The sequence below is a fragment of the Sphingomonas phyllosphaerae FA2 genome (genome assembly GCF_000427645.1).
GTDB lineage: Bacteria > Pseudomonadota > Alphaproteobacteria > Sphingomonadales > Sphingomonadaceae > Sphingomonas > Sphingomonas phyllosphaerae.
On sequence record NZ_KE386571.1, the window covers coordinates 735,860 to 791,786 of the forward strand.

A 55,927-nucleotide genomic window follows, 5' to 3' on the forward strand; every position below is an offset into this window, starting at 1 on the left:
TGGTGATGACATGGCCGTCGGCGATGTGGCCGAGTTCGTGGGCGATGACGCCCTGCACCTGATTGGCGCTGTCGGCCTGCTGGAGCAGCCCGGTGTGAATGTAGACGGTCTGCCCACCGGCGACGAAGGCGTTTATCGAATCGTCGTTGACCAGCGCGAACGAGACGTCGGTGGGGCGCAGCCCCGCGGCGGTGACGAGCGGGGCGGACATGTCCTTGAGCAGCGCCTCGGTCTCGGCATCGCGCAACAGCGACTGCGCCTGCGCGGGTTGCGCGAGGAGCAGGACGGTGGTGGCGATGGCGGCGATCAGACGGCGCATGGGGCGGGTCTTAGGGTATGACGGCGGGAGCCGGAAGGCGCGTCGGTGCTTTTCACCGGAACGTTCACCTTGTTCGTCGCTCGGGACCCTTCGACGAAGCTCGGGAGAGCCTTGATCCGGGGTCCTGCTCTTCGCGACCGTGGTAAGAAGCGGGATCCCGGATCAAGTCCGGGATGATGGAAGAGAGCAGGTGAAAGGTGCCAGCTGAACGGCCCTGCGTCAGTGGCGGCGTAGCGAAGCAATCCGGGGCGTCCCGTTCCGGCTCTGGATTGCTTCGCTCCGCTCGCAACGACGAATGGCGTAAAGGCAGAGATCATCGGCCGGGCTTTGCGGCGGTTCGACTGAACCGCCGCTGAAGCCCGGCCGATCGGGTCACGCGCCGAACGTGCGCTGCCACCAGCCGCGGCGTGGCTGTGCAGTCGACGGGTCGGCGTCGGCGGCCGGTTCCTCGGCTGCGGGCGCTTCGTCCGCAGCCGGCTCCACCGCCGCTACCGGCTCGGGAGCGGCGTCTTCCGCGACCTTCTTGCGGCGGGTGCGCTTCGGCTTGGCAGGAGCCTCCTCGGCGACCGGCTCAGGCGCGGGGAGGCCGTCGTTGACCGGGCCGGCATCGCCCGCCTCAACCACCGGCTCGGCGACCTTCTTGCGGCGCGTGCGCTTCGGCTTGGCAGGAGCCTCCTCGGCGACCGGCTCCTCCACGGCGACCGGCTCCGGCTCCGGCGCAGGCGTCGGGGCAGGCGCAGCAGCGGGCTTCCGGCCACGGCGCGCGGTCGGAGCCGGGGTCGGCTCGGCGGCGACACGGGCGCGCGGACGGCGACGCGTCTTGGGCGCGGCGGGCTCTTCAACCGCCGGCGCTTCCTCGACGACCTCGTCGGCAGCGACCGGCTCGGGCTCGATTGCGGCGTCATCGACGACCTCGACCTGCGCCTCGGCAGCCTGCTCGCCCCCACGCTCACCGTCACGACGGCGACCGCGACGTCCGCGACGACGGCGACGACCGCCCTCGCGCTCGGCTTCCTCGCTGGCGTCAGCGTCCACCCCGGTGTCCGGCTCGGCGTCGGCGTCGGTCGCCTCGACCGGCTCGACCTCGTCGGCGTCTTCCTCGCCGGCTTCGCCGTTCTGCTCCTCACCCTCGACCCGGTCGCGACCGCGACGCCCGCGACGACGACGGCGGCGACGGCCACCACGTCCGCCTTCGCCCTCGGGCGTGGCGACCTGCTCGACGGTGTCCTCGTCCTCGGCCTCTTCCTCCTCGTCGATCTCGTCCTCGACCAGATCGTCCTCGGGCTCCTCGACGATCGGGCGATCGAACTTCGGCGGGTGCGCGGGCGGCGGGCCGCTGGCCTCGACCGACATGCGCGCGCCCTCTTCCTCGCCATCGGGGATGATCTCGACGGTGACGCCGTAGCGATCCTCGATCTCGGCGATATCGGCGCGCTTGCGATTGAGCACGTAGAACGCCGCTTCCTGGCTACAGCGCAGCGTCAGGATCGAGCCGCGCCCGCGCGCCGCTTCGTCCTCGATCAGTCGCAGCGCCGACAGGCCCGACGACGAGGCGGTGCGGACGAAGCCGGTGCCTTCGCAATGTGGGCAGGGGCGCGTCGAGGCTTCGAGCACGCCGGTGCGCAGCCGCTGACGGCTCATCTCCATCAGGCCGAAGCCCGAAATGCGACCGACCTGGATACGCGCGCGATCGTTCTTCAGCGCCTCCTTCATCGCCTTCTCGACCTTACGGACGTTCGATCCGTTATCCATGTCGATGAAGTCGATGACGATCAGCCCGGCCATGTCGCGCAGGCGAAGCTGGCGCGCGATTTCCTGCGCGGCCTCGAGATTGGTCGCGGTGGCGGTCTGTTCGATATTGTGTTCACGGGTCGAGCGGCCCGAGTTGATGTCGATCGACACCAACGCCTCGGTCGGGTTGATGACCAGATAGCCGCCCGACTTCAGCTGGACGACCGGATGGTACATCGCGGCGAGCTGATCCTCGACACCGGCGCGCTGATAGAGCGGCACCGGGTCGCTGTAATGCTTCACCTTCTTGGCGTGGGTCGGCATCAGCAGCCGCATGAATTCGCGCGCCTGACGATAGCCGTCGTCGCCCTCGACGATGACCTCGTCGATGTCCTTGTTGTAGATGTCGCGGATCGCGCGCTTCATCAGATCGCTGTCGCCATAGACCAGCGCGGGCGCGCTCGACGTCAGCGTCTTCTCGCGGATCTCGTCCCACAGCCGGGCGAGATAGTCGAAGTCGCGCTTGATCTCGGTCTTGGTGCGCTGGAGCCCGGCGGTGCGGACGATGCAGCCCATCGACGACGGCAGCGCCAGATCGGCCATGATCGTCTTGAGCCGCTTGCGATCGGCGGCGTTGCTGATCTTGCGGCTGATCCCGCCGCCGTGCGACGTGTTGGGCATCAGCACGCAATAGCGACCGGCGAGCGACAAATAGGTGGTCAGCGCCGCGCCCTTGTTGCCGCGCTCTTCCTTGACGACCTGCACCAGCAGCACCTGGCGGCGATGGATGACGTCCTGAATCTTGTAGCGGCGGCGCAGGTTCATGCGACGCTGGCGCAGCGCCTCGACCTGATCGTCGTTGCCGCCCGAACGGCCGCGACGGCGCGGCGCAGGGGCGTCGCCCTCTTCGCCGTCATGATCGTGGTCATGGTCGTGGTCGGCGTCGTCGTGATCGTCGCCCTCGCCATCGTCGCCGAACTCACCGTCGTCGATCGCGTCCTGCTCGGCGCGCAAGGCGGCTTCCTCGGCGGCGTGTTCGGCCTCCTCGCGCAGCAGCGCCTCGCGATCCTCCTTGGGGATCTGATAATAATCGGGGTGGATCTCGCTGAACGCCAGGAAGCCGTGGCGATTGCCGCCGTAATCGACGAACGCCGCCTGCAACGACGGCTCGACGCGCGTCACCTTGGCGAGATAGATGTTACCCTTGAGCTGCTTGCGCTCGGCACTCTCGAAATCGAATTCATCGATCCGGTTACCCTTGACGACCGCCACGCGGGTTTCTTCCCGGTGGCGTGCGTCGATCAGCATACGCGTGGTCATTGAAAACTCTCCACACGCCGCCCTCCGCCGAAGGGGAGGGGGCGCGACGATAAGGCGCGGCCGACCGCCCGATGGGGTCGGCGGCGCGGATGATGATGATGTCTGCTGCGGTTCGCGATGCCGCCCGCTCCATCGAGCGGGAAAAGCCGTCCGCGATCGTGCCGCCGCCGGCGCAGGCCGGGCGGAACAGCGATCGGGCGGAATGCGGCATTGCGAACGTCAACCTGATGACCCCGGGGCCGGCACGTCGCCGGGCGGGGGGTGGCACCGGAGCGGCGTCGCGCGACCTTCGCGCAACATTCCCGGTCATCGCGACACGTAGCATCGCTTCGTCGCCGCTTCAACCGGGTCGTTTTTATGATTCAAACACGTTAACCACGCGGGAACACTGACAGGCTAGCGCCACGATCATGATGGCGCACGAGCATGGGAAAGGGGCGATGGCAGGCAAAGCGGGAGCGACGATCGCGGCGACGCTGCTGGTGCTGGCCGCGCCGACGGCGGGCGGCGATCCGCAGCTCGACTTCCTGCCGTGGAAGTCGCACCGGGAGGCGACCCCGCGCACGGTGACGGTGCGCGTGCCGCCGCCGGCGCGCGGGGTGCGGTTGCCGCGGATCGCGGGCGCGGCGGGGCGGCCGCTGGTGGTGATCGATGCCGGGCATGGCGGGGGCGATCCCGGCGCGGTCAATCCCGGCGCGGGGCTTCGCGAGAAGGACGTGACGCTGAAGATCGCGCGCGCGATCCGCGATGCGCTGGTCGACAGCGGGCGGGTGCGCGTGGCGCTGACCCGCGACGACGACCGCTTCATCATGCTGCGCGAGCGGTTCGGGATCGCGCGGCGGCTGAAGGCGGACCTGTTCATCTCGGTCCATTGCGACAGCGTCGGCACCGGCACGCCGACCGGCGCGACCGCCTATACGCTGTCCGACGTCGCGTCGGATCGCGAGGCGGCGCGGCTGGCGGCGCGCGAGAACCGCGCGGACGTGATCGCGGGGGTGACGCTCGATCGCGACCCCGACGTGTCGTCGATCCTGATCGAACTGACGCAGCGCGAGACGATGAACGCCTCGGCCGGGTTCGCGCGCCTCTTGGGGCGGGAGGCGCGGCCGCTGATCCCGATCAAGAGCAACTTCCACCGCACCGCCTCGCTGATGGTGCTCAAGGCGCCGGACATGCCGTCGATCCTGTTCGAGACGGGCTATATCTCGACCGCGTCGGACGCGGCGTTCCTCGACAGCAAGGAGGGGCGCGAGAAGATCGCCGAGAGCGTGCGGCGCGCGGTCGACGTGTATTTCGCGCGGCGGATGGCGGAGCGGTAAAGGCCTACGGGCCCCTTCGATAATGTCCGTCATTCCCGCGGAGGCGGGAATCCAGACGCGCAGGTCTGCCGATAGAAGCGCGACGGCAGAGGTTCTGGATCCCCGCCTGCGCGGGGATGACGGCAGTTCCCGCGAAAGGCCGGACTCGACATCTCCGATCCCAACCCCTAACCGACCCGCCGCGCACGCCTCTTACGGGTTTCCGGCCGCTGCGCTTCCTCAATCGAGCCCGCAATCAAGGAGATCCCCGCAATGGCGTGGCTCATCCTCGGCGTCGCCGTGGTCACCGAAATCGTCTGGGCGCTCAGCCTGAAATGGGCCGCCACGCAAGGATCGTGGCTGGCATCGGCGGTTCCGATCACGCTCAGCTTCGTCAACATGGGGCTGCTGGCGATGGCGATGCGCGGTCTGCCGGCGGGCACCGCCTATGCGGTGTGGACCGGGCTCGGCGCGGTTGGGGTCACGATCTTCGGCGTGTTCCTGTTCGGCGAGAAGCTCGCGCCCGCGCAGATCGGGTTCATCGCGCTGATCATCGTCGGGGTCGTCGGCACGAAACTGTTCGCCCCCGCCTGAGCGAGTTGCCGTTTGGCGGGCGAGACCGTACACGCCGAAACCGACATGGCTTCCGATCCGACCGCTGCCGTGCCTGTTCGGCGTATTTCTCCCCGCGCGTTGTGGCGTCGCTGGTGGGTGCGCTGGGGCACCTATCTGCTGGCGCTGCTGGTGGTGGCGCTCGGCGTCTTCTGGCTGGTGTTCGCGCGCGACCTGCCGTCGGTCGACAAGCTGAAGGCCTATGAGCCGCCGCTGCCGACCAACGTGCGCGGTGCCGATGGCGCGCCGATCTATTCCTATGCCCGCGAGCGGCGCGTCGAGCTGTCGTACAACGAATATCCGCCGCTGCTGGTGAAGGCGTTCCTCGCCGCCGAGGACAAGACCTTCTTCGAGCACCACGGCGTCGACTTCCCCGGGCTGGCGGGCGCGGTGTTCGACTATGCGCGCAAGTTCGGCAGCGGGCAGCGCGCGCGGGGCGGCTCGACGATCACGCAGCAGGTCGCGAAGAACCTGCTGATCGGCAACGAATATTCGCCGACTCGCAAGATCCGTGAGGCTTTGCTGGCGTATAAGATCGAGGAGACGCTGACCAAGCCGCAGATCATCGAGCTGTATCTCAACCAGATCTTCCTCGGGCGTAACGCGTACGGCGTCGAGGCGGCGAGCCACGCCTATTTCGACAAGGAACTGAACGAGCTGTCGCTGGGGCAGCTGGCCTATCTCGCGATCCTGCCCAAGGGGCCGTCGAACTACGACCCGTTCCGCGACACCGATCGCGCGCTGGAGCGGCGCAATTACGTGCTGCGCGAGATGGTCAAGAACGGCTTCGTCACCGCGGCGCAGGCGGAGACGGCGGCCGCGGAGCCGATCGGTGCGATCACGCATCGCACGCCCAAGTTCGAGCGCGTCGGTGGCTATTTTGTCGAGGAAGTGCGGCGCGAGCTGATCGGCAAATTCGGTGAACAGTCCGAGGACGGGCCGCACAGCGTCTATGCCGGCGGGCTGTGGGTGCGGACCTCGCTCGACAAGAATATCCAGCAATATGCGGCCGAAGCGCTGCGCAACGGCCTGCTGCGCTTCGACGCCGGGCGCGGCTGGTCCGGGCCGTTGCGGCATATCGAGATCGTGGGTGATCGATGGCAGGGGCCGCTGATCGGCACCAACATCATGATCGACCACGAAAACTGGCGCGCGGCGATCGCGATCGCGCGCGACGGTGACGCGTGGCGGCTGGGCTTCGCGGACGGATCGACCGGGACGATGGCGCGCGATGCGGCGCAGATGCCGGTCCGCAACCAGGGCGGCGCCGCCTTCGCCGCGATCAAGCCGGGCGACATCATCGCGGTCGCGCCCTCCGGCGCAAGACGGTTCGCGCTCCGCTCGGTCCCGCGCATCTCGGGCGGATTTGTCGTGCAGGAGCCCGCGACCGGGCGCATCCTCGCGATGCAGGGCGGGTTCGAGTCGAGCGTTCAGTCGTTCAACCGCGCGACGCAGGCGTTCCGCCAGCCGGGCTCGACGATCAAGCCGATCGTCTATTCGGCGGCGCTGGAAAACGGCATGACCCCGGCGTCGATCATCGTCGACGGGCCGTTCTGCGTCGACCAGGGCGCACGGCTGGGGCAGAAATGCTTCCGCAACTTCGGCAATTCGCGCGGGGCGGGGCCGCATACGATGCGCTGGGGAATCGAACAGTCGCGCAACCTGATGACGGTGCGCACCGCGGCGCAGACCGGCATGGGGCGGGTCGTCAAGCTCATCAAGGCAATGGGGATCGGCGACTATTCGCCCTATCTCTCCTATGCGCTCGGCGCCGGTGAGACGACGGTGACGAAGATGGTCAACGCCTATGGCGTGCTCGCCAATTGGGGGCGCTGGCACGATCCGTCGTTGATCGACGTCGCGCAGGACCGGCACGGACAGGTGATCTGGCCCGAGAACTGGCGCGCCTGCGACGGGTGCAACGCACGCGACTGGAACGGTCGCGCGATGCCGCGCCCCGCGATCGGCGGGCGGCAGGTGCTCGACGCGATGAGCGCCTATCAGATGGTGCACATCACCGAGGGCGTGATCCAGCGCGGCACCGCCACGGGCCTGCGCGATCTGAATCGTCCGATGTTCGGCAAGACCGGCACCAACAATGGCCCCACCGACGTGTGGTTCATCGGCGGCACGCCGCAGATGATCGCCGGGCTCTACATGGGCTTCGACAGCCCGCGCAGCCTGGGCGGCTATGCGCAGGGCGGGACGGTGGCGGTGCCGGTGTTCAAGGAATGGGCGCAGAAGGCCTATGCCGGGATGCCGGCGATCCCGTTCCGCGCGCCGCCCGGCATTCGCATGGTGCGGATCGACCGCGCGAGCGGGCGGCCGGTGTTCGGCACCTTCCCGACCGATAACGATCCCAAGCCGGCGGTGATCTGGGAGGCGTTCAAGCCGCAGAGCGAGGCGCGCCGCGCCCGCCGCGCCGCGCCGTCCGCCGCCCCCTCGGCCCGCCCCAGCGCGAGCGCGACCGGCAGCACCGCCAGCGACAGCGACTTCTTGCAGAGGCAGGGGGGCATCTACTAAGTCGTCGCCAGAACGTTCTTTCGTCGTCCCAGCCAGTCGCCGGGATTCCCCGGTCACGCAGCGTTGCTCGTGCCGGTCGGGAATCACCCCTCTGGTCGGCGCGGCGTGACCTTGGAGTAAATTTATGCGCGCCGAAGCGCAGGCCCATGTCGACAGCATCAACGAGGCGCTGGCGCTGCTGCGCCGTTTCCTCGACTGGGACCGCGCGTTGCGTCGCCTCGACGAACTCAACGCGCGCGTCGAGGATCAGGCGCTGTGGAACAACCCCAAGGAAGCGCAGGCGGTGATGCGCGAGCGTCGTCGGCTGGACGAGGCGATCACCGCGACGCGCGACATCGAGCGCGAGCTGTCCGACACCGCCGAGCTGATCGAGATGGCCGACGCGGAGGGCGATGCCGAGATGGCCGACGAGGGCGTCGCCGCGCTCAAGGCGCTCGCCGACCGCGCGCAGGCCGACAAGGTCAAGGCGCTGCTGGCCGGCGAGGCGGATGCCAACGACAGCTATATCGAGATCAACGCCGGCGCGGGCGGCACCGAGAGCCAGGACTGGGCCGGGATGCTCCAGCGCATGTACACGCGCTGGGCCGAACGCCGCGGCATGAAGGTCGAACTGATCGACTATCACGCGGGTGAGCAGGCCGGGATCAAGAGCGCGACGCTGCTGGTCAAGGGCGAGAACGCCTATGGCTATGCCAAGGTCGAATCCGGCGTGCACCGGCTGGTGCGGATCAGCCCGTACGACAGCGCCGCGCGCCGCCATACGAGCTTTTCGAGCGTGTGGGTCTATCCGGTGATCGACGACAATATCGAGGTCGAGATCAACGAGAGCGACCTGCGAATCGACACCTATCGCGCGTCGGGCGCAGGCGGTCAGCACATCAACACCACCGATTCCGCGGTGCGCATCACGCACTTGCCGACCGGGATCGTCGTGCAGTGCCAGAACCAGCGCTCGCAGCACAAGAACAAGGCCGAGGCGTATAATCAGTTGCGCGCGCGGCTGTACGAGCGTGAGCTGGCCGAACGCGAGGCGGTGGCCAATGCCGAGAACGCGACCAAGACCGACATCGGCTGGGGCCACCAGATCCGCAGCTACGTGCTCCAGCCGTATCAGCTGGTGAAGGACCTGCGCACCGGCGCGACCAGCACCGCACCCGGCGACGTACTGGACGGCGATCTCGACGACTTCATGGCCGCGGCGCTGTCGCAGCGTGTCAGCGGCGAGGCGGTGGTCGTGGAAGACGTCGACTAAGTGGCGACGCGCGCGCCCGTGCTCGCCCTGACGGCGGTGGCCTTGCTGCTGCTGGCGGCGTGCGACGGGTCCAAGCCGCTGATCGAGCACAAGACCAAGGAGCCGGGGCCGTTCCCGGCCGCCGATCGCCCGATCGCGAACATCGTCTCGCCGCGCTGGTCGAACGAGGAGACGCGCGACCGGCTCGGCGAGGCGGGGCGCGTCATGGATCTCGCCGACATCCGCAAGGGGATGACCGTCGCCGACCTCGGCGCGGGCGAGGGCTATTACACGATCCGGCTGGCGGCGCGTGTGGGCGAGAACGGCCGCGTGCTGGCGGAGGACGTGGTGCCGGCGGTGCACGAGGCGCTGGCCGAGCGCGTCGCGCGCGAGCGGCTCGACAATGTCAGCGTGCGGCTGGGGCAGCCCGCCGATCCGCGGCTGCCCGACAACAGCTTCGACCGGATCTTCATGGTGCATATGTATCATGAGATCGAGCAGCCGTATGAATTCCTGTGGCGGATGCGGCCGTCACTGCGCCGCGACGGGCTGGTGGTGGTGGTCGATGCCGACCGCCCGACCGAGCAGCACGGGACGCCGCCACGGCTGCTGCGCTGCGAGTTCGCGGCGGTGGGGTACGCGCAGGTCGGGTTTCAGGAGTTGCGGTCGGCGGGCGGATATCTGGTGACCTTCCGCGCGGCGGGGCGGCGCCCCGATCCGGCGGAGATCGTTGCTTGCCGGATGAAGTGAGCGGCTGACAATTCATCATCTGCAGGTTTCGTCATTCCCGCGCAGGCGGGAATCCAGAACCTCGGACGTTGCGCTTCTATCGCCAAACCTGCGCGTCTGGATTCCCGCCTTCGCGGGAATGACGGTCAGGGGTTGGCCACGCCTCCCGACCGCGCGGACAGTGGCGCGACCTGCCGCGCCGCGCTACCACCCAGACCGTGCAGCAATATCTCGACCTCATGCGCCGCGTGCTCGATTCGGGCGTGCGGCAGGACGACCGGACCGGCACCGGCACGCTCAGCGTCTTTGGGCACCAGATGCGCTTCGATCTGGCGCAGGGCTTCCCGGTCCTCACCACCAAGAAGCTCCATCTGCGCTCGATCATCATCGAGCTGCTGTGGTTCCTGCGCGGCGACACCAACGTCGGCTGGTTGCAGGAGCGCAAGGTCAGCATCTGGGACGAGTGGGCCGACGCGAACGGCGATCTCGGCCCGGTCTATGGCAAGCAATGGCGCGACTGGGCGGCGGCGGACGGGCGGCATATCGACCAGATCGCCGCGCTGATCGGAGAAATCCGCACTAAGCCCGCATCGCGGCGGCAGATCGTCACCGCGTGGAACCCCGGTGAGCTGCACGCGATGGCACTCAGCCCGTGTCACTGCCTGTTCCAGACGCATGTCGCCAACGGGCGGTTGTCGCTGCAATTGTATCAGCGCTCGGCCGACATCTTCCTCGGCGTGCCGTTCAACATCGCCAGCTATGCATTGTTGACGCACATGCTGGCGCAGCAATGCGATCTGGACGTCGGCGAGTTCATCTGGACCGGCGGCGATTGCCACCTCTATCTCAACCATCTGGAACAGGCCGAGATGCAGCTCGCGCGCACCCCGACCACGCTGCCGACTCTGACAATCGCTCGCCGTCCGGCGTCGATCGATGCGTATGAGCCGGAGGATTTCGTGCTGACCGGCTATGAGGCCCAGCCGCATATCAAGGCGGCGGTGTCGGTCTGACCGTCGCGCGCACGCGGCGGTGCGTCGCGGGCGTTTTGCGTTGCAACAATCGCTAGCCTAGCTTGTTTCGCAGCCATGACGATTATCAGCCGACGCGATGCGATGCTGGCGACGGGCGCTGCGGCGCTCTGGCCGGCGCTGGCCCGGGCGCAAACGCGCGGGGGTAGCTCGACGCCCTTTTCATGGGCGATGCTTCAGCAACGTGCGGAGGCGCTGGCCAGGCAACCGTATCGCGCGGTTCCGCCGGTCGCGGCGGCCGCTGCACTGGATTATGACGCGGTCGGCGGGATCCGTTACCGCGCCGACAAGACGCTGGCGGGCGGTATCCGCCCGTTCCCGCTCGGCAAATACGCGCCGGTGCCAGTCACGCTAAACACCGTCGCGAATGGTCGCGCGACCCGAGTCGACTATGCGCCGTCGCTGTTCGAGACCAAGCCGGGCGTCACGCCCGCGCCGGGCTTCGCGGGGTTCCGCGTCATGGAGCAGGGCAAGGACAGCGACTGGCTCGCCTATATGGGCGCATCCTATTTCCGCTCGGCGGGGGCGCTCGACCAATATGGCCTGTCGGCGCGCGGGGTCGCGATCGATACCGGGCTGGAGAAGGAAGAATTTCCGGTCTTCACCGAATTCTGGATCGAGGCGGTCGGCGACGGTGGGTACACGATCTATGCGCTGCTCGACGGAGAGAGCCTGACCGGGGCCTATCGCTTCGTCTCGCGTCACCCGAAGGCGGTGGTGCAGGACGTGTCGTCGGTGCTGTTCCTGCGCAAGCCGGTCGCACGGCTGGGCATCGCGCCCGCGACCAGCATGTTCTGGTACGACGACCGCAGCCACAAGACCGCGGGCGACTGGCGGCCCGAGATCCATGATTCGGATGGTCTGGCGATGCGCACGGCTGGTGGCGAGCGCGTGTGGCGGCCGCTGCGCAACCCGGCGCAGCCGACCACCGACAGCTTCGCGGCGGACGATATACGCGGGTTCGGATTGCTGCAGCGTGACCGCAATTTCGATCATTATCAGGATGATGGCGCGTTCTACGATCGCCGCCCGAACTTGTGGATCGAGCCGCGTGGGCAGTGGGGCAGCGGGCGCGTCATCCTCTACGCTTTCCCGACTGCGGGCGAGACGACCGACAATGTCGTGTGCTTCTGGACGCCGGGTGCGCCGGTGCGCGCGGGGCAGCGGCTCGCCTATGACTATCGGCTGACGTGGGGTGGCGACGATCCGACGGTCGACCGTGTCGCGCATGTCGTCGACAGCTGGACCGGCAGCGCAGGGCGACCCGGCGTCGAGCCGATCGCGGGCGCGGTGAAGCTGGTCGCCGATTTCGTCGGCGATGGGCTCGCCGGACTGACGCGGCAGAGCGGGGTCAGCGCCGAGATCGGCGTTGCGCGCGGCAAGCTGCTGGAGAGTGCGGCCTACCCGGTGGTTGGCCAGCGCAACCGCTGGCGCGTCACCGCCGACATCGCGCCGGAGGCGAACGGGCCCGCCGACGTGCGGCTGTTCCTGAAGCGCGGCGATGCGGCGCTCAGCGAGACGCTGCTGGTGCCGCTCTACCGACCATGAGCCATCCGCATCCCCGCTTGCCCGCGCCCGCGCCGCTCGAGATGCCGGAGCAGCGGTTCGACGGACCGCCGCCGCCCGCGCGCGCACCCGACCCGTTCGATGGTGCGATCGGATCGGGCGCCGACATCTTCGCGCGGCGCGCCTTGCTGGTGCTGCTGACGTTGGTGCTGGCGCTCGCGGCATCGACGACGCTCAAGGAGTCGGTGCTGACCGACGGGCTGACGATCAGCGACATGCTGTTGCTGACGGTGTTCTTTCCGCTGTTCGCGCTGCTCGCCTTCGGGTTCATCAACACCGTCGTCGGCTATATCGTGCTGGCGACCGGGCTGCACCCCGGCTTCACGCCGATGCCGCGCTGGTCCGAGCCGCTGAAGGGCCGCACGGCGATCCTGATGCCGGTGCACAATGAGGATATCGGCGAAGTGTGCGGGCGGCTGGCGCAAATGGCCGAGGCGCTGGCGCATACCGGCACCTGCAGCGCGTTCGACTTCTTCATCCTGAGCGACTCTGCCGCGGAGAACGAGGCCGCGGAGGTTGCGGCGTGGCAGGCGCTGGCCGAGCGATCTGACTGCGCGATCTTCTATCGCCGCCGTGTCGAGAATGTCGGGCGCAAGCCGGGCAATATCGCGGACTGGCTCCGCGCGCATGGCGCGGCTTACGATTACATGCTGATGCTCGACGCCGACAGCCTGATGGGTGGGGAGACGATCGTCGGCATGACGCAGATCATGGACCGGCGACCCGGCGTTGCGCTGCTCCAGACGGTGCCGCAGGTGATCGGCGCCTCTACGCTGTTCCAGCGCTGGATGCAGTTTTCCAGCCGCATCTACGGCCCCGCAGCAACCGCCGGGCTGGTGTGGTGGTCGGGCGCGGAGGCGACGTTCTGGGGGCATAATGCGCTGATCCGCGTGCGAGCGTTTGCCGACAGTTGCGGGCTGCCGGTATTGCCGGGCGCGCCGCCGTTCGGGGGCACGATCATGAGCCACGACGTCGTGGAGGCGGCGCTGCTGCGGCGGCGCGGCTGGCGTGTCCACATGGTGATGACCGAGGAGACGTTCGAGGAATATCCCCCGACGCTGATCGACGCCGGGGTGCGCGACCGACGCTGGGCGCAGGGCAATCTCCAGCACATGGCGCTGCTGGGGGCGTCGGGATTCCACTGGATCAACCGCCTGCAACTGCTGCTGGGTGCGGCAGGGTATCTCGCCTCGCCCTTGTGGCTGTTGCTGATCGCGGTCAGCGTGGTGCAGGCGGTGCGCGGAGAGCCGGGGCTGATGTCCGGCGATCCGTCGGGAATAGTGCTGGAGTTGACGCTCGCGTTGCTCTTCGGGCCTAAGCTGCTGGGCATCCTCCACGCGCTGACCGATGCGCATCGGCGGCAGGCGCTGGGCGGGGTGGGGTGCATCCTGCGCTCTGTGCTGGTCGACGTGCCGCTGTCGACGCTCGCCGCGCCGGGGATCGCGTTGACGCAAACGATCGACCTGATCGGCATCGCCACGCAGCGCAAGGCGGAATGGCACGCGCAGAACCGCCGCGTCGACGGGTTGCCGATGTCCGCGATCCTGCCGCGCTATCGCTGGCATATGGGAGTGGGAGTGGTGCTGCTGGCGCTGTCGCCGCTGATGCCGTCGGCGGCGCTGTGGCTGTCGCCGGTCACCGCCGGATTGCTGTTGTCGCCGCTGATCGTGCAATGGACCGCCAGCGAACGCTGGGGCGCGCGGGCAGCGCGGGCCGGGGTGTTCGTGACCGACGCCGGGCGGGAAGCGCCGCCGCCGGTGCCGGCGGTCGCGGCAGGATAAACCAGCCGTTTTGATCGCCGCCCCGGATTTCCTCCGGCCTCGCGCTTCTTCGTCAGCCTCGCAACAAGGGTGGCCTCCGATCAGGTCGGCGAGGATGGCATACGAAAAAAGGGGGGAGCGACGCCGGCGTCGCTCCCCCCTTTCCGTCGCCTCAGAGCAGCTTAGTTGCTGTCCGAATCGTCACCATCGTCGGCGATGATGATGATGCCGGCGATCACCGCCGCTGCCGCAACCGCTGCAACGATCAGACCGCCACCGGCCAGCTCGTTCTTCTTCACGGTCGGAGCCGACGCGCGCGCCGCCTTGGCAACCGACAGGCTGGCAGCCGAGTTGACCGGAGCCGCAACCGCCGGAACGGTGGCGAGCGAAGCGACCGCAGCCGCCATCAGAAACTTCTTCATTTTACCATCTCCCTCGAGGCGTTCGGCTATTCTCATGCCGCACCGCATCATGCAACGGCAGTAATATTACAATGCGACGAAAAGTCGCCGATTTGAGTTCAAAGAGAGGTCAAGCCGCGAACTGGTTCATCGTATTGTGCGCGCCACCGGCCTTGAGCGCTGCGTCACCAGCGAAATACTCCTTATGATCGTCGCCGATATCGCTGCCCGACATATTCTGGTGGCGCACGCACGCAATTCCCTCCCTAATTTCGCGGCGTTGCACGTTCCTGACATAGCCAAGCATCCCCGCCGCGCCGAAATAGTCGCGCGCCAGCAGGTCGGTGCCGAGCGCGGCGGTGTGGTAGGTCGGCAAGGTGATGAGATGGTGGAAGATTCCTGCGCGCTCCGCGGCATCGCGCTGGAAGGTGCGAATATGGTCGTCGGCCTCCACCGCCAGTGCGGTGTCGTCGTAACAAGCGTCCATCAGTCGTGCGCGCTGGTAATTGGCGACATCCCGTCCCTCCGCGTGCCACCGATCGTAGACTTGCTGACGGAAGTTGAGCGTCCAGTTGAAGCTCGGCGAGTTGTTGTAGATTAGTTTGGCGTCGGGCACTTCTGCACGGATGCGGTCGACCATGCCGGCGATCTGCGCGATGTCGGGGCGTTCGGTCTCAATCCACAATAAATCCGCGCCGTGACGCAATGCGGTGACGCAATCGAGCACGCACCGATCCTCCCCGGTGCCGCTGCGGAACTGGAAAAGGTTCGACGGGAGCCGCCGCGGGCGCAACAATCGCCCGTCGCGTTCGATCAAAACGTCGCCCGGTGCCGGTGCATCGACCGGTTCGGCGTCGAGAAACGAATTATACTGGTCGCCGAGGTCGCCCGGGGTTCGCGAATAGGCGATCTGTTTGGTCAGCCCCGCACCCAGCGAATCCGTCCGTGCGACGATGATCCCGTCCTCGACGCCCAGTTCGAGGAAGGCGTACCGGCAGGCGCGGATCTTGGCGAGGAAGTCCTCGTGCGGCACGGTTACCTTGCCGTCCTGATGACCGCATTGCTTCTCGTCGGAGACCTGGTTCTCGATCTGGAGCGCGCAGGCGCCGGCCTCGATCATCTTGCGCGCGAGCAGATAGGTCGCCTCGGCATTGCCGAAGCCGGCATCGATATCGGCGATGATCGGGACGACATGGCTTTCGTACTGATCGACCGCGTGGATCAACCGCTGCGCCTCCACCTCGTTACCCGCCGCGCGCGCCGCGTCGATGTCGCGGAACATCAGGCTCAACTCGCGTGCGTCGGCTTGTTTGAGGAAGGTGTAGAGTTCCTCGATCAATGCCGGCACCGCGGTCTTTTCGTGCATCGACTGGTCGGGGAGCGGGCCGAAGTCGCTGCGCAACGCGGCGACCATCCAGCCCGAAAGGTACAGATAGCGCCCCTTGGTGGTGCCGAAATGCTTGCGAATGCTGATGATCTTCTGCTGCGCGATGAAGCCGTGCCAGCAGCCGAGCGACTGAGTATAGGCGCTGGGATCCGCATCATAGGCGGCCATGTCGCGCCGCATCACCGCCGCGGTATGGCGCGCGATGTCGAGGCCGGTGCGGAAGCGGTTCTGCAAGCGCATCCGCGCCACCGCCTCGGGCTGGATGCCGTGCCAGCCGAGGCCGGCGTGTGCAATCGTGCGGCCGGAGGCGGCAACTGTGTCCTGATAGGTCATGGCGGTCCTCTCAGCCGAGCCGCCCGAGGCGGTGGTACAGGTTGGAGAATTTCGACGAGCGCGGATCGTCGGCGATCTGCCGGACGTAATGCGCGACCGCTTCCTTCATCAGCCCGAAGTCCTCGGTCGAGAAGACCGCGCGGCTGCGCTGCGGTTCGGTGTGCGGCATGATGATCGCTCCGTCGAGATGGATGATGAAAGCATCGTAGGACTATCGGTGCGCGCGTCGTCAGCAATTCACATGCAATTCGTGTCGCTTCGTCCGGTATCTGCCGCTAAGTGCCGTCATGTTGTAAAGGAATTTACAGGAGAGCGGGGTGAGCCGGGACAAGCTGCTCGCGGGGCACGCGATACGACGGCTGCGACGCCGCCATGGTCTGACGCAGGCGGCGATGGCGGAGATGCTCGCGATCTCGCCCAGCTACCTCAACCTCATCGAGCGCAACCAGCGTGCGGTCCCGGCCGGGTTGCTGGTGACGCTTGCCGACCGGTTCGACTTCGATCCGCGCGTTTTGCTAGCGGGCGAGCCGGGGGGTGGCGCGGAGGCGATCCGGCGGCGGTTGGCCGACCCGTTGTTCGCCGATCTGGAGGTCGACCGCAGCGAGGTCGAGGAATGGCTCGCCGCCGCGCCGGGCGGGGCGGAAGCGTTCGCGCGCGCCTTCGACCGCGGGCAGGGCGGTGCGGCCGCACCGGTCCTCGACGACCCGGCGATCACGGTGCGCCGCGAGATCGAGCGCTGGCGCAACCACTTCCCCGATCTCGACGCCGCGGCCGAGACGCTCGCCGACGAGCTGCGGCTGGTCGGCGCGGACCTGTATGGCGCGCTGGTCGAGCGGCTGCGCGTCCGCCACGGACTTGCGATCCGCATCCTGCCGGTCGAAGCGCTGCCCGATCATCTCGTTCGCGTCGACCTTCACGCGCGGCAGGTGCAACTCGCCGAGCGGCTTGTACCGTGGTCGCGGACCTTTGCGCTGGCGGTGCAGTGCGGGCTGATCGAGGCGCGTGCGGAGATTGACGCGCTGGTGCGCGGCGCGTCGCTGGACCGGGTGGCGGAGCGTTTGTTCCGGCGGCACCTGTCGAGCTATTTCGCGGCGGCGGTGATGATGCCCTATGCGCGGTTCCTGCGCGCGTGCGAGGCGAGCGGCTATGATCTGGAGCTGTTGCAGCGGCGCTTCGGCGCGGGGCTGGAGCAGGTCGCGCACCGGCTGACGACCTTGCAGCGCGTCGGTGCGCGCGGGCTGCCGTTCTTCCTGCTGCGGGTCGATCGTGCCGGGCAGGTGTCGAAGCGCTTTGCGGGCGCGAGCAACACGCCGCTGCTGGCGGGCGAGACGCGGTGCCCGCTATGGCGTGTCCACCATGCGTTCGATCGGCCGGGCAGCGTGGTGCCGCAGCTGCTGGAGCTGGAGGATGGCGCGCGCTGGTTCACGCTGGCGGTGGCGGTGGCCGGCGCGGCGATCGGCGCGGGGGCGAACCGGGTGGAGAGTGCGTTTGCGATCGCGCTCGGAGTGCCGGCGGAGGTGGCAGGGTCGGTCGCGGCGGCGCGCGGGCTCGACCTGACCGGCGCTGCGACGCCGGTCGGGCTGGGGTGCCGGGGGTGTCACCGGATGGCGTGTCCGCAGCGCTCCGCACCGCCCGCTGGCCGGGCGATGCTGGTCAACGAGCGCGAGCGAGCGATCTCCGGGTGGACGTTCGCGGGGGATTGAGCTGACTACGCAAACCACTTCGTCATTGCGAGCGGAGCGAAGCAATCTAGGGCCGGATCAGGACGCCCTGGATTGCTTCGCTACGCTCGCAATGACGGCACAGGCTGCGCTTACTTCTTCGCGGTGCCCGGCTCGGCCATGTTGCGGTGCTGGTGTGCGGTGACCTCGGGCGGGAGGATGTGCGCGGCGGCGACCTGCAGCTTGTTCTTCCAGCCCGACACGATCGAATGCTTGCCCGCCATCAGCGCGTCCCAGCCGTCTTGCGCGACCTTGGCGGGATCGGACTTGCTGTCGGAGGTGCCGACGTCGGTGTCCATCATGTCGGCGCGATCGAAGAATTCGGTGTCGACCGGGCCGGGCATCAACGTCGTCAGTGTGATCCCCTCGTGATCCTTCAGCTCGTCGCGCAATGCGTCGGTGAAGGAGTCCACGAACGCCTTGGTGCCGTTGTAGACCGCCTGGAAGCTGCCCGGGATGAAGCCGGCGATCGAGCCGGTGACGAGGACCTTGCCCTGATGCCGCTCGGTCATCTGGCGCAGCACCTTCTGGAGCAGGTAGAGCGTGCCGGTGATGTTGGTATCGACCACGCGCCGCCACTCTGCGACGTCCTGATCGAGAAACCCGCGGCCGAGCCCCTTGCCGGCATTGGCACAGAGCAGGTCGATCGGGCGGCCTTCCGCGGCAGCGAGCAGCCGGTCGACGCCGTCGATCGTCGACAGGTCTGCCTCGACCGACGTGACCTGCGTGCCGAATTGCTTGAAGTCAGCGGCGGCGGCGTCGATCAGCGGCTCGTCGGCGACGACGAGGATGTCATAGCCATCCTTCGCCGCGAGCGTGGCGAGTTCGAAGCCGATGCCGGTGGAGGCACCGGTAATGATCGCGAATTTGTTGGGCATGATGGATTTCCTTCAACGGGTACACCCCAACCGTTCGTCCTGAGGAGAGGCTGAGCTTGTCGAAGCCTCGTCTCGAAGGACCGGTGCTTCGAGACGGCATTTCGACAGGCTCAATGCCTCCTCAGCACGAACGGATGGGAGGTTGGCGACGGGCGGCGTTTTCAGCTCATCCCCGGCTTGAGCACGATCTTCGTCACGTCATTCTGCTGATCGTGGAACATCTTGTACCCCTCCGGTCCCTTTTCGAGCGGCATGCGATGCGAGATCAGGAAGGTGGTGTCGATCTTCTCTTCGAGGATCGCGGTCAGTAGCGCGGGGAGGTAGCGCTGGACGTGGGTCTGCCCGGTCTTGAGCTGCAAACCCTTTTCCATGAACGCCCCGAGCGGCCATTTGTCGACGAACCCGCCGTAGACCGCCGGCATCGACACGCGCCCGCCCTTGCGGCACGCGATGATCGCCTGCCGGTTGGCGTGCGCACGGTCGGTGCCGGTGAAGGTCGAGACCTTGATCTGGTCCAGCACGTTGTCGACGAAGAAGCCATGCGCCTCCAGCCCGACGCTGTCGATCACCGCATCGGGGCCGATCCCGCCGGTCATCACCATCAGCGCCTCATAGACCGCGCTTTCCTCGAAGTTGATCGTCTCCGCGCCGAACTTGGCGGCCAGCTTGAGCCGGTTGGGGAAGTGATCGATTGCGATCACGCGCTCGGCCCCCATCAGGAACGCCGACTGGATCGCGAACAACCCGACCGGGCCGCAGCCCCATACGGCAACCGTGTCGCCGGGCTCGATGTCGGCATTCTCCGCCGCCATCCAGCCGGTCGGCAGGATGTCGGAGAGGAACAGCACCTTGTCGTCCTCGACCCCGTCGGGGATCACGATCGGGCCGACGTCACTGAACGGCACACGGACATATTCGGCCTGACCCCCGGCATAGCCGCCGGTCATGTGGCTGTAGCCGAACAGCCCGGCCATCGGCTGACCGTACAGTTCCTGCGCGATATCCTGATTGTCGGCGGGCAGGCCATTGTCGCAGGCAGAATATTGCTGCTTGGTGCAATGGTAGCAGCTGCCGCACGAAATCGTGAACGGCACGACGACGCGCTGGCCCTTCTTGAGCGTCGACTTCGCGCCGACCTCGACCACCTCGCCCATGAATTCGTGGCCGAGGATGTCGCCCGACTGCATCGTCGGGATGTAACCATCGTAGAGGTGGAGGTCCGAGCCGCAGATCGCGGTCGAGGTCACCTTGATGATACAGTCGCGCGGGTTGACGATGCCGGGATCGTCGACGGTATCGACGCGGACATCGTGCTTGCCGTGCCAGGCGATCGCTTTCACAGCCCCATCTCCTCGAATTGCTTGGCGTTCATCGCGGGGGTGGCGATCTCACCGGTTTCCAGCAGCTGCTTGAAGCGGCGCAGATCGCGGCGCGCCTGGATCGCGGGTTCGCGCTGGAACATCTTGGCGATGACCTTGCCGATCACCCCGGCGGGCGGGTCATAGTCGATCGTCGCGACGATCACCGTGCCGCGTGCGCCAGCGTCACGAAACTCGACGTGGCCGCGGTTGGGAATTTCCGCGCCAGGCTCGCTTTCCCACGCGAGCAGCTTGCCCGGGACTTCCTCGGTGATCCGCGCGTCCCATTCGACGTTGCTGCCGCCGGGTGCCTTGACGACCCAGTGCGAGCGGCGCTCGTCGTGCACGTCGATGCGCACGACATTCTCCATGAACGCGGGCCAGGCGGCGAAGTCGCGGAAGCGTGAGTAGACTTCGGCAACGGGCTGGTTGATCGTGACGGCGCGGGCGGCAAGCGCGGTCGGCTTGTCGTGTTTCGCGGCGGCGAGCGGGGCGTCATCGGCCATGGCGGCTCCTTTCCTGTCGCGCCGTCAATGGCCGGTCGGGGAGCGGCGTTCCGTGGAAACGCCGTGATTTGATCTGGGTCAGTGAGGTTGCCGCTTTAACGTCATTGCGAGCGCAGCGAAGCAATCCAGGGCGTCGCGTGGAACCCGGGATTGCTTCGCTACGCTCGCAATGACGGAGTGGTTACGGATTCCCCTTGCCGCCATGCGCGCCCACAGCGGTACCGGTCGAGAAGCTCGTCCCGTCTTCCGCCAGCGCGACGTAGAGCGGGGCCAGTTCCGCGGGCTGGCCGGCGCGACCCATCGGCGTGTCCTGCCCGAACTCTCCCATCTTGCCCGGCAACTGCCCTCCGGCGACCTGCAATGGTGTCCAGATCGGGCCGGGCGCGACCATGTTGACGCGGATGCCTTTCTTCGCGAGCTGCTTGGCGAGGCCCTTGGTGAAGATCAGGATCGCGCCCTTGGTGCTGGCGTAGTCGAGTAGTTCCTCGCCCGGGTCATAGCTGTTGACCGAGCCGGTGTTGATGATGACCGAGCCCGGTGGCATCGACGGGATCGCTGCCTTAGCGATGCGGAACATCGCGAAGATATTCGTCTCGAAGGTGCGGACCATCTGCTCGTCGCTGATCTCGGAGATGTCGGCCTTGCTCTGCTGATAGGCGGCGTTGTTGACGAGCAGGTCGAGCCCGCCGAGCTGCCGCACCGCATCGGCGACCAATTTCGTGCAGGCTTTCTCGGTCCGGATGTCGGCGGGGAGCAGCACCGCCTTTCGCCCGGCCTGTTCGATCAGCGCCTTGACCTCGCGCGCGTCGGGTTCTTCGGTCGGATAGTAATTGATCGCGACGTCCGCGCCCTCACGCGCGAAGGCGATCGCGGCGGCGCGACCGATCCCGCTGTCGCCGCCCGTCACCAGTGCCTTGCGCCCGGTCAGTCGGCCCGAGCCGCGATAGCTGGTCTCGCCGCTGTCCGGGCGTGGGGTCATCTTGCCCTGCAGCGCGGGCCAAGGTTGGCGCTGCTCGGGGAAGGGCTGGCTGGTGTATTTCGTCCGCGGATCGCGGAGCGGGACCGGAGCGGCCGGACCTGCGCCGGCCTGTGCCGCCGCGCTGGCCGCGCCGCCGAAAGTAAGTCCGGCCGCGGCTGCGCCGCCCAAAATGGTGCGGCGCGTGGTGCCCTGATCGTCCATGTCGCAAATCTCCCGGTATCCGGGCGCGAACGGGCGGGACGATCAGAGGTTCACCGGTATCGCGTTGATCGCGATCAGAAGCGGTAGGCGATCGTCCCCTGCACGACGCGGCGGTTGCCGTACCAGCACCACGCATAATTGGCGAAGCACGAGGTGATATAGGTCTTGTCGAACAGGTTGGAGGCGTTGACCGAAGCGGTCAGCCCCTTGAGCGACGGGCTCAGCCGCTCGAGATCGAACCGGGCCCACGCGTCGTAGACCGTGTAGGACGGGCTGTTGAGCGGCGCAGCGGCGGCCGGGCTTTCGGGTGGGGTGTAGACGCCGGCGTAGACCTCGTCGACATGCCGCACCGCGCCGCCCAGCGCGAAGCCTTGGAAGGTGCCGCGCTCGGGCGCCCAGTCGAGGATCAGCGACGCGCCGCCGCGCCCGACCGTCTCCAGCCCGCGCCCGACGCGCGACGGGTCCTGCGGGTCGCTGGTCACGCGGACGCGCTGGCGGCTGTACGCCGCGCGGGCGGTGAAGCCGAGCCCGAGCGGCGCGCTGCCCTCGAACTCGACGCCGGTGGAGCGCACCTCGCCTGTTTGGCGCGAGATCGAGAAATCGGGGGTCGAGGTGACGACGTTGGTTTGGTCGATGCGGAACCATGCGCCCGACAGCAGGATCGGCGTGCCGGGCACACTGAACTTCGCGCCGGCCTCGATTTGCTTGCCAAACGACGGGTCGGCGATCCCGAGTGTCCCATCGCCGCGCCGGACCGTCGACGACTGCGGCTCGAACGAGGTCGAATAGCTGACGTAGGGCGCGAGACCGAAGGGCAGGGTGTAGAGCGCCGCGGCGCGCCACGTGAACTTGTCGTCCTTCTTGGGGGTGCCGCCGTTCTGCTGCCCCCATGCCCAGTCCTGCCGGCCGCCGAGCGTGACGCGCAAAGCGCCGAACTCCATTTGGTCCTGCGCATAGATCCCCTGCTGACGGAGTCGTGCCGTCAGGTTGAAGCGACTCTGGTCGCCCGGCACTTCGCTTGGCGTGCGCGGAACCGTCATCGTCCCATAAACAGGGTTGTAGACGTCGAGCGGGGTTGCGGTCCCGAACTTGCCGTCCTCGGTCGAATGCGCGACCTGCCGGTCGACGCCGAACAACAGCCGGTGCGTCACCGGCCCGGTGCGCACGGTGCCGGCGAGCTGGTTGTCATAGGTCCAATTGTTCAGCTCCTCGTCGGTCGCATAGCTGGCGCGGTTATAGACGCGCGTGCTGCCCGCTACCGGCGCGCCGCTGACATAGACGAGTCCGAGCTGCGCCGTGACGTTCTGGTAACGGCCGGACGAGCGGAAGCGCCAGCCGCCGCCGAAATCGTGCGTGAAGATGTACGTCCCCGCCGCCTGCTCGCGCTGGTAGCGGTTGCCCGCCTCGCCCCCGTCAAAGCGCGTCGAGAGCTTGCCGTTGGGATTGTCGATCAGCGTGCCCAGCGCCGGGAATACGCCATAGGCGCCGTTATGCGGATCGTGCGAATAGGTGCCGAGCAGGGTGAACGTGGTGCGCGACCCATTGCCGATCGTCACCGCGCCCGACACGGTCTGGCGCTCGCGCTTTGCGAAACGCTGCTGCGTGTCGCTGCCGTTCGCGCTGCCATAGACGCGCCACAGTACGTCGCTGGTACTGCCGCCGACATCGGCATCGACGCGGTACAGGTTGTACTCGCCGTAGGTCCCGGCGACCGAGCCGTAGAGGGGAAGGTCGACCGGCAGCTTGCTCGACTGTGCGACGAGACCGCCGGGGCTCGACTGGCCATAGAGCGTCGAGGCCGGGCCTTTGAGCACCTCGAAGCGCGCCAGTCGCGACACGTCGACCTGCGGGATCGCATAGCCGGTGGTGCTGCCGAACTGCTTCAGCCCGTCGAGGAACACCGGCGCGTCGAAGCCGCGCAGCTTGAACTGGTCGTAGACCTCGGCGCTCGATCCGCGCGTCTCTGGGGTGACGCCCGCGACGAAGCGCAGCGCCTGGTTCAGGTTCTGGAGCCCGAGCGCCTCGATCTGGTCGCCGGTGACGACGGTGATCGACTGCGCGGTTTCGGCGAGCGGCAGCGCCGACTTGGTGCCGGCGCTGGCGAGGTCGGGGGCTTGCCGGCCGGTGACGATCACATCCTCGGGCGGGGCGGCTTCGCTGCGCTGCTGCGCGACGGCCGGGGCGGCGGCGAGCAAGGCGGCGAGGGTGAGGAAGCTGCTGGAATGACGGACGGACATGAGAACCCCTTTGCTGCGGGGCCTCTATCGTGAGTGCGAGTTAGTATCAATAACCTTTGTGACCGCCCTCGTGATCGTTGAACCGCGACCGTTGAACCGTGATCGTTGTACCGTCGCTCCTGCGCAGGCAGGAGCCTATCTCTTCGTCGTGCAGCGTCGACCTTGCATTTGGAAAGCGACTTGTCTGTGTCAGCTGTTTCGCCACGTCGTAGAGACATGGGCCCCTGCCTACGCAGGGGCGAAGGCGAGAGCGGAAGGCACCTGCGATCCAGTCTGCGCCAGATGAGAAGACTGCCAGCGCAGGGGCGACGGTGCGTGGGGAAGCCCCGATAATCGCATACGCCATATATGAGAAGAGGTTGCCGAACGCCCGCAAACGGACATCCGACAACCCCTTGACATGGTCAGCGGCCGGAGAGCTCCAGCCCGGGAGACCATGTTGGCCTCCAAGAAGCACCTGTTCCGCTACGTTGAAGAGAGGATGGATCCTCCCGCAGCGGGCAGGCGATGCTTAGAAGCGCATCTCCCGAACGAACTGAACCGACCCCATTGCTGAACCATGAGACATCGGATCACCTCCTTTCGCTGGTTGATAACAGTTGCGACCGCGTCAGCCGCACCCGCAATGTGAGGGGGATAGCGATGTGATACAAGGCTTGTAATGCGTCGGGTTCTGGACAACCATCCAAGGCTTCGCGCCTGGACGTTCGATCAGCGGCGGCAATCCTCGATTACCCGACCCACCTCCGCCCATGGCGGCAGAACCAACGGCGTCACACCTGGCTGTTCGACGGTGAAGCGCCCGCGCGTGAAGGCCATCGCATCGAGCAGCCGGTCGTCGATCGCGAAGCGCGCCACCACCTGCGGTACCGCGCCCGCACCGAGCTGAGTCGCGACGCTGCGGGTCATCGCGCTGGTGCGGATCGTGAACGGCGACGCGTTGCTGCCCGGACGTGAGAGCAACACCGCGCGCGGGCCACGTTCGCAGCGCAGCTCCGCAACAGATGGCTGCCCGGTCACGCCATAGCTCGCGCGCGGGCCGGCAGCGTCACGGACATAGCGCCACGCACCCGGTGTCCACGGCCAGTCCTGCCAGTCGGCGGCCGGGGTGGGGGCGGGAGCAGGGGCGGGCGTTACGGGAGCCGGCGGCGGCGCAACCGGCGCGGGCGGCACGGCGCGCGGAACGCAGGCGGTGCTCGCCAGCACCAGCAGTGCAAGCGGAAGCGAGGAGAGATAGCGGGTCACCCCCGACGCTATGGCGGATCGCCGCCGCGCGCTCAACCACCGTACCCGGAACCGCCGCGCCGGGATGACGGTTCACCGCGCAAGATCGCTTAACATAGGAGAATCCCGTCATGGCCGAAGACGCGCCGACCCAGATCCTGGTGCAGTCCACCCTCAGCGACACGATGAAGGTCGACACGCGTGATGGCGATCATCTCGGCACCGTGCAGGCGTTCATGGTGCATAAGTCGACGGGGCGCGCGACGCATGCGGTGCTCAGCCTCGGCGGCTTTCTGGGCATGGGGAAGAGCTATTATCCGCTGCCCTTCTCGCTGCTGCAATTCGATCCGGTGCGCGACCGCTATGTCGTGACGATCGACCGCCGCTTGCTGGAGGGCGGTCCAAGCTGGGCGAACAACGCCCCCGTCTTCGATCAGGCGTATGCCGATCGCGTCGCCAGTTACTATCAGGTGCAGGGCGAAAATCTCAACATCGCGTGAGGAGCGCAGCCATGAGCGAGCGGAAAGAAAATGACGTGCAGGAAGCGGTCGAGGAACTGCTGACCGATCCCGATGCGCCGGAAAAGGGCAACAGCACCCCGCCGCCGCAGACGACCGACGCGGAGCCGTCGGGCGAGCGCCGCTAGCTGTCCGTCGCCCCGGACTTGATCCGGGGCCCCGCTTCTCGGCGGACGATGGCAAAAGAAGCGGGATCCCGGACTTGATCGAGACCTCTGCGAAAATGTGCTGACGTTTCGGCATGGATATGATTCGATGCTGTGGGAGGATCGGCGTCGATGGAACAGCGGGGATTTGCGGAGGCGTTTTTGCCGGCGGGGTTTGGCCGGAATGCGCGGTTGGAGCGGATCGCGGCGCTGATCGACTGGGCGCCGGTGGAGGCGCTGGTGCGGCGGGTGCGGCCCGGGACGACGGGACGTCCGCCGTACCGGGCGCTGGCGATGGTGCGGGCGCTGCTGCTGCAGCAATGGTATGGCTTGTCGGACCCGGGGCTGGAGGAGGCGCTATCCGACCGGGTATCGTTCCGGCGGTTCTGCGGCCTGGCGCTGGAGGAGCCGACGCCGGATGAGACGACCTTGTGCCGCTTCCGGCTGGCGCTGGTCGAGGCGGGGCTGGGCGAGGCGCTGTTCGTCGAGGTACAGCGCCAACTCGACGCGGCAGGTTTCCTGGTCAAGTCCGGTACGTTGATCGACGCCACGCTGGTGGAGGCGGCGGTCCGTTGTCCGCCGCGCAGTGCCCGGCCGGCGGAAGGCGGGGAGAGCCGCTCGGCCAACGACCCCGATGCCAGCTGGACGCGCGTCGACCGGGGACGCCGGCTGTTCTTCGGCTATAAGGTGCATGTCGGTGTCGACCAGGGTTCGGGGTTGATCCGCAGCCGGCGGGTGACGCCGGCCAAGACCTATGAGAGCGAAGTGGCCGACGACCTCATCCTGGGCGACGAGCGCGCCGTCTATGCCGACAAGGCGTACGAGAAGCGCGCCCGGCGCGAGGCGCTCAAGGCGCGCGGCATCAAGGACCGCATCCAGCATCGCCGCGTGCGTGGGCAACCGACGCTTCCCCCTTGGCAGGCGGTGCGCAACAAGCTGATCGGACGGATACGCGGCGCCGTCGAGCGGACCTTTTCCGAACTCAACCGCGGTTCCTACGGCCTGGTCAGAATGCGCTACCGCGGCCTCGAACGATGCCGCCTCCAGGTCGACCTTGCCGCCATCGCCTATAATCTGCGGCGGGCTGCTGCTTGAACGACCCGTTCGAGGCTTCTCGGCAGAGGACATACACCCACCTACCTGCACGCTTGACGGCTCCCCCCATCGGCCAGAAAAGCCTTACCCGCCTTCTCGGGCGCCTTTCGCAGAGGTCTCGATCAAGTCCGGGATGACCTACGGATCAGCGACCGCCCGCCGGCTCCGGCACGATGATCCACTCGTGGTTCTCGACGATCCACGCCGGCACCGCGTGGCCTTCCGCGTCACGCGACGGGTCGTAGCGGAAGCGGCGCTGGATCAGCCGGCAGGTGGTCGCGTCCAGCGTCGCATTCCCGCTGCTCTTCGTGACCTGACAGTCGCGTACATGGCCATCGCTCCACACCAGGAACTTGACCGCCACCGTTCCCTGAAACCCCGCATCGCCGATATCGCGCGGATAGTCGGCGTCGGTCAGCCGGCCGCGCTTCCAGATCGGCGGGCTTTCGTCGCCCGGCCCGCCGTCACCATCGCCCCAGCCGCCGCTGCCGGTCCCGTCGCCAACACCCCCCGCGCCGGTGCCCGGCCCGACCTTGCTGGTCGCGCCTTGCGTCGCCTCGTTGCCGGCGAACGGCTTGAGCGCGACCGTGATCGGCGGCGGCGGAAGCGGCACGACGACGATCGGTACCGGCGCGGCCACCTGCGTCGCCTGCGAGCGGATGTTCGGCGGTGCGGCGCGGCCGGAGGGGCGGGATGTGTGCGTGCGTCTGGGCACGACCTTTGCGGGCGGAGGGGTCGGGGGCGCGACGCGGAACACCGCCAGCCCATTCTCGATCTGCCGCGCAAGCGGTGCGCCCGCGAGCCCGACGAACAGTGCCCAGCCGAGCGCCGCACTCACCGCCGTGGCGGCGATGGCGGAGCCGATCCGCTCGCGTGGAGGCTGCGCGTACATGGAGGAAGATATAGGGGCGGGTGGCTGAACCGGGAGTGATTGGGATTACTCTCCCTTTCACCGTCGCCTATCCTTGTATCGCCACCCCGGCGAAGGCCGGAGTCCAGCTACGAAACGTCGCCGCATTTCAGCGAACCGCCGTTGCGCTTCTTCTTGAGACGCTCCGCAACTGGACCCCGGCCTTCGCCGCGGTGACGGGAAGTGGAGGGTGCCGCCCCTATCGTTTCCCGAACTTCCGCTGCGTCTTGCCGAAGCGCGTCTTGCGCGTCCCCGGCTTGCCCTCGTTGCTCCGCCCCATCAGTGGCAGCTTCTGCTGTTCGACCGGCAGCCCCAGCTCCTCCTGCTCCAGCGCGCGGATCTCGTCGCGCAGGCGACCGGCCTCCTCGAACTCGAGATCGGATGCGGCCTTGCGCATCTTTTTCTCCAGCTCTTCGATATAGGCGCGGAGGTTGTGGCCGACCATGTGCGGCCGGTCCTCGTCAATCTCGACCGTCACCTGATCCTTCGACGCGACATGCGCGATGATGTCGCCGATGCTACGGCGGATCGTCGTCGGGGTGATGCCGTGTTCGCGGTTATATGCTTCCTGCTTTTCGCGGCGGCGCGCGGTTTCGTTCATCGCGCGCTCCATGCTGCCGGTGATGCGGTCGGCATAAAGGATCACGCGTCCGTCGACGTTGCGCGCGGCGCGCCCGATCGTCTGGATCAGCGAGGTCTCGGAGCGCAGGAACCCTTCCTTGTCCGCGTCGAGGATCGCGACCAGCCCGCATTCGGGAATGTCGAGCCCCTCGCGCAGCAGGTTGATCCCGATCAGCACGTCGTACACCCCCAGCCGCAGATCGCGGATCAGCTCGATACGCTCCAGCGTCTCGACATCGGAGTGCATGTAGCGGACCTTGATCCCCGCCTCGTGCATGTACTCGGTCAGGTCCTCGGCCATCCGCTTGGTCAGCGTGGTGACGAGCGTGCGATAGCCGAGCGCGGTGGTCTTGCCGCATTCGACGATCAGGTCCTGCACCTGTTCCTCGACCGGCTTGATTTCGACGGGCGGGTCGATCAGCCCGGTGGGGCGGATCACCTGTTCGGCGAACACGCCGCCGGCCTGTTCCATCTCCCACGTTCCGGGCGTCGCCGAGACGCAGACGGTCTGCGGGCGCATCGCGTCCCATTCGTTGAAGCGCAGCGGACGGTTGTCGATCGCAGAGGGCAGGCGGAAGCCATATTCGGCGAGTGTGATCTTGCGACGATGGTCGCCGCGCGACATGCCGTTGATCTGGCCGATCGTCTGGTGGCTCTCGTCGACGAACAGCAACGCATTCTCGGGCAGATATTCGAACAGCGTCGGCGGCGGCTCGCCGGGCAGGCGTCCGGTCAGGAAGCGGCTGTAATTCTCGATGCCGTTGCAGCTGCCGGTCGCGGCGATCATTTCAAGATCGAAATTGGTGCGCTGCTCCAGCCGCTGGCGCTCCAGCAGCTTGCCCTCGATCTCCAGCTCCTTGAGCCGTTCCGACAGCTCGTGTCTGATCGCCTCGCTCGCCTGCTTCATCGTCGGCCCGGGCGTGACATAGTGCGAGTTGGCGTAGATGCGGATCGAATTGAGGCTCGCCGACTTCTTGCCGGTCAGCGGATCGAACTCGACGATCTCCTCGATCTCGTCGCCGAAGAACGAGACGCGCCACGCACTATCCTCATAGTGTGACGGGAAGATTTCGAGATTGTCGCCCTTCACGCGGAAATTGCCGCGCTGGAACGCCGCGTCGTTGCGCTTGTATTGCAGCGCGACCAGCTTGCGGACGATCTCGCGCTGGTCGACCGCCTGACCCTTTTTCAGATCGAAGATCATCGCGGAATAGGTTTCGACCGAGCCGATCCCGTACAGGCAAGAGACCGAGGCGACGATGATCACGTCGTCGCGTTCGAGCAGCGAGCGAGTCGCGGAGTGGCGCATCCGGTCGATCGACTCGTTGATGCTCGACTCCTTCTCGATGTACGTGTCGGAGCGCGGAACGTATGCCTCTGGCTGATAATAATCGTAGTAACTGACGAAATATTCGACGGCATTGTCGGGGAAGAACGACTTGAACTCGCCGTACAATTGCGCGGCGAGGATCTTGTTGGGCGCGAGGATCAGCGCCGGGCGCTGCATTTCCTCGATCACCTTGGCCATCGTGAAGGTCTTGCCCGAGCCGGTGACGCCGAGCAGCACCTGATCCTTTTCGCCCGCGCGCGCGGTATCGACCAGCTCGCGGATCGCAGTCGGCTGGTCGCCCGACGGTTCATATTCGCTGACCAGCTTGAAGGTCTTGCCGCCCTCTACCTTTTGCGGGCGGGCGGGGCGGTGTGGGACGAACGCCCCGTCAGTATCGGGTTCGGCAAGGTTGGTACGGATCTGAATCGCCATGTGCGCAATATGGGCGCGTGCCCGGCGCAGTGAAAGGGCGCGTTGACGATGTGTTCCGCCCGCTCAGCGCTAAAGCTGCCGCCGCACCCGGACGATCGCCGCATCCAGCGCGGAGAGAAAACGCGAGCGGTCTTCCTTGCTGAACGGGGCCGGTCCGCCGATCCGGTCGCCGCCGGCCCGCAGGTCGCTCATGATCGCGCGCACCGCCACCGCATTGCCAATCGAGGCGGTCGTGAACGGGCGGCCGGTCGGCGCGATCACCGCGCCCGCGCCGACCTTCAGGCAACGATCCGCGAGCAGGATGTCGGCGGTGACCACCAGCGCTGCTGCCTCGGCCTGCGCCGCGATCCAGTCGTCGGCGGCATCGAACCCATCGTCGACCACCACGCGCGACAGCAGCGGATGCGCAGGGACGCGCAGGTGTGCGTTGCTGACGATCACCACCGGCACCTCAGTGCGATAGGCGACCCGGTAGATCTCCTCCTTAACGGGACAGGCGTCGGCGTCGACGAGGATGCGCAGCGACAGCGTCATCATTGCGCCATGCCATGCCTGGGCTGCGGCCACCAGCGGCGCTTCGTCACCGACAGCAAACAGCTGGTGAGTTATCCTTAACCGACAGCAAGCCGCTGTCAGGAAAGAGGAAGTCGCAATGACCATCCATCAAGCCACGATTGCCGCGGCGGCATCTGACGCGCGCGCCCTGTTTGCCTTCGACCAGCTGGAGGCGGTGTTCGACCCGACGCTGGATACGTTGTGGACCTATATGCGCCCGCGCGTGCGCCCCAGCTTCAACCCCGCGTTGCTCCACGACTTCATGCAGTGGCAGGAAGATATCGAGATCGCGCACGGCAGCGGCGCGATGCCGATCCGCTATCTGGTGCTCGGCTCGCGCTTTCCGGGCGTGTTTTCGCTCGGCGGCGATCTCGACCTGTTCGCGCAACTGATCCGGGCGCGCGACCGCACGGCGCTGGTCCGCTATGGCAAGGCGTGCGTGCGGATCCTCCACCGCAACATGCTCGGGCTGGAGCGGTCGATCGTCACGATCGGGCTGGTCGAGGGCGACGCGCTGGGCGGCGGCTTCGAGGCGCTGATGTCGTTCAACGTCGTCGTGGCGGAGCGTGGCGCGGGGTTCGGCCTGCCCGAAACGCTGTTCGGGCTGTTCCCCGGCATGGGCGCGCATTGCTTCCTGTCGCGTCGGCTGGGAGCGGCGCGCGCCGAGCAGATGATCCTGAGCGGGCGCACCTACCGGGCCGAGGAATTGTACGAAATGGGGCTCGTCCATGCGCTGGCCGAGCCGGGCACCGGGCGAAAGGTGGTGGAGGATTACATCCGCGCCAATCGCCGTCGCCACAGCGCCCATGCCGCAATCTACGAGGCATCGCGCGCGGTGAACCCGCTGACGCTCGGCGAACTGGAGGCGGTGGTCGAGCTATGGGCCGATGCGGCGCTGCGGCTGGGTGAGGGAGACCTGAAGCTGATGCGCCGGCTGGTGAGCGCGCAGGAGCGACTGCTGGAAAAGGCGCGGTGATCGCGACCGGCTGAACGTCAGCCGATCGCCTCGCCCCCGGTGCCGGTCAGCATGGCGGAGACCATCGCGGCCGGCATCGGGCGTCCGAGCAGATAGCCTTGCACCGCGTCGCAGCGCGTGCGGCGCAGCTGATCGAGTTGCGCTTGCGTCTCGACCCCTTCGGCGATCGTCCGCATCCCCAGTTGGGCGCCCAGATCGACGATCGTCTGAACGATCGCGATCGATGCCGGGCTGCGTTCCAGATCGGTGACGAACGACCGGTCGATCTTGAGCGTCTGGAACGGGAAGCGGGTGAGATAGCTGAGCGAGGAATAGCCGGTACCGAAATCGTCAAGCGTGGTGCGGACCCGCAGCCGGTTGAGCGCCTCCAGCGCGGCGAGCGATGCCTCGACATCCTCGAGCAGCACCGTTTCCGTCACCTCGAGGTTGAGCCGTTCGGGTGGCAGTCCGCTGGTGTTCAGCGCATCGAGCACCACCGTCGGCAGGCGCGTCGCGCGCAACTGGATCGGCGACAGGTTCACCGCGATCGAAATATCGGCAGGCCAGCCACGCGCGACGTCGCACGCCTGGTAGAGCACCCAATGACCGATAGTATCGATCAACCCGTTGTCCTCGGCGATCGGGATGAATTCGGCGGGGGAGACGACGCCGTGGTGGCGGTTGGTCCAGCGTAGCAGCACTTCGCACGACAGGACCCGCGTTGCGGCCAGGTCGAAGATCGGCTGAAACAACAGGTGGAACTCGCCGCGTTCCAGTGCGCCGTGCAGTTCGTAATCGAGCTGTCGGCGACGCTCGATCTTCTCGTCCATGACGGGCTCGTAGAAATACAGCTGCCCGCGCCCGCTTTCCTTCGCGCGGTACAGCGCGAGGTCGGCGTTCTTCAGCAACGTGTCGGCTTCGCGGCCGTTCTCCGGCCCGATCGCGACGCCGATCGACACGCTGGTGCGCAGGCTGTGCCCGTCATGCGCCACCGGGCGGCGGACGAGCGCGAGGATCGCCGCGCCGATCGTCGCGGCCTCCTGTCGGTCGCCCACCGGGCAGAGGATCGCGAACTCGTCACCGCCGAGCCGCGCGACGACGCTGTCCCGGTCGAAATGCGCGCGCAGCCGCCCGGCAACCGCCGCCAGCAACGCATTGCCGGCCAGATGCCCGAACGTGTCATTGATTTCCTTGAAGCGGTCGAGATCGAGCCAGTAGAGCGCCAGCTTGCCGCCGCGATCGGGGAGCGTCCGCAGGCACTCCTCGAATTGTTCGCGGAAGGCGGTGCGATTCGCGATACCGGTCAGGTCGTCGCGGCGCGCCTGTGCGGCATTCTCATGGCTGACGATCGTCGCCTTCAGCAATGCGGCATAGGTTTGCAGCGTGATGTCCATCATCGCCACGACGAACAGCACGATGACCACCGACAGCACCAGCTTGAGCGGCTCAAACCCGACCAGCAACCCCGCGGACAGCGGCAACGAGGCGAGGCAAAGCTGCGCGAGCGCGATCCGCGGCCGTCCGGCGTTGCGCCCCGCGATCCCCGCGGCATAGCCGATGGCGGTGGTGACGGCGAGCAACTGCACCACGCCGTCGTCGCTACGCGTCAAGGTCAGGAACCCGAACAGTCCGAGCATTCCCGAATAGGCCAGTGCACCGACGCGGTAGCCGATCTCGTGTCGCACCGTCGTGGCATTGGGATCGGGGCCGGCGGCAAGTGGACGCATCACGTCTACGATACGCAGCGCGCCGATCAGCCCGATCGTCGCCGCGCCCGCGGCCAGCCACCCGTCGCGCGTCGCCCAGGCGACCACCGCGGCGATCAACGTGCTGGTCACTGCGCCGATCACCAGCGACTGCGTGGAAGCATACAATGACTCGACCAGCGCCGCACGCACCTGCGGCGTGATGCGATGATCGGAATGCCGTAGCTCCCGCAGCCGTGCGATCAGGCGCGCCATGACATATCCATGCGCCGGCAATTATCTAATTTCGGTCAATATGTCACAAGACAGGTAAGGGGCGACCCGCTTTTTTCCTTACGGTTTCGGTCGCTTTCCAACGCTTAAGGTGCTGGTTGCGTTGTTTCGCGCGGTGCGGCGCTCAGGCGTCGGATCAGGTCGGTCTCCGCGGACCGATAGGGCGTACCGTCGGCGCGGAATACCTCGTGGAACCAGATCACCGGCTCTTCGAGCACATAAGGCTTCTTCCAGCTATCCCAGGGCAGTCGCGTCTGCGTCTTGCCGTCGACGAAGCCCCAATTGATCATCGCCACGTCATAGCGCTTGCCGATCGGCAGCGATCCGTCGAACGTCGATCCGTTGCCGCGCGCCATATATTCGGTGCACAGGATCGGGCGGCCATAGGGCAGCAACTGCTTCACCCGCGCCTCGAACGTCTCGGGCCAGCTATAATCGTGGAACGAGATCACGTCCGACTGGCCGAGCTGCACCGTCTCCATCGCGGTCAGCTTGCCGCCGCGCGCGCTCCAGTCGTCATGCTGCCACACGCCAGAGGTGAGCGGCTGCGATGGATCGGCATCGCGCGCCCAGACGAACACCTGCGCCAGCAATGCGCGGACCAGCGGCTCCTTGCCGTCCTGCCCCTTATACTGGTCGGCGCCATTGTCGGGCTCGTTCCAGACGTCCCAGCCCAGCACGCGCGGATCGTTGCGGAACGCGCCGATCACGCCTTGCACATAGGCTTTGTAGGCCGGATAGCGGCGTTTGTCGCGCAGGCCCGCCATGCCCGGGCCCTGCACCCAGCCCGAATTGTGGACGCCGGGGATCGGCGGATGCTGCGGCCCCAGCTTCGGGTCGGGATCCCAGCAGCTGTCGAACAGCACGAACAACGGCTTGATCTTGTGGCGCGCCGCGATCGTCAGGAACTCGTCGATCCGCTGCTGGAAACCGGCCGGGTCCTGCTGCCACAATTGATCGTGGAGGAAGACGCGCATCGTATTCATGCCGATGCCTTGCGCCCAGCCCAGCTCATGGTCGATGCGCTGCGGGTCCCAGGTTTCGCGCTGCCACATTTCCAGCTGGTTGATCGCCGAGGCGGGGGTGTAATTCGCGCCGACCAGCCACGGCTGCGCGCGGTACCATGCCTTGGCCTGCGCCTCGCTCCAGCGCGCACGCGCGTCGGCCGGCAGGGCGACGCCGATCGCCGCGACGCCGAGCAGCATTGTCACGAGCCGCCTGTTCATCGCTTCCTCTCCTCTCTTATCGAAGGTCTCACCTGAGGCATACAACTCAACTATCGGCAAAAGCGAGAAGTTATCCTATGATTTGCATATGAACCTTCGCCAGATCCTCGCCGCCGCCCTGTTGCTCGTCGCTGCGCCCGTGCGCGCCGACAATCCGCAATTCCAGGGTGCCGATCCCCATGCGATGATGATCGATGGCGAGTTGTGGGTGTTCCCGACCGGTGGGCCGGGCGGTAGCTGGGCGGCGGACCGGTTCGGCGCCTTTTCGTCGCGCGATCTGAAGACATGGCAGCCACGCGGCGAGTTGATCCGCCGCGACCAGATCGCGTGGATCGATGCCGACGGTACGCGCGAGCATTTCCTTTGGGCCCCCGGCGTCGCCATGCGGGACGGCAAATGGTACCTCTATTACTCGGTCGGCCCGCAAAACCCGACCCCCAGCCGGATCGGCGTCGCGGTCGCCGACCGTCCCGGCGGACCCTATCGCGACAGCGGCCAGCCGTTGGTGACCGGCGGGCAGGGCTTCGAGGCGATCGATCCGATGGCGTTCGTCGATCCGAAGAGTGGCAAGGCGTATCTCTACGCCGGCGGCAGCGCGGGCGCGAAGCTGCGCGTCTGGGAGCTGAACCCCGACATGGTCAGCATCGCGCGCGAGGTGGCGGTGGCGACCCCGCCGCACTTCACCGAAGGCGCGTTCATGCACGAACGCGGCGGCACCTATTATCTGTCGTACAGCCACGGGCGCTTCAACGCCGCCGACTATTCCGTCCATTACGCGACCGCGCCGTCCCCGGTCGGCCCGTGGCGCTACCGCGGCGCGATCCTGACCAGCGATGCGACCCACAAGGGGCCGGGGCATCACAGCTTCGTGAAGACCCCTGCGGGCAAGTGGCTGATCGTCTATCACCGCTGGGAAAATCCGCGTGGCCCCGCACCGTTCGCGGGTGAGCGTCAGGTCGCGATCGACCGGCTGCGTTACGCCAGTGATGGTCGGATCCTTCCGGTGCGCATGACCGACGCTGCTGCGCCGAGGCTTCCGTGAGTTCAATCATACCCTTGCACCTCGTCCGCATTGCTGCATGGTAGCGGCAACAAACAGACGGGGGCGGGGATGGACGACGCGAGAGCGGCGCGGGTGGCGGCGGACCCGCGATACCGCGAACTGGTGCGCCGGCGGGGGCGGTTCACCTGGGCGCTGACCGCGGTGATGCTGGTCGCCTATCTCGGCTTCATCCTGCTGATCGCGTTCGACAAGGCGTTCATGGCGCGGCCGATCGGCGCGGGCGTCACCTCGATCGGGATCGTCGCGGGCTTTGCGGTGATCGTGCTCGCGATCGTGCTGACCGGCATCTACGTGCGCCGCGCCGCGCGCGACTTCGATCCGCTGGCCGAGGCGCTGCGCCGAGAGCGCGACGCATGAGGCGCGGCGCGATTGCGGTCACCGTGGCAGCGGCGCTGTCGCCCGCGCCGGCCTTCGCCGACGCGCTGGCGGGGCAGAGCGTGCAGCAGCCGACCAACTGGACCGCGATCCTGATGTTCGCCGCCTTTGCCTTGCTGACGCTCGGCATCACGCGTTGGGCGGCGCGGCGGACGCGGACGGTGGGCGATTTCTACACCGCCGGGGGCGGGATCACCGGCTTCCAGAACGGGTTGGCGATCGCGGGCGATTTCATGTCGGCGGCGTCGTTCCTTGGAATTTCGGCGCAGATCTTCGCGGACGGCTATGACGGCCTCATCTACTCGATCGGCTTCCTCGTCGGTTGGCCGATCATCCTGTTCCTCATGGCGGAACGGCTCCGCAATCTGGGCCGCTACACCTTCGCCGATGTCGCCAGTTTCCGCTTTGCACAGACGCCGGTGCGCAGCTTCGCGGCGATCAGCACGCTGACGGTCGTGCTGTTCTACCTGATCGCGCAGATGGTCGGCGCGGGACAGCTCATCAAATTGCTGTTCGGGTTGCGCTACGAATATGCGGTGGTGATCGTCGGCGTGCTGATGACGCTCTACGTGCTGTTCGGGGGCATGACCGCGACGACCTGGGTGCAGATCGTCAAGGCGGTGCTGTTGCTGGGGAGCGCCACGTTCATGGCGCTTGCCGTGCTGGCGCAGTTCGGCTTTTCGTTCGAGGCGCTGTTCGCGCGCGCGGTGCAGGTGAAGACCGATCTCGCCGCTGCGGCCGGTGCCGATCCTGCCGGGGCGGCCGCCAAGGGCCGATCGATCATGGGGCCGGGCAATTTCATCAAGGACCCGGTATCCGCGGTGTCGTTCGGGCTCGCGCTGATGTTCGGAACCGCCGGGCTGCCGCACATCCTCATGCGCTTCTTCACCGTGCCCGATGCGCAGGCGGCGCGGAAATCGGTGCTGTGGGCGACGGGCTGGATCGGTTATTTCTACCTGCTCACCTTCATCATCGGCTTCGGCGCGATCGTGCTGGTCGCGACCGCGCCGCGCTATCTCGATCCGACCGGCGCGCTGCTGGGCGGCGGTAACATGGCCGCGATCCATCTGGCGCATGCCGTCGGCGGCAACCTGTTCCTAGGCTTCATCTCGGCGGTCGCCTTTGCGACGATCCTGGCGGTGGTGGCCGGGCTGACGCTGTCGGGCGCATCGGCGGTCAGCCACGATCTTTATGCGACGGTGCTGCGCAAGGGGGCTGCCGACCCCGCGGCCGAGCTGCGCGTGTCGCGGCACACGGTGCTGGTGCTGGCGGTGGTCGCGATCCTGCTCGGCATCATCTTCGAGAAGCAGAATGTCGCGTTCATGGTCAGCCTCGCCTTTGCGGTGGCGGCGTCGGGGAATTTTCCGGTGCTGTTGCTGTCGCTGTTCTGGAAGGGCTGCACGACGCGCGGCGTCGTGGCCGGGGGAACGCTCGGGCTGGTGCTGGCGGTGGTGCTGACGGTGCTGTCGCCAGCGGTGTGGGAAAAGATCCTCGGCTATCCCGCCGCGATCTTCCCCTATTCCTTCCCCGCGATCTTCTCGATGCCAATCGCGTTCGTCACGATCTGGCTGGTGTCGCTGCTCGACAGCAGCGGGCGTGCGGCCGTCGATCGCGGCGGGTTCGCCGCGCAACAGGTTCGCGCGGAAACCGGCATCGGCGCGGCGGCCGCGTCGTCGCACTAACGCGGGTCGTCGCCGTCCACATACGCGCCGCTGTCGCCCTGCGCACGGTGGATCGCGGCGCGCCCGCGCGAGGCGGCGACCTCCGCCTTGCGTGCCGCCGCCGATGCGGTGTGCAGCACGCGCGTGCGACCGTGAACGACCAGATTATAGCTGACGAACCAGATCGCGCCCGACACCAGCAGCGCCGCTGCGACCCAGCTCCGCTTGCGCCGTCGGGTGCGATTGCCGTGCAGTATCAACCGCGAGCCGCACGTCGCGCAGCGATAGACGGTGGTGCCGGCGCGCGCGGTCGGCTTGCCGGTCCAGCGATGAAATCCGAGGACGCACAGGATGCCCATGCGCGAGGACCTATCGTGGATCGGCTCAGCGCGCCAGCCGCCCGTCCTCCAGCGCCGCCTGCTCGAACGCGAACAGTACATCGGGATCGGCGATCGGCACCTCCTGCGAAATCCGCGCCGGGGCGATGCGATGGACCAGATGGCGCAGGATCGCGATCCGCGCCGGTTTCTTGTGGTCGGCGCGCACGCAATACCAGGGCGCGATCGGCGTGTGCGTCCGCAGCAGCATCGTGTCGCGCGCCGCCGTATAATTGTCCCAACGCGCCTGCGCGACCTTGTCCATGTCGGACACCTTGAGCTGCTTCAGCGGATCGGTGCGGCGCGCCTTCAGCCGCTCCTCCTGCTCGTCCTTGTCGATGTCGAGCCACAGCTTGATCAGTCGGATGCCGCTCTCGACCAGCATCCGCTCGAAATCGGGCGCGTCGCGCAGGAACTCGGCCTGTTCGGCGTCGGTCGAAAAGCCCATCACCACCTCGACCCCGGCGCGATTGTACCAGGAACGGTTGAAGATCACGATCTCGCCCGCGGCGGGCAGATGCGCGACATAGCGCTGGAAATACCATTGCGTCCGCTCGCGATCGGACGGCTTGGGCAGCGCGACGACGCGCGTGAAGCGTACCGACAGATGCTCGACGATCCGCTTGATCGCACCATCCTTGCCCGCGCTGTCGCGCCCTTCGAGGACGATCACCACGCGCTCGCCCGCAGCGACCGCGGCGAGTTGCGCCTCGACCAGCGCGAGTTGCGCTTCCTCCAGATCGTGCGCGTAGCGGTCCTTGTCCATCAGCAGCTCCCTTCAGCGCCTGTGGAACCAAGCCCGAACATTCCGGTTCCTATCCTATCGGCGGCGCACGTCGCGCCGCCTGCTCCGAGGATGGACATGACCCGTACGACCCTGAGCCTGTTCGGCGCCACCAGGCAAGCTCCCGCCGCCAAGCGCCGCCTGAACGACGACCCGCTCGCCGGTCTGACACCTGTCGAACGCGCGATGGCGCAGCGCCTGACGCCGGCGCGTGGCTAACGCCGTCGAAAGACGCCCGCTCAAATCTGCGAATAGGCCGTCGGGCTGAGGATGCGATTATCGATCCCGGTCGTGATCTCGGGATCGGTTAGGCCGGGCGTGGCGATCAGCTTCTTCCACGCCGGGTCCGCGACGAAGGTGCCCCAGTTGCGCTCGCGGGTCGCAAGATCGGGAAACGTCAGCATATAGGTCAGGCTGGGCAGCCGCTCACCGGTCAGGTCCTGCGCGAAGAACACCGGGGTCAGGCCGGTACGGCGGAAGATCTCGATCTCGCCGCCGGTGTCGAACATCTCGATCTTTGTCGCGCCGCCTTTTGCGCTGGGGCTGAAATAGGTGCGCAGCTCGAAGATGCGGGCGCCGCTCGCCGGCTTCTCGACGCTTGGCATGTGCGGGAACGCACGCATCAGCTTGACGTCGAGCGAGGCGAACCCCGGCGCGGTCGGCGTGGCGTCGAGGAATGCGGCGCCGGCCTGCGCGTGGCGCGTGTCGGTGGCGAGGCGGCCGGGCAGCGCGGCGAAGTCGGCCAACGTTGGGTGCGGGATCAGCACCAGCACGCTCGGGCTCGCCGGTCCGATGCTGACCGTGAAGACACCGATCGGACCGCACCCGGCGCGTTGCGCGGCAGGGATGAAGGCGTCCCGCAGGTAGGCGTCGAGCCGCGCGCGCATCGAGCCATTGACGAGGTGATAGGTGCGCAGTTCGTAAATCTCGGGCGCCATCGTTGCGGCGCGCGATTGCGCCTGCGTGCCCGAGGCGGCGACGGTCATCCCGCCCAGCGTGGCCCCCGCCAGCAGCGCGCGTCGATCGATCGGATAAGCCATTGATAACCTCGCCATGTCGTAGCGGAGTACGATGCCGATGCCGCGTACAGGGTCAAGCCGCGACCTTCGGCTATCACACCGACGTCGATCAATCCGCACGAGTGACGGTTGAGCGATCCGCGACCGCCGCGCGTTGAACGGGGGAGGGGAGATGTGCATGTCGGATGGAGACGAACAGAAGGCGGGCGAGGCGGCCGAGGCCGAAGAACGCAGCGCCCCCGCGGCGCGCGTCGTGCATGCCGCCGTCGCCGAGCAGGGCGAGGACGAACTCCAACGTCCGGCCGCGTCGCTCTTCTGGTCCGGCTTCGCCGCGGGGGTCGCGATCATGGCGTCGCTGTGGGTCAGCGGGGCGCTGCATCACCACCTGCCCGATGCGCCATGGGCCGAGGCGGTCGTTGCGCTCGGCTACCCCGCCGGGTTCCTGATCGTCATCCTCGGTCGCTTGCAATTGTTCACCGAGCATACGGCGGTGGCGGTGCTGCCGGTCGTACGCACGCCGTCCCGACGCAACCTTCTGGCGCTTGCGCGGCTGTGGAGCGTCATCTTCGCTGCGAACATGCTCGGCGCGCTGATCGCGACCGCGCTGGCGGTGCACGCGCACATCCAGCCGGCGGAGACGCTGGCCGGCATGATCGGGGTTTCGGAAAAGTTGCTGGAGCGCACCCCCGTCGACACGCTGATGCAGGCGATTCCGGCCGGTTTCCTGATCGCCTCGATCGCGTGGATCCGATCGGCGGTGAACAGCGGCGACTTCTGGATCGTTTTCGCAGTCACCTATGCCATATCGCTTGGCGGGTTCGCGCATGTCGTCGCGGGCGCGTCGGAGGCGTTCCTGCTGATGTGGGCGGGGCAGGCGAGCGTCGGCTGGGCGCTGGGCGGGTTCGTGCTGCCGGCGCTGCTCGGCAACATCGTCGGCGGCACCGGGCTGTTCGCGCTGCTGGCGCATGCGCAGGTCAAGAACGAGATTCGGTCACGTTGAGAGGTGCGAGCGATATACGCTTTTCAATCAGGTCTTTGTCTGGCGGAGCGAAGCTGCCATCACGACGGTGACACGGGCGGCGGCGAACGCCGTCGCAGGGGAGCAGGAGAGCCGATGATGAAGTTCGGGATGGTGGCGTTGGCGTTCGGCGGCGCATTGCTCTCGGGCACTGCGCAGGGACAGACGGTGGCGACCGAGTCTGGCAAGGTCGCGGGCAGCACCGTCGACGGCATCGCGAGCTGGAAGGGCATCCCCTTCGCCGCGCCGCCGGTCGGCCCATTGCGCTGGCGCGCGCCGCAACCCGCCGCCAGGTGGAGCGGTGTGCGCGCGGCGACCGATTACGGGCACGACTGCATGCAATTGCCGTTCCCCAGCGATGCCGCGCCGCTCGGCACCACGCCCGCCGAGGATTGTCTGACCGTCAACGTATGGAAGCCCGCTGCGGCAAAGGCGAAGCTGCCGGTCATCGTCTGGATCTATGGCGGCGGCTTCGTGAACGGCGGTGCCTCGCCGCCGACCTATGCAGGCGCCAATTTGGCGAAGCAGGGCGTGATGTTCGTCAGCTTCAACTACCGGCTCGGGAGGTTCGGCACCTTCGCGCACCCGCAACTGACCGCGCAGGACCCGGATCGGGGAAGGCTCGGCAATTACGGCTATATGGACCAGCTCGCCGCGCTCCAGTGGGTCCAGCGCAATATCGCCGCATTCGGCGGCGATCCGAAGAACGTCACGATCGTCGGCGAAAGCGCGGGCGGCATGTCGGTCAATACGATGGTCACCTCGCCGCTCGCCAAAGGCCTGTTCGCGCGCGCGATCGTGATGTCGGGCGGCGACGGTGGAAGCCGGGGCACGAACGGGCTGGCGGACGCCGAGAAGATCGGCGTCGACTTCGCCGCGAGCAAAAGCATCGCGCGCGACGATCCCGCCGCGCTCGCCAAGCTGCGCGCGCTGTCGCCCGATGAGGTGGTCAACGGACTGAACCTGGCCGCCATGTTCACGCCGCCATCGGCGGTGAAGACCTTCGCCAGCCCCTATGCCGACGGGGTCGTCGCGGTCGATGCCGCGGCCGCCTATCGCAGCGGCGCCTTTCCCAAGGTGCCCATTATGATCGGTGCGACCGACAACGACATCGGCGGCGCGACCGGCTATATGGTCGCGGGCGCGCGCCAGCTTGCCGGCGCGATCGCGGCGGCGGGTGCCCCCGCCTATCACTACCGCTTCTCCTATGTCGCGGAGTCGATCGGCAAGCCCGGCGCGGGCCACGCCTCCGACATTCCGTTCTTCTTCGACACCGCCGCGATCAAATATGGCGATGCGACCACGGCGCGTGATCGGCAGGCGGCGCGCACCATCAGCGCCTATGTCGTCAACTTTGCGAAGACCGGCGACCCGAACGGGGCGGGGCTGCCGCGCTGGCCGCGCTACGATCGACAGACCGACGCGCTGCTCGACTTCACCGCCAGCGGAGCGGCGGTGGCGGGCAAGGATCCGCTCGGCGCGGCGATCGATGCCGCGCCCGCGCCCACGCGCTAGGGAATGATCGTAGGCCCGACGTCGATGATCGGCGGAAGCGGATGGGCGAAAGCGCGCCGCTGATCTATCGGCCGAATTCCCGCGTCGGGCGTGGGCGCCGGAGCGAAGCGAGGACATGGCATATGGCGCTGGGCACGATCGGGATGCTGGCGAGCGGCGCGGCGCTGATGGCGGCGACCGCCCATGACGGCGCCGCCACACCGCCCCGCGCCGGCGGGACGATCGCGATCATCTCGCCCGACGCGGCCGATCCCGACGACGCCTTCGACCGGCGCGCCCGCGAAGCCGCAACCGCAAGGCTGGGCGACCGTGGCTTCACGATCCTCGACGACCGCGACCATGCCGCTTACGTGGCCGAGGTGATCACGAGCCGCAGCAATGTCGGCACCTCCGTCACGCGCGCGCGCCGCGATGCGCCGGCGGTGCTGGGGTCGGGGGTGAACATCCCGCTGGCGTCCGGCAAGTCGTCGTTCGTCGCGATGCAGCGCACCACGATCGAGATCCGCATCCGCAAGCGCGGCAGCCCGGCGGTGCTGTGGCACGGCAGCGCGGTGACGGTGCGTCCCGGTGAGCCGAGCGTGGCGAAGGCCGAGCTTCTGGCATCCGAGCTTAGTCAGGCGGCGTTGAGTTCCTATCCGGTCGTGACCGACACGGCGATCAGCATCCCCTGATCCTGCCCGCAAACGCATTGACGATTGGGCACGTGCTCGATACTGCGAGTCATTCGCATATCGAGGGTGATCCATGTACCGTTTCCTCGACCGACTGCCGCCGAACCTCGACGAGCATTTCCACTTCCTCACGGGCGCGATGCGACAATGGACCGCCGCGGCGCGTGGCGGGCGTTGCCCCTGTGCGGCGCTCGCGCCGGGGTTCGGCTGGCGCGGGGTGATGGCCGCGCTGCCCGACTTCACCAAGTTGATGGCGTTGCTCGACAGCCATGCACTGCGCTGGCTACGCTTCGGAATGCCCGGGGCGGAGCATGTGACTGCGGCGGAGGCGACCTTGCTGGCGATGTTCGCGGCGGGACTGGAGGGCGACGAATGCGCCGTTCGCCGGATCGCCGCGACGCTGGTTGCGGAGACCGCCGCGGCCGACGTGGTCGAGCGGATCGCGACCGCCGCCGAATGGGTTGCACTCCGCTTCGTGCAGGCGCCGCTCACCCAGCGCGACTGACCCGCCTTGCCTGCACCCAAGCCTAGCTATGGTTGACCCTTCCTGCGCCGCACCATAATGCGCGCCATTCGCAAGAAATCCTCATATCAGACCGGATCGCCGATGACCGACCTGCGTGCGCCAGTGCTTATCCCTGAATCGACCGCTTTCAACAGCGTGGCGGTGAAATGGGTGCGTCACTGGAATGAGCATCTGTTCAGCTTCGCGGTCGAGCGCCCCGCGTCGTTCCGCTTCCGCTCCGGCGAGTTCGTGATGATCGGCCTGCCCGGCGAGGGCGGGACGGACGACAAGCCCGCCAAGCCGGTGATGCGCGCCTATTCGATCGCCAGCCCCGCGTGGGCGGAGGAGCTGGAGTTCCTGTCGATCAAGGTGCCGGGCGGTCCGCTGACCGAGCGGTTGCAGGCCGTGGAGCCAGGCGATCAGGTCTATCTCGGCAAGAAGCCGACCGGCACGTTGGTGCTCGACGCGCTGCTCGGCGGCAAGCGGCTGTTCTTGCTGTCGACCGGCACCGGCCTCGCCCCGTTCCTCAGCGTCGCGCGCGATCCGGACGTGTACGAGCGCTTCGATCAGGTCGTGGTCGTCCACGGCGTGCGCCGCGTCAACGATCTGGCGTTTCACGATGAACTCGCCGCGCGGCTGGCCGATGATCCTTTGGTCGCGGACGAGGCTGCGACGCGCTTCCATTACGTTCCCGCAGTGACGCGCGAGGATTTCCACACCACCGGTCGCATCCCCGCGCTAATCGAGAGCGGGCGCCTGTTCGAGGGGCTGGACGGCGAGCCGCGCTTCGATCCCGAAACCGACCGCGTGATGCTGTGCGGCTCGACCGCGATGATCCGCGAGATCGCGTCTATGCTGGAGCACAAGGGCTTCGTCGAGGGCTCGAACGCCAACCCCGGGCAATTCGTGATCGAGCGCGCGTTCGTGGATTGAGCCTCCCGTCATCCCGGACGACGGAGATCGAGGGTGTCTTCGCCGGGGTGACGGTCACCAGTAGACGCGCTAAACGCCCGGCATGCTCGACATGCGACCCGATTGCGAACGCTGCGGCGTGGACTTGCCCGCCGACGAGGGCGGCGCGTTCATCTGCTCGATGGAATGCACCTTCTGCGCCGAATGCGCCGATGCGCTCGATGAAACCTGCCCGAATTGCAGCGGCGAATTGCTCGACCGACCGGCGCGGGTCGGCAAGACGCTGAAGAAATACCCCGCCGCGACCGAGCGGCATCACCGCGCATGACAATCGCGCGCGTCCTGATCGTCGCCGGCTCTGATTCAGGTGGTGGCGCGGGCATTCAGGCCGACATCAAGACGGTCACGATGCTCGGCGGCCACGCGATGACCGCCATTACCGCGATCACCGCGCAGAACACTCTTGGCGTCGAGGCGGTGGTGGCGCTGTCACCCGAAATGGTGCGGCGGCAGATGACGTGCGTGGTCGAGGATATTGGCGTCGACGCGGTCAAGATCGGGATGCTCGGCGGGGCTGCGATCGCCGCCGCAGTGGCCGACGAACTGACGAGCGGCCTTTACGCCGCGCCGATCGTGCTCGATCCGGTGATGGTCGCGACCAGCGGCGCGCAACTCGCCGACCCGGCCACCATCGCCGGTTTCGCACGGCTCGCGCGGATGAGCACGCTCGTCACCCCCAATCTCCCAGAACTTGCCGCGTTGGTCGCACGCGAGCACCTCGACATGGCCGATGTCGAGCCGGCCGCGCGCGACTATGCCGCGACGATCGGCGCGCCGGTGCTGGTGAAGGGCGGGCACGCCGAAGGCGAGACGGTGGTCGACCGGCTGATCGGCGCAGACGGCGTCATCGCCGAATGGGCCAACCCGCGCATCGATACCCGCCACAGCCACGGCACCGGCTGCACGCTCGCCAGCGCGATCGCCACCGGGCTGGCGGCGGGGCTGACGCTCGAACCGGCGATCGTGCGCGCGATCCGCTACGTCCGCGCCGCGCTCGTCGCCGCACCCGGGCTCGGAGCGGGGAACGGACCGATGGGCCATGCACTCGGCGACGCGCCGTTCGACCTGTGGGAGCGCGGATGCCTGGCCTGAAGCACGAGCGCGCCTGCCTGCCGCCGGTCGCGGGGGTGGACGAGGCGGGGCGCGGGCCGCTCGCCGGGCCGGTGGTCGCCTGCGCGCTGGTGCTGCCCGCCAAGGGCGTGCCGCGCGGGATCGACGATTCGAAGAAGCTCTCCGCCGCCGAGCGCGCGCGGCTCTATGCGCGGCTCACCGATTGCGCGGCGCTGGGCGTCGGGATCGTCGAGCCGGGCGAGATCGACACGCTCAACATCTATTGGGCGACGATGAAGGCGATGACGCTCGCGGTCGACCGGTTGGCGGAAGTGCTGGGGTGCGCGCCGGGGCACGTACTGGTCGACGGCAACCGCCTGCCGCGCTGGGGCTATGCCGCCACCGCGATCGTTTCGGGCGACGCGCACAGCCGCTCGATCGCCGCCGCCTCGATCGTCGCCAAGCACACCCGCGACCAGATCATGATCGCCGCCGCCGAATCGCATCCGCATTACGGATGGCACGCCAACAAGGGGTATGGCAGCGCGCAGCACCTCGCCGCGTTGCGCGAGCACGGGCCGTCGCCGCTCCACCGCCGGAGCTTCGCACCGGTCGCGCAATGCATTTTGCCGTTCTGAGTCGTTTCGGTCACACCACCACGGATTGAGTCTGCCGAGTCGTTGATGACTCAATATGTAGAAACGGACTCGTCTTGTTCCGCATTGACAACGAGTGGAACGCGGACTCGCTTCGCCGCACGACTCTTGACGGACTCGCGCTTTCCCGCCCTTTTGGGGCTCGCAGACGGGGAGCAAGAATTCGATGGGGGTCATGGAAAAGGTCGCGCGCGGGCGGCGCGCCACCGCGGCGGAAGTGCCGGTGGTGCTGCCGCTCGACCAGATCCTGCGCGGCGACTGCATCGCGCAGATGAAGGCGCTGCCCGCGAAGTCGGTCGACATGATCTTCGCCGACCCGCCGTACAATCTCCAGCTCGGCGGCGAGCTGTTCCGCCCCGACGGCAGCCATGTCGACGCGGTCACTGACGAGTGGGACAAATTCGACACCTTCGCTCACTATGACGCCTTCACCCGCGCGTGGCTGGCAGAGGCGCATCGCATCCTCAAGGATGACGGCACGATCTGGGTGATCGGCAGCTACCACAACATTTTCCGCGTCGGCGCGGCGGTGCAGGATCTTGGCTACTGGATCCTCAACGACATCGTGTGGCGCAAGGCCAATCCGATGCCGAACTTTCGCGGCACCCGCTTCACCAATGCGCACGAGACGCTGATCTGGGCGTCGAAGGGCGAGAAGGCGAAATATACCTTCAACTACCGCAGCATGAAGACTCTCAACGACGAGCTTCAGATGCGCTCGGACTGGGAATTCCCGATCTGCGGCGGGGGCGAGCGGTTGAAGAAGGACGGGGTGAAGGTCCACCCGACCCAGAAGCCCGAGGCGCTGCTCTACCGCATCCTGCTCGCCTGCACGAAGCCGGGCGATGTGGTGCTCGATCCGTTCTTCGGCACCGGCACGACCGGCGCGGTCGCCAAGCGGCTCGGCCGCCGCTGGATGGGGATCGAGCGCGAGGGCGATTATATCACCGCTGCCGAGGAGCGGATCGCCGCGGCGCTGCCGCTCGACGAATCGGCGCTGGCGACGATGCAGAGCCCGAAGTCGCAGCCGAAGGTCGCGTTCGGGGTGCTGGTCGAGAACGGCTATCTCGCGCCCGGCACGATGCTGGTCGACACCAAGCGCCGCTGGCAGGCGATGGTCCGCGCCGACGGCTCTTTGTCGTCGCCCTGCGGTGCAAATGGTTCGATCCACAAGGTCGGCTCGACGGTGCAGGGGGCGCCGGCGTGCAACGGCTGGACGTTCTGGCATTACGAGGCCGAGGGCGCGCTCAAGCCGATCGACGCGCTGCGCCAGACGTATCTACTCGCGACCCAGCCGTAATCCGTCACCCCTGCGCAGGGGCGACGGTGGTGTGTCAGGTGTGGCGCGGGCGAACGCTGCTGGACGCGCTGCCCTCGATGTCGCTGCTCGGAACGCTTCCCTGAACGCCGTCGCCCCTGCGCAGGCAGGGGCCCATGTCTGTCTCGTATGCGGATGACGTGGACACATAGGCGTCGGTCGTGTGTCCGGCGGTCACGACAGACTACACAGACATAGGCCCCTGCCTACGCAGGGGGCGACGGTTAAAAGGGCGGGCGGGTTCCGCTGCACGGGTGAACCCGCTACCGCAAGTGCATGACGCTCCACCTCCGGCCGACCCACTTCACCGACGCGCCCTTCGCCTACCCGGATGGCCATGTCGCGCGGCTCGCCGGCGGGCTGCAATGGTTCGCCGCGTACGAGGTGATCGAGCCGACCACCCGCCGCATCGTTCCCGTCGCCGACATTGCGAAGCTCGGCGAGCGCGCCGCCACGCTCCACGCGCGCATCACCGCGCCGCGCGCGCCGTGGGTGCTCGGCGAGCGCACGCTTCGCTTCGACCAGCCGCAGGTCGCCGCGATCCTCAACGTCACCCCCGACAGTTTCTCCGACGGCGGCGCGCATGTCGACGACCCCGCCGGCGCGGCGTCCGCCGGGATGGCGATGGCCGCGGCGGGCGCGGCGGTGATCGACGTCGGCGGCGAATCGACTCGCCCCGGCGCCGCGCTGGTGTGGGAAGAGGATGAGGCGCGCCGCGTCGCGCCGGTCGTCGAGCGGCTGGCTCGCGCCGGAGCACTCGTCTCGGTCGATACGCGCAAGGCGGCGGTGATCGATGCGGCGTTGGCGTCGGGCGCGTCGATCGTCAACGACGTCTCGGCCCTGTTGTGGGACGAGCGCGCGCTGGAGATCGTCGCGCGCAGTGGTGCGCCTGTGATCCTGATGCATTCGCCCGATCCCAAGGCGGGCGGCCATGGTCGCCCGACCTATCGCGATGTCGTGACCGAGGTGTTCGACTGGCTGGAGGCGCGCGTCGACGCGGTGGTCGCGGGCGGTGTCGACCGTGCCCGGATTATGGTCGATCCCGGGATCGGTTTCGGCAAGTCGCTCGCTGACAATCTCGCGCTGCTCAACGGGCTGGCGCTGTTCCATGGGCTCGGTTGCCCGATCATGCTCGGCGCGAGCCGCAAGCGGCTGATCGGCGCGCTCGACAATGAAGCGCCGGTTGCGGCGCGGCTTGGCGGGTCGGTCGCGCTGGCGCTCGCGGGGGCGCAGGCGGGGGTGCAGCTGCTGCGGGTGCATGACGTCGCCGAGACCGTGCAAGCGCTGCGGGTTTGGCGGGGGCTGCGCGATCGGGCGCTGTCGGCCACCTCATGACGGCAATGAAATGAAACTGGCACGGATCGGTCTGATGTGCGTTAGCCGGGCATGATCGTTACTGCCGTACCCCGTCTCACCCAGATCGTTCGCGAGGTCTGGAAGCCACTCGTGATCCTGTTCGTCTGGGATGTGATCGTCACGATCACGTATTACGTCCTGCCTTTCCATGCACCCGAACTGCCTTTGACGCTCTTCGGCTCGGCACTCGCGTTGTTCCTCGGCTTTCGCAGCAATTCCGCCTACCAGCGCTGGTGGGAAGGGCGGTCGTTGTGGGGGCTGATGATCAACGCCAGCCGCAATCTTGCGCGTGCCGCCCGTAACTTCCTGCCCGATCCCGACGCGCGCGACATGAAGCGAACGATCGTGTTGCGCCAGATCGCCTATGTGAATGCGCTGCGCTGCCAGTTGCGCAAGCAGAAGGTCGACGACGAAGTACTGCGTTTCCTGTCGCGCGGCGAGGCGGACTTCGCGCTCTCGCGCACCAACACCGCCAACGGCATCGTCGACGGCACCGGCCGCCGCATCAACGAGGCGCGTGAGAAGGGCTGGATCGACACCATCCAGCAGACGTCGATGGAAAGCGTGCTGATCGATATCGCCAATGCGCAGGGCGGGATGGAGCGACTGAAGAACACGCCGCTACCCAACCAATATCGCTTCTTCCCGACGATCTTCACCCATCTGTTCTGCATCCTGCTGCCGATCGGGCTGGTCGAGACGCTTGGCTTCGCGACGCCGCTTGGCTCGACGGTGGCGGGGCTGATGTTCCTGGCGGTGCTGGCGATTGGCGACGATCTGGTCGACCCATTCGCAAACACCGTCCATGACCTGCCGCTCAACGCGATGTGCCGCACGATCGAGATCGACCTGCTGCAAGCGATCGGCGACGAAGCCCCCGAGCCGATGGTGCCCGACAAGACCGGCGTGCTGTGGTGACACTTGCCCGCGCTTGTCGATGACATCCGGGTGAACAGACCATCGTCATTGCGAGCGTAGCGAAGCAATCCAGGGTGTCCTGATCCAACCCTGGATTGCTTCGCTACGCTCGCAATGACGGGGCGCTCAGAGCAAATACCCGCCGTCGCTGACCAGCACCGTCCCGGTCATCAGCGCCGCCGCGTCGGACAGTAGAAACCCGACCTGCGCCGCCACTTCCTCCGGCTTCGCATAGCGCCCGAGCGGCGTGGCCAGTGCCGCCAGCTCCGCGAACGCCGCCTCGCGCCCGATCGCGGCGGCGCGGTCGGCGAACATCGGCACCGCGTCCCATACCGGCGTCTCGACCCCCGCCGGGGCGATCGCGTTCACGCGCAACCGTTGCGCCGCGCCTTCCTTGGCCGCGACCTTGACGAGCTGGATCAGGCCGGCCTTCGACGCGCCATAGGCCGCGACGCCCGGCTCGGCCTTGATCCCCGCCGCCGACGCGACCGCGACGATCGCGCCGCTGCGCCCCTCCATCGCGCGCATCACGGCGCGCAGCGTCAGGAACGCGCCGTCGAGATTGACCGACATGATCCGCCGCCACTCGGCGAACGACAGGGCGGAAATCGCACCAGCCCCCGCGACCCCGGCGTTGACCACCGCGCCGTCGATCCCGGTCAGCACTGCTGCCGCCTCGTCCCAGAAGGCTTCGTCCGTGACGTCGCCGGGCAGCAGGTCGAGCGTGCAGCCGAGGTCGATATGCGCCAGCGCTTCGGCATCGCGATCGGCGACCACCAGCCGCGTCGCACCGCCCGCGGCGAGATGCTGCGCACAGGCAAGGCCGATGCCGGAGGCAGCGCCGGTCACGAGGTACGCGCGTCCGGCGAAAGAATAAGCGGCATTGGGCATTGTCATGCCCGCAACCGTGCCGTCGTCAGGCGGCGGTGTCGATCCCCAGCTCGTTGAGCTTGCGGTACAGCGTCGAACGACCGATCCCCAGCCGCCGCGCGACCTCGGTCATGCGACCGCGATAATGCGCGATCGCCAGCCGGATGATGTCCGATTCGATCTCCTCCAGCGGACGCATGTGGCCGTCGGCGCCGAACAGCGCGACGCCCGGCATCTCGCCGCGAACACGCGGGGCAGGGCGGCTGCCCAGCGCCGCGATCTGCGGGAAGTCGGCGCGGGTGAGCGTATCGCCCTCGCACAGCACCGCCGCACGGAACAGCGCGTTCTGCAACTGGCGGACGTTGCCCGGCCAGTCGTAGAGCATCAGCAAGGTCAGCGCGTCGTCGGTGATGTTGAGGTGGCGCAGCCCCGGCTGGCGCGCGATCCGCTCGAGCAGATGACGGGCGAGCGCCGGAATGTCGCTGGCGCGCTCGCGCAGCGGCGGGATCGGCACGGTGACCGCGTTCAGCCGGAAGAACAGGTCCTCGCGGAAGCGCCCCGCCGCCACTTCGTCGGCCAGTTTCTTGTTGGTGGCCGCGATCACGCGCACGTCGACCGCCTGCGCATGCCGCGCGCCTAGCGGCACCACCTCGCCACTCTGGAGCACGCGCATCAGCAACGCCTGCGCGTCGAGCGGCAGGCAATCGACCTCGTCGAGGAACAGCGTGCCGCCATGCGCGGCGACGAAGCGGCCCTGCCGCCGCTCGAACGCGCCCGCGAATGCGCCCGGCTCGTGCCCGAACAATTCGCTGGCGATCGTATTGGCCGGCACCGAGCTGCAATTGACCGTGACGCGCTCCAGCGCGTTGCGCGGCGAGGCGGCGTGGATCGCCTCGGCGACCACTTCCTTGCCGACCCCGCTCTCACCCTCGATCAGCACCGCGACGCGCGCGCGCGCCGCCTTGGCCGCGATCGACAGGGCAGCGCGAAACTCGGGCGCGGTGCCGACGATCTCGTCGAAGCCGAGCATCGCCGGGATCTTCTCGGTCAGCGGACGCAATTCGCCCCCGGCGGTCGCCCCGACCGCCGCCTCGAGCGCGTGGAGCAGTCGTTCGGGGGCCAGCGGCTTGCTGAGATAATCGGTCGCCCCCGCGCGCATCGCCTCGACGGCGCTGGCAACCGAGGCATGCGCGGTCAGCAACAGGATCGGCAATTGCGGGCGATAGGCGCGCAGCTGCGCGATCACCGGCGCGGGTTCGATATCGGCCTCGGCATGGTGGAGCAGGATCGCGTCCAGCTGCATCCCGTCTTCGGTGGCCAGCGTGGCCAGCGCGCTGCCGGCGTCCTCGGCCATGATCGTCCGCCAGCCGCCACGCGCCGCGATCGTCGCCACGACGCGCCGTTGCGCGGCTTCGGCGTCGATCAGCATCAGCAGACGTTGTCCGTTGCGCGTCATGTTGTGGCCAGGCCCCATGTTTCGTCCGATGCTGCCCTAGCGCCCTTGAGTAAAGGGGGGCTTAAACCGAACTGTCATGCGGCTATCACCATATTGCCTGTTGCTGATTGCTTAACTACGGTCACAGCAACCGTTCAAGGGGAAGAGGATCATCATGGCCGAACCTGCCGATCTGAAGGCACATGAGGCAACGTATACGAGCATGATCGGCATGCTCAAATATGGCGCAGTCGCCTGTTTCCTGCTCGCGTTCCTCGTCATCTGGCTCATCTCGTAGTCGCGCGGTGAAGATCGCGGTCGTTCGGGAACAGGCAGCCGGCGAGCGCCGCGTCGCCGCCACGCCGGAAACGGTGAAGAAGTTCGCCGCGCTGGGCGCGACGCTGGCCGTCGAGGCTGGTGCCGGTGCAGCGGCGTCCTTCGCCGATGCCGATTACGCCGCCGCCGGGGCGACGATCGGCGACCGCGCCGCGACGCTGGCGGGGGCCGATATCGTGCTGGGGGTGCAGGGCGCGGACCCGGCGTCGCTCGCCGGAGTCGCGCCGGGCGCATGGGTCGTCGCGGGGCTCAACCCGTTCGGGGAACGCGCGCGGGTCGATGGCTATGCCGCCGCCGGGCTAGAGGCGTTGGCGATGGAGTTCATGCCACGCATCACGCGCGCGCAGTCGATGGACATCCTGTCGTCGCAGTCGAACCTCGCCGGTTACAAGGCGGTGCTCGACGCCGCCGCCGAATATGGCCGCGCGTTCCCGATGATGATGACCGCGGCGGGCACGGTCAGCGCCGCGCGCGTGTTCGTGATGGGCGTCGGCGTGGCGGGTCTTCAGGCGATCGCCACCGCCCGGCGGCTCGGCGCGCAGGTATCAGCCACGGACGTGCGTTCCGCCACGAAGGAGCAGATCCAGTCGCTCGGCGCCAAGCCGATCTTCGTCGAGAATGTCGCCGGGATCGAGGGTGAGGGCTCCGGCGGCTATGCCGGCGAGATGTCGCCAGAATATCAGGCGGCACAGGCCGAGCTTGTCTCTTCGCACATCGCCAAGCAGGATATCGTCATCACCACCGCGCTGATCCCCGGCCGCGCCGCGCCGCGGCTGGTCAGCGACGCGCAGCTCGCGTCGATGCGCCCCGGTTCGGTGGTCGTCGACCTCGCGGTCGAGCAGGGCGGCAACGTCGAGGGCGCGGTCGCGGGCGAGGTGGTCGAGCGGCACGGCGTGAAGATCGTCGGGCATCGCAACGTCGCGGGCCGGCTGCCCGCCGATGCCTCGGCGCTGTTCTCGCGCAATCTCTACAATTTCCTCTCGACCTTCTGGGACAAGGAACAGGGGCGGCCGGTGCTCGATGACGAGATCGGCGACGCGATCCGGCTGACGAAGGACGGGAAGGTCGTCAACGCGCGGCTGCTGTCGTGAGGCGGGGCTGGGGCGCGCTGTTCGGACTGCTGTTGGCGACCACTGCCGCAGCGCAATCGCCCGACAAGGCCGATCGCCAGACCTTCTACGATCTCGTCGATCGCTACCAGATGTTCGTCGTGCCGCATTGCGACGCGGCGACGATCGATGCCTATCGTGCGCAGAATGCCGCGCGTGACGCCGCCTTCGTCCAGTCGTTGCAGGGGACGAAGCTGGCGAGCGTCTATGCGCGCGCGGTGGCGGATCGCCAGAAGCACGATCGCAAGACCGTCTATGACTGTCAGCCGACCGCCACCCCGCGTCCCGCGCCGACCGGGCGGACGGTTGCCCAGCGTCGTCGCGCCGAGCGCGAGGCCGCTCGGCAAGTCGCCGCCGAGGCGAAGCGCGACCGCACCGAAATCTTCACCGAGGGCGACCGGATCTTCGCTGAGATGGTGGCATTGCGCGACCGAACGGCCGCGGCGCCGCGCTGAACGAAAGGGGCCAGCATGGACTTCATCGCGATCCTGTCGATCTTCGTACTCGCGTGTTTTGTCGGCTATTACGTCGTCTGGTCGGTCACGCCGGCACTGCACACGCCGCTGATGGCGGTGACGAACGCGATCTCCAGCGTCATCATTGTCGGCGCGCTGATCGCCAGTGCGGCGGCGGGGAGCCTCGGCGGCAAGTGGCTGGGGCTGCTGGCGGTGGTGCTGGCGAGCATCAACATCTTCGGCGGCTTCGCGGTCACGCAGCGGATGCTCGCGATGTACAAGAAGAAGGAGCGGCCGGCGGCGAAGTGACCGTCGCCTAAACGCCGTCGCCCCTGCGAAGGCAGGGGCCCATGACTGTAGAGTGGAAGAACAAGGTCTGACACAGATACGAGATCCCTGTGTCAAACCGCTCGATGGACGAAACAGACATAGGCCCCTGCCTTCGCAGGGGCGACGTACCCGGGGGAGCAGCACCCCCATAGTCACAAGCCCCTGCCTGCGCAGGGGCGACAAGGTCGGGGGAGCAGAGCCTAGTGCAACACGCCGTCAATCCATGGGTCGCCTTTGCGTACCTCGTCGCGGGCGTGTGCTTCATCCTCGCGCTGCGCGGCCTGTCGAGCCCGACCACCAGCCAGCGCGGCAATCGCTTCGGCATGATCGGCATGGCGATTGCGGTCGTCACGACGCTCGTCACGCATGTCCCGACGATTACCGTGCTGGTCGAAGGCGCCGACTATGCGGCGTTGTTGTCAGCGATCGACACCGTCGCGGTGTTCGAGATCGTCGCCGCGATCGCGCTGGGCGCCGCCATCGGGCTGACCACCGCGCGCCGCATCGCGATGACCGCAATGCCGCAGCTGGTCGCGGCCTTCCACAGTCTCGTCGGGCTGGCCGCGGTGCTCGTCGCCGCCGCCGCGTACCTCAACCCGGTCGCGTTCGGGATCGCGCTCCCGTTGCTGACCCCGGACGGCGCGGTCGCGCTCATCAACCCGGTCAGCCGCGTCGAAATGGGGCTGGGCGTCGCGATCGGCGCAATCACCTTCTCCGGCTCGGTGATTGCCTTCCTCAAGCTCAACGGCAACATGGGCGGCAAGCCGATCCTGCTGCCCGCGCGCCACGTCATCAACCTCGGCGTGCTCGCCGCAAGCGTCGCGCTGGTCGGCTATTTTACGCTCGACCAGAGCCCGTGGGTATTCTGGACGATCACGATCCTGTCGTTCGCGATCGGCTTCCTGCTGATCGTGCCCATCGGCGGCGCGGACATGCCGGTGGTGGTGTCGATGCTCAACAGCTATTCGGGCTGGGCCGCCGCGGCGATGGGCTTCACGCTCCACAACAGCGCGATGATCATC

At 67.4% G+C, this 55,927-nt stretch carries 55 protein-coding genes (2 of these 55 cut by a window edge); 34 read left to right on the plus strand and 21 right to left on the minus strand.

What is annotated here, in order from left to right:
* Positions 1-319, minus strand: partial view of a M48 family metalloprotease gene (locus SPHPH_RS0103920; protein ID WP_028965511.1) — the 5' end (the start) only. 1,031 nt of this gene lie to the left of the window's left edge; the window shows 319 of its 1,350 coding nt (coding positions 1-319); it begins with the start codon at positions 317-319; the stop codon falls past the left edge of the window.
* Positions 320-691: 372 nt separating this feature from the next.
* On the minus strand, positions 692-3,358 hold the full coding sequence (locus SPHPH_RS0103925; RefSeq protein WP_028965512.1) for an Rne/Rng family ribonuclease: 2,667 nt from the start codon (positions 3,356-3,358) through the stop codon (positions 692-694).
* A 101-nt stretch (positions 3,359-3,459) separates the two neighbouring features.
* Between SPHPH_RS0103925 and SPHPH_RS0103930 the strand changes: the two genes are divergently transcribed.
* From SPHPH_RS0103930 to mdoH, 9 genes are all read left to right on the plus strand, one after another.
* Complete coding sequence (locus SPHPH_RS0103930; RefSeq protein ID WP_156025817.1) at positions 3,460-3,762, plus strand: hypothetical protein; 303 nt, start codon at positions 3,460-3,462, stop codon at positions 3,760-3,762.
* Between the two features lie 18 nt (positions 3,763-3,780).
* The gene (locus SPHPH_RS18875) at positions 3,781-4,689 is read left to right on the plus strand and encodes an N-acetylmuramoyl-L-alanine amidase family protein (RefSeq protein WP_081668493.1); all 909 of its coding nucleotides are present in this window, start codon (positions 3,781-3,783) and stop codon (positions 4,687-4,689) included.
* A gap of 252 nt (positions 4,690-4,941) precedes the next feature.
* Positions 4,942-5,262 (plus strand): DMT family transporter, encoded by a 321-nt coding sequence (locus tag SPHPH_RS0103940; RefSeq protein ID WP_028965514.1) that lies wholly within the window; start codon positions 4,942-4,944, stop codon positions 5,260-5,262.
* 45 nt (positions 5,263-5,307) lie between these two features.
* Positions 5,308-7,803 carry a penicillin-binding protein 1A gene (locus SPHPH_RS0103945; RefSeq protein ID WP_028965515.1) on the plus strand — a complete coding sequence of 832 codons (2,496 nt, stop codon included), beginning with the start codon at positions 5,308-5,310 and terminating at the stop codon, positions 7,801-7,803.
* A gap of 124 nt (positions 7,804-7,927) precedes the next feature.
* A complete protein-coding gene (prfB, locus tag SPHPH_RS0103950) occupies positions 7,928-9,055 on the plus strand; it encodes a peptide chain release factor 2 (RefSeq protein ID WP_028965516.1) in 1,128 nt (375 codons plus the stop codon).
* An 18-nt stretch (positions 9,056-9,073) separates the two neighbouring features.
* The gene (locus tag SPHPH_RS0103955) at positions 9,074-9,784 is read left to right on the plus strand and encodes a class I SAM-dependent methyltransferase (protein ID WP_028965517.1); all 711 of its coding nucleotides are present in this window, start codon (positions 9,074-9,076) and stop codon (positions 9,782-9,784) included.
* Between the two features lie 197 nt (positions 9,785-9,981).
* Positions 9,982-10,776 (plus strand): thymidylate synthase, encoded by a 795-nt coding sequence (locus SPHPH_RS0103960; RefSeq protein WP_028965518.1) that lies wholly within the window; start codon positions 9,982-9,984, stop codon positions 10,774-10,776.
* A 75-nt stretch (positions 10,777-10,851) separates the two neighbouring features.
* Positions 10,852-12,342 (plus strand): OpgD/OpgG family glucan biosynthesis protein, encoded by a 1,491-nt coding sequence (locus SPHPH_RS0103965; protein ID WP_037488060.1) that lies wholly within the window; start codon positions 10,852-10,854, stop codon positions 12,340-12,342.
* Complete coding sequence (mdoH, locus tag SPHPH_RS18880) at positions 12,339-14,141, plus strand: glucans biosynthesis glucosyltransferase MdoH (RefSeq protein ID WP_051272819.1); 1,803 nt, start codon at positions 12,339-12,341, stop codon at positions 14,139-14,141. The genes SPHPH_RS0103965 and mdoH overlap by 4 nt, the downstream gene beginning before the upstream one ends.
* Before the next feature lie 161 nt (positions 14,142-14,302).
* On the opposite strand, the gene SPHPH_RS0103975 is transcribed toward mdoH, so the two are convergent.
* The 3 genes from SPHPH_RS0103975 to SPHPH_RS21375 form a co-directional block, all read right to left on the minus strand.
* Positions 14,303-14,542, minus strand: a complete 240-nt coding sequence (locus SPHPH_RS0103975) for a hypothetical protein (RefSeq protein WP_238302877.1) — start codon at positions 14,540-14,542, stop codon at positions 14,303-14,305.
* A gap of 109 nt (positions 14,543-14,651) precedes the next feature.
* Positions 14,652-16,241, minus strand: a complete 1,590-nt coding sequence (locus tag SPHPH_RS0103980) for an isocitrate lyase (RefSeq protein ID WP_028965521.1) — start codon at positions 16,239-16,241, stop codon at positions 14,652-14,654.
* A gap of 10 nt (positions 16,242-16,251) precedes the next feature.
* A complete protein-coding gene (locus SPHPH_RS21375) occupies positions 16,252-16,410 on the minus strand; it encodes a hypothetical protein (protein WP_202900634.1) in 159 nt (52 codons plus the stop codon).
* Positions 16,411-16,558: 148 nt separating this feature from the next.
* Between SPHPH_RS21375 and SPHPH_RS0103990 the strand changes: the two genes are divergently transcribed.
* Positions 16,559-17,944: a helix-turn-helix domain-containing protein gene (locus tag SPHPH_RS0103990; RefSeq protein WP_028965523.1), complete on the plus strand. Its 1,386-nt coding sequence runs from the start codon at positions 16,559-16,561 to the stop codon at positions 17,942-17,944.
* Between the two features lie 110 nt (positions 17,945-18,054).
* Here the strand turns inward: SPHPH_RS0103990 and SPHPH_RS0103995 are convergent, their stop codons facing one another.
* From SPHPH_RS0103995 to SPHPH_RS0104020, 6 genes are all read right to left on the minus strand, one after another.
* On the minus strand, positions 18,055-18,840 hold the full coding sequence (locus tag SPHPH_RS0103995) for an SDR family NAD(P)-dependent oxidoreductase (RefSeq protein ID WP_028965524.1): 786 nt from the start codon (positions 18,838-18,840) through the stop codon (positions 18,055-18,057).
* A gap of 161 nt (positions 18,841-19,001) precedes the next feature.
* Complete coding sequence (locus tag SPHPH_RS0104000) at positions 19,002-20,180, minus strand: zinc-dependent alcohol dehydrogenase (RefSeq protein ID WP_028965525.1); 1,179 nt, start codon at positions 20,178-20,180, stop codon at positions 19,002-19,004.
* The gene (locus SPHPH_RS18885) at positions 20,177-20,704 is read right to left on the minus strand and encodes an SRPBCC family protein (RefSeq protein WP_037488067.1); all 528 of its coding nucleotides are present in this window, start codon (positions 20,702-20,704) and stop codon (positions 20,177-20,179) included. Before SPHPH_RS18885 ends, SPHPH_RS0104000 begins: the two co-directional genes overlap by 4 nt.
* 181 nt (positions 20,705-20,885) lie before the next feature.
* Positions 20,886-21,884, minus strand: a complete 999-nt coding sequence (locus SPHPH_RS0104010) for an SDR family oxidoreductase (RefSeq protein ID WP_028965526.1) — start codon at positions 21,882-21,884, stop codon at positions 20,886-20,888.
* Positions 21,885-21,958: 74 nt separating this feature from the next.
* Complete coding sequence (locus tag SPHPH_RS0104015; protein ID WP_028965527.1) at positions 21,959-24,121, minus strand: TonB-dependent siderophore receptor; 2,163 nt, start codon at positions 24,119-24,121, stop codon at positions 21,959-21,961.
* Positions 24,122-24,832: 711 nt separating this feature from the next.
* On the minus strand, positions 24,833-25,366 hold the full coding sequence (locus SPHPH_RS0104020; RefSeq protein WP_037488070.1) for a hypothetical protein: 534 nt from the start codon (positions 25,364-25,366) through the stop codon (positions 24,833-24,835).
* Positions 25,367-25,476: 110 nt separating this feature from the next.
* Between SPHPH_RS0104020 and SPHPH_RS0104025 the strand changes: the two genes are divergently transcribed.
* The 3 genes from SPHPH_RS0104025 (at position 25,477) to SPHPH_RS0104035 (ending at position 27,104) form a co-directional block, all read left to right on the plus strand.
* A complete protein-coding gene (locus SPHPH_RS0104025; protein ID WP_028965529.1) occupies positions 25,477-25,845 on the plus strand; it encodes a PRC-barrel domain-containing protein in 369 nt (122 codons plus the stop codon).
* Between the two features lie 11 nt (positions 25,846-25,856).
* A complete protein-coding gene (locus SPHPH_RS21660; protein ID WP_272944235.1) occupies positions 25,857-25,991 on the plus strand; it encodes a hypothetical protein in 135 nt (44 codons plus the stop codon).
* Positions 25,992-26,141: 150 nt separating this feature from the next.
* On the plus strand, positions 26,142-27,104 hold the full coding sequence (locus SPHPH_RS0104035) for an IS5 family transposase (protein WP_028965530.1): 963 nt from the start codon (positions 26,142-26,144) through the stop codon (positions 27,102-27,104).
* A 145-nt stretch (positions 27,105-27,249) separates the two neighbouring features.
* Here SPHPH_RS0104035 and SPHPH_RS21665 read toward each other — a convergent pair whose 3' ends face one another.
* From SPHPH_RS21665 to SPHPH_RS0104050, 3 genes are all read right to left on the minus strand, one after another.
* Positions 27,250-27,996 (minus strand): TonB family protein, encoded by a 747-nt coding sequence (locus SPHPH_RS21665; protein WP_028965531.1) that lies wholly within the window; start codon positions 27,994-27,996, stop codon positions 27,250-27,252.
* Positions 27,997-28,213: 217 nt separating this feature from the next.
* Positions 28,214-30,397, minus strand: a complete 2,184-nt coding sequence (gene uvrB, locus SPHPH_RS0104045) for an excinuclease ABC subunit UvrB (RefSeq protein WP_028965532.1) — start codon at positions 30,395-30,397, stop codon at positions 28,214-28,216.
* 69 nt (positions 30,398-30,466) lie between these two features.
* A complete protein-coding gene (locus SPHPH_RS0104050) occupies positions 30,467-30,931 on the minus strand; it encodes a YaiI/YqxD family protein (RefSeq protein WP_202900695.1) in 465 nt (154 codons plus the stop codon).
* Between the two features lie 118 nt (positions 30,932-31,049).
* Between SPHPH_RS0104050 and SPHPH_RS0104055 the strand changes: the two genes are divergently transcribed.
* Positions 31,050-31,928, plus strand: a complete 879-nt coding sequence (locus SPHPH_RS0104055) for a crotonase/enoyl-CoA hydratase family protein (RefSeq protein ID WP_037488072.1) — start codon at positions 31,050-31,052, stop codon at positions 31,926-31,928.
* Between the two features lie 17 nt (positions 31,929-31,945).
* Here the strand turns inward: SPHPH_RS0104055 and SPHPH_RS0104060 are convergent, their stop codons facing one another.
* Positions 31,946-33,868: a putative bifunctional diguanylate cyclase/phosphodiesterase gene (locus tag SPHPH_RS0104060; RefSeq protein WP_051272820.1), complete on the minus strand. Its 1,923-nt coding sequence runs from the start codon at positions 33,866-33,868 to the stop codon at positions 31,946-31,948.
* 104 nt (positions 33,869-33,972) lie between these two features.
* Entirely contained in the window at positions 33,973-35,112 is a 1,140-nt protein-coding gene (locus SPHPH_RS0104065; protein ID WP_051272821.1) for a glycoside hydrolase 5 family protein, read from the minus strand.
* Between the two features lie 88 nt (positions 35,113-35,200).
* On the opposite strand from SPHPH_RS0104065, the gene SPHPH_RS0104070 reads away from it, so the two are divergent.
* From SPHPH_RS0104070 to SPHPH_RS0104080, 3 genes are all read left to right on the plus strand, one after another.
* Positions 35,201-36,154 (plus strand): family 43 glycosylhydrolase, encoded by a 954-nt coding sequence (locus SPHPH_RS0104070; protein WP_037488074.1) that lies wholly within the window; start codon positions 35,201-35,203, stop codon positions 36,152-36,154.
* Between the two features lie 69 nt (positions 36,155-36,223).
* Complete coding sequence (locus SPHPH_RS0104075; RefSeq protein ID WP_028965538.1) at positions 36,224-36,532, plus strand: DUF485 domain-containing protein; 309 nt, start codon at positions 36,224-36,226, stop codon at positions 36,530-36,532.
* Positions 36,529-38,232, plus strand: a complete 1,704-nt coding sequence (locus tag SPHPH_RS0104080; protein ID WP_028965539.1) for a cation acetate symporter — start codon at positions 36,529-36,531, stop codon at positions 38,230-38,232. The genes SPHPH_RS0104075 and SPHPH_RS0104080 overlap by 4 nt, the downstream gene beginning before the upstream one ends.
* On the opposite strand, the gene SPHPH_RS0104085 is transcribed toward SPHPH_RS0104080, so the two are convergent.
* Together SPHPH_RS0104085 and ppk2 are read right to left on the minus strand one after the other, a co-directional pair.
* Positions 38,229-38,570, minus strand: a complete 342-nt coding sequence (locus SPHPH_RS0104085) for a hypothetical protein (protein WP_028965540.1) — start codon at positions 38,568-38,570, stop codon at positions 38,229-38,231. The two genes, SPHPH_RS0104080 and SPHPH_RS0104085, sit on opposite strands and share 4 nt — an antisense overlap.
* A 25-nt stretch (positions 38,571-38,595) precedes the next feature.
* Positions 38,596-39,354 (minus strand): polyphosphate kinase 2, encoded by a 759-nt coding sequence (ppk2, locus tag SPHPH_RS0104090; RefSeq protein WP_028965541.1) that lies wholly within the window; start codon positions 39,352-39,354, stop codon positions 38,596-38,598.
* A gap of 96 nt (positions 39,355-39,450) precedes the next feature.
* Between ppk2 and SPHPH_RS21380 the strand changes: the two genes are divergently transcribed.
* Positions 39,451-39,591, plus strand: a complete 141-nt coding sequence (locus tag SPHPH_RS21380) for a hypothetical protein (RefSeq protein ID WP_202900635.1) — start codon at positions 39,451-39,453, stop codon at positions 39,589-39,591.
* Positions 39,592-39,611: 20 nt separating this feature from the next.
* Here SPHPH_RS21380 and SPHPH_RS0104100 read toward each other — a convergent pair whose 3' ends face one another.
* Positions 39,612-40,412 carry an NIPSNAP family protein gene (locus tag SPHPH_RS0104100; protein WP_051272822.1) on the minus strand — a complete coding sequence of 267 codons (801 nt, stop codon included), beginning with the start codon at positions 40,410-40,412 and terminating at the stop codon, positions 39,612-39,614.
* Positions 40,413-40,569: 157 nt separating this feature from the next.
* Between SPHPH_RS0104100 and SPHPH_RS0104105 the strand changes: the two genes are divergently transcribed.
* The 11 genes from SPHPH_RS0104105 to SPHPH_RS0104155 all read left to right on the plus strand — a co-directional run bounded on the left by SPHPH_RS0104105 (position 40,570) and on the right by SPHPH_RS0104155 (position 50,370).
* The gene (locus SPHPH_RS0104105; RefSeq protein WP_028965543.1) at positions 40,570-41,391 is read left to right on the plus strand and encodes a formate/nitrite transporter family protein; all 822 of its coding nucleotides are present in this window, start codon (positions 40,570-40,572) and stop codon (positions 41,389-41,391) included.
* A 114-nt stretch (positions 41,392-41,505) separates the two neighbouring features.
* Entirely contained in the window at positions 41,506-42,924 is a 1,419-nt protein-coding gene (locus tag SPHPH_RS18890; protein ID WP_051272823.1) for a carboxylesterase/lipase family protein, read from the plus strand.
* 122 nt (positions 42,925-43,046) lie between these two features.
* Positions 43,047-43,595, plus strand: a complete 549-nt coding sequence (locus SPHPH_RS0104115; RefSeq protein WP_156025821.1) for a hypothetical protein — start codon at positions 43,047-43,049, stop codon at positions 43,593-43,595.
* Positions 43,596-43,668: 73 nt separating this feature from the next.
* Complete coding sequence (locus SPHPH_RS0104120) at positions 43,669-44,100, plus strand: hypothetical protein (protein WP_028965545.1); 432 nt, start codon at positions 43,669-43,671, stop codon at positions 44,098-44,100.
* Positions 44,101-44,202: 102 nt separating this feature from the next.
* Positions 44,203-45,033 (plus strand): ferredoxin--NADP reductase, encoded by an 831-nt coding sequence (locus tag SPHPH_RS0104125; protein WP_028965546.1) that lies wholly within the window; start codon positions 44,203-44,205, stop codon positions 45,031-45,033.
* An 82-nt stretch (positions 45,034-45,115) separates the two neighbouring features.
* On the plus strand, positions 45,116-45,340 hold the full coding sequence (locus tag SPHPH_RS0104130) for a DUF1272 domain-containing protein (RefSeq protein ID WP_028965547.1): 225 nt from the start codon (positions 45,116-45,118) through the stop codon (positions 45,338-45,340).
* A complete protein-coding gene (gene thiD / locus SPHPH_RS0104135; RefSeq protein ID WP_028965548.1) occupies positions 45,337-46,164 on the plus strand; it encodes a bifunctional hydroxymethylpyrimidine kinase/phosphomethylpyrimidine kinase in 828 nt (275 codons plus the stop codon). The genes SPHPH_RS0104130 and thiD overlap by 4 nt, the downstream gene beginning before the upstream one ends.
* Positions 46,152-46,760, plus strand: coding sequence for a ribonuclease HII (locus SPHPH_RS0104140; RefSeq protein WP_028965549.1), 609 nt, complete (start codon positions 46,152-46,154; stop codon positions 46,758-46,760). The genes thiD and SPHPH_RS0104140 overlap by 13 nt, the downstream gene beginning before the upstream one ends.
* A gap of 184 nt (positions 46,761-46,944) precedes the next feature.
* Positions 46,945-48,078, plus strand: coding sequence for a site-specific DNA-methyltransferase (locus SPHPH_RS0104145; protein WP_028965550.1), 1,134 nt, complete (start codon positions 46,945-46,947; stop codon positions 48,076-48,078).
* 294 nt (positions 48,079-48,372) lie between these two features.
* On the plus strand, positions 48,373-49,431 hold the full coding sequence (gene folP / locus SPHPH_RS0104150) for a dihydropteroate synthase (protein ID WP_028965551.1): 1,059 nt from the start codon (positions 48,373-48,375) through the stop codon (positions 49,429-49,431).
* 51 nt (positions 49,432-49,482) lie between these two features.
* Positions 49,483-50,370: a bestrophin family protein gene (locus SPHPH_RS0104155; RefSeq protein ID WP_028965552.1), complete on the plus strand. Its 888-nt coding sequence runs from the start codon at positions 49,483-49,485 to the stop codon at positions 50,368-50,370.
* Positions 50,371-50,496: 126 nt separating this feature from the next.
* Here SPHPH_RS0104155 and SPHPH_RS0104160 read toward each other — a convergent pair whose 3' ends face one another.
* Together SPHPH_RS0104160 and SPHPH_RS0104165 are read right to left on the minus strand one after the other, a co-directional pair.
* The gene (locus tag SPHPH_RS0104160) at positions 50,497-51,267 is read right to left on the minus strand and encodes an SDR family NAD(P)-dependent oxidoreductase (RefSeq protein ID WP_238302880.1); all 771 of its coding nucleotides are present in this window, start codon (positions 51,265-51,267) and stop codon (positions 50,497-50,499) included.
* 19 nt (positions 51,268-51,286) lie between these two features.
* Positions 51,287-52,696: a sigma-54-dependent transcriptional regulator gene (locus SPHPH_RS0104165; protein ID WP_028965554.1), complete on the minus strand. Its 1,410-nt coding sequence runs from the start codon at positions 52,694-52,696 to the stop codon at positions 51,287-51,289.
* Positions 52,697-52,850: 154 nt separating this feature from the next.
* On the opposite strand from SPHPH_RS0104165, the gene SPHPH_RS20675 reads away from it, so the two are divergent.
* The 5 genes from SPHPH_RS20675 to SPHPH_RS0104190 form a co-directional block, all read left to right on the plus strand.
* Positions 52,851-52,973 carry an aa3-type cytochrome c oxidase subunit IV gene (locus SPHPH_RS20675; protein WP_081668495.1) on the plus strand — a complete coding sequence of 41 codons (123 nt, stop codon included), beginning with the start codon at positions 52,851-52,853 and terminating at the stop codon, positions 52,971-52,973.
* A 7-nt stretch (positions 52,974-52,980) separates the two neighbouring features.
* Positions 52,981-54,102, plus strand: a complete 1,122-nt coding sequence (locus tag SPHPH_RS0104175) for an NAD(P) transhydrogenase subunit alpha (protein ID WP_028965556.1) — start codon at positions 52,981-52,983, stop codon at positions 54,100-54,102.
* Positions 54,099-54,575, plus strand: coding sequence for a hypothetical protein (locus SPHPH_RS0104180; protein ID WP_028965557.1), 477 nt, complete (start codon positions 54,099-54,101; stop codon positions 54,573-54,575). Before SPHPH_RS0104175 ends, SPHPH_RS0104180 begins: the two co-directional genes overlap by 4 nt.
* 15 nt (positions 54,576-54,590) lie before the next feature.
* Complete coding sequence (locus SPHPH_RS0104185) at positions 54,591-54,884, plus strand: NAD(P) transhydrogenase subunit alpha part 2 (RefSeq protein WP_028965558.1); 294 nt, start codon at positions 54,591-54,593, stop codon at positions 54,882-54,884.
* Between the two features lie 224 nt (positions 54,885-55,108).
* Positions 55,109-55,927, plus strand: the 5' portion of a protein-coding gene (locus SPHPH_RS0104190; RefSeq protein ID WP_028965559.1) for an NAD(P)(+) transhydrogenase (Re/Si-specific) subunit beta. It continues 672 nt past the right edge of the window; only the first 819 of its 1,491 coding nucleotides appear in the window; the start codon lies at positions 55,109-55,111; its stop codon lies off the right edge, out of view.

Bases quoted from the DNA above. Each gene is read 5' to 3' on its own strand.
- SPHPH_RS0103930 (WP_156025817.1), top strand. From the start codon at position 3,460: ATGATGATGATGTCTGCTGCGGTTCGCGATGCCGCCCGCTCCATCGAG.
- SPHPH_RS0104075 (WP_028965538.1), top strand. From the start codon at position 36,224: ATGGACGACGCGAGAGCGGCGCGGGTGGCGGCGGACCCGCGATACCGC.
- uvrB (WP_028965532.1), bottom strand. From the start codon at position 30,397: ATGGCGATTCAGATCCGTACCAACCTTGCCGAACCCGATACTGACGGG.
- SPHPH_RS18890 (WP_051272823.1), top strand. From the start codon at position 41,506: ATGATGAAGTTCGGGATGGTGGCGTTGGCGTTCGGCGGCGCATTGCTC.
- SPHPH_RS21375 (WP_202900634.1), bottom strand. From the start codon at position 16,410: ATGCCGCACACCGAACCGCAGCGCAGCCGCGCGGTCTTCTCGACCGAG.
- SPHPH_RS0104120 (WP_028965545.1), top strand. From the start codon at position 43,669: ATGTACCGTTTCCTCGACCGACTGCCGCCGAACCTCGACGAGCATTTC.
- SPHPH_RS18875 (WP_081668493.1), top strand. From the start codon at position 3,781: ATGATGGCGCACGAGCATGGGAAAGGGGCGATGGCAGGCAAAGCGGGA.
- SPHPH_RS0104105 (WP_028965543.1), top strand. From the start codon at position 40,570: ATGTCGGATGGAGACGAACAGAAGGCGGGCGAGGCGGCCGAGGCCGAA.
- SPHPH_RS0104065 (WP_051272821.1), bottom strand. From the start codon at position 35,112: ATGAACAGGCGGCTCGTGACAATGCTGCTCGGCGTCGCGGCGATCGGC.
- SPHPH_RS0104060 (WP_051272820.1), bottom strand. From the start codon at position 33,868: ATGGCGCGCCTGATCGCACGGCTGCGGGAGCTACGGCATTCCGATCAT.
- prfB (WP_028965516.1), top strand. From the start codon at position 7,928: ATGCGCGCCGAAGCGCAGGCCCATGTCGACAGCATCAACGAGGCGCTG.
- SPHPH_RS0104185 (WP_028965558.1), top strand. From the start codon at position 54,591: ATGGACTTCATCGCGATCCTGTCGATCTTCGTACTCGCGTGTTTTGTC.
- SPHPH_RS0104160 (WP_238302880.1), bottom strand. From the start codon at position 51,267: ATGACAATGCCCAATGCCGCTTATTCTTTCGCCGGACGCGCGTACCTC.
- SPHPH_RS0103980 (WP_028965521.1), bottom strand. From the start codon at position 16,241: ATGACCTATCAGGACACAGTTGCCGCCTCCGGCCGCACGATTGCACAC.
- SPHPH_RS0104125 (WP_028965546.1), top strand. From the start codon at position 44,203: ATGACCGACCTGCGTGCGCCAGTGCTTATCCCTGAATCGACCGCTTTC.
- SPHPH_RS21665 (WP_028965531.1), bottom strand. From the start codon at position 27,996: ATGTACGCGCAGCCTCCACGCGAGCGGATCGGCTCCGCCATCGCCGCC.
- ppk2 (WP_028965541.1), bottom strand. From the start codon at position 39,354: ATGGACAAGGACCGCTACGCGCACGATCTGGAGGAAGCGCAACTCGCG.
- SPHPH_RS0104155 (WP_028965552.1), top strand. From the start codon at position 49,483: ATGATCGTTACTGCCGTACCCCGTCTCACCCAGATCGTTCGCGAGGTC.
- SPHPH_RS18885 (WP_037488067.1), bottom strand. From the start codon at position 20,704: ATGGCCGATGACGCCCCGCTCGCCGCCGCGAAACACGACAAGCCGACC.
- SPHPH_RS0104100 (WP_051272822.1), bottom strand. From the start codon at position 40,412: ATGGCTTATCCGATCGATCGACGCGCGCTGCTGGCGGGGGCCACGCTG.
- SPHPH_RS0104050 (WP_202900695.1), bottom strand. From the start codon at position 30,931: ATGACGCTGTCGCTGCGCATCCTCGTCGACGCCGACGCCTGTCCCGTT.
- SPHPH_RS0103925 (WP_028965512.1), bottom strand. From the start codon at position 3,358: ATGCTGATCGACGCACGCCACCGGGAAGAAACCCGCGTGGCGGTCGTC.
- SPHPH_RS21380 (WP_202900635.1), top strand. From the start codon at position 39,451: ATGACCCGTACGACCCTGAGCCTGTTCGGCGCCACCAGGCAAGCTCCC.
- SPHPH_RS0104140 (WP_028965549.1), top strand. From the start codon at position 46,152: ATGCCTGGCCTGAAGCACGAGCGCGCCTGCCTGCCGCCGGTCGCGGGG.
- SPHPH_RS0104115 (WP_156025821.1), top strand. From the start codon at position 43,047: ATGGCGCTGGGCACGATCGGGATGCTGGCGAGCGGCGCGGCGCTGATG.
- SPHPH_RS0103940 (WP_028965514.1), top strand. From the start codon at position 4,942: ATGGCGTGGCTCATCCTCGGCGTCGCCGTGGTCACCGAAATCGTCTGG.
- SPHPH_RS21660 (WP_272944235.1), top strand. From the start codon at position 25,857: ATGAGCGAGCGGAAAGAAAATGACGTGCAGGAAGCGGTCGAGGAACTG.
- SPHPH_RS0104025 (WP_028965529.1), top strand. From the start codon at position 25,477: ATGGCCGAAGACGCGCCGACCCAGATCCTGGTGCAGTCCACCCTCAGC.
- mdoH (WP_051272819.1), top strand. From the start codon at position 12,339: ATGAGCCATCCGCATCCCCGCTTGCCCGCGCCCGCGCCGCTCGAGATG.
- SPHPH_RS0104130 (WP_028965547.1), top strand. From the start codon at position 45,116: ATGCTCGACATGCGACCCGATTGCGAACGCTGCGGCGTGGACTTGCCC.
- folP (WP_028965551.1), top strand. From the start codon at position 48,373: ATGACGCTCCACCTCCGGCCGACCCACTTCACCGACGCGCCCTTCGCC.
- SPHPH_RS0104080 (WP_028965539.1), top strand. From the start codon at position 36,529: ATGAGGCGCGGCGCGATTGCGGTCACCGTGGCAGCGGCGCTGTCGCCC.
- SPHPH_RS20675 (WP_081668495.1), top strand. From the start codon at position 52,851: ATGGCCGAACCTGCCGATCTGAAGGCACATGAGGCAACGTATACGAGC.
- SPHPH_RS0103965 (WP_037488060.1), top strand. From the start codon at position 10,852: ATGACGATTATCAGCCGACGCGATGCGATGCTGGCGACGGGCGCTGCG.
- SPHPH_RS0104165 (WP_028965554.1), bottom strand. From the start codon at position 52,696: ATGACGCGCAACGGACAACGTCTGCTGATGCTGATCGACGCCGAAGCC.
- SPHPH_RS0104010 (WP_028965526.1), bottom strand. From the start codon at position 21,884: ATGGACGATCAGGGCACCACGCGCCGCACCATTTTGGGCGGCGCAGCC.
- SPHPH_RS0104145 (WP_028965550.1), top strand. From the start codon at position 46,945: ATGGGGGTCATGGAAAAGGTCGCGCGCGGGCGGCGCGCCACCGCGGCG.
- SPHPH_RS0104035 (WP_028965530.1), top strand. From the start codon at position 26,142: ATGGAACAGCGGGGATTTGCGGAGGCGTTTTTGCCGGCGGGGTTTGGC.
- SPHPH_RS0103945 (WP_028965515.1), top strand. From the start codon at position 5,308: ATGGCTTCCGATCCGACCGCTGCCGTGCCTGTTCGGCGTATTTCTCCC.
- SPHPH_RS0104070 (WP_037488074.1), top strand. From the start codon at position 35,201: ATGAACCTTCGCCAGATCCTCGCCGCCGCCCTGTTGCTCGTCGCTGCG.
- thiD (WP_028965548.1), top strand. From the start codon at position 45,337: ATGACAATCGCGCGCGTCCTGATCGTCGCCGGCTCTGATTCAGGTGGT.
- SPHPH_RS0104015 (WP_028965527.1), bottom strand. From the start codon at position 24,121: ATGTCCGTCCGTCATTCCAGCAGCTTCCTCACCCTCGCCGCCTTGCTC.
- SPHPH_RS0104085 (WP_028965540.1), bottom strand. From the start codon at position 38,570: ATGGGCATCCTGTGCGTCCTCGGATTTCATCGCTGGACCGGCAAGCCG.
- SPHPH_RS0103975 (WP_238302877.1), bottom strand. From the start codon at position 14,542: ATGAAGAAGTTTCTGATGGCGGCTGCGGTCGCTTCGCTCGCCACCGTT.
- SPHPH_RS0104055 (WP_037488072.1), top strand. From the start codon at position 31,050: ATGACCATCCATCAAGCCACGATTGCCGCGGCGGCATCTGACGCGCGC.
- SPHPH_RS0103995 (WP_028965524.1), bottom strand. From the start codon at position 18,840: ATGCCCAACAAATTCGCGATCATTACCGGTGCCTCCACCGGCATCGGC.